General features: G+C 60.7%; 41 protein-coding genes and 3 pseudogenes (1 of these 44 running past the window's edge). 31 read left to right on the top strand and 13 right to left on the bottom strand.

The features are described from left to right. The 5 genes from OKW98_RS16040 to OKW98_RS16020 form a co-directional block, all read left to right on the top strand. Nucleotides 1-1,280, top strand: partial view of an MdtB/MuxB family multidrug efflux RND transporter permease subunit gene (locus tag OKW98_RS16040; RefSeq protein WP_265385643.1) — the end only. It extends 1,816 nt beyond the left edge of the window; only the last 1,280 of its 3,096 coding nucleotides appear in the window; the start codon falls outside the window, past its left edge; the stop codon is at nucleotides 1,278-1,280. Nucleotides 1,281-1,392: 112 nt separating this feature from the next. Beyond that, the gene (locus OKW98_RS16035) at nucleotides 1,393-4,500 is read left to right on the top strand and encodes an efflux RND transporter permease subunit (RefSeq protein ID WP_265385642.1); all 3,108 of its coding nucleotides are present in this window, start codon (nucleotides 1,393-1,395) and stop codon (nucleotides 4,498-4,500) included. A gap of 8 nt (nucleotides 4,501-4,508) precedes the next feature. Then, entirely contained in the window at nucleotides 4,509-5,987 is a 1,479-nt protein-coding gene (locus OKW98_RS16030; RefSeq protein WP_265389749.1) for an efflux transporter outer membrane subunit, read from the top strand. A gap of 126 nt (nucleotides 5,988-6,113) precedes the next feature. Beyond that, complete coding sequence (locus tag OKW98_RS16025; RefSeq protein ID WP_265385641.1) at nucleotides 6,114-8,204, top strand: putative bifunctional diguanylate cyclase/phosphodiesterase; 2,091 nt, start codon at nucleotides 6,114-6,116, stop codon at nucleotides 8,202-8,204. Between the two features lie 49 nt (nucleotides 8,205-8,253). Next, a complete protein-coding gene (locus OKW98_RS16020) occupies nucleotides 8,254-9,000 on the top strand; it encodes an SDR family oxidoreductase (RefSeq protein ID WP_265385640.1) in 747 nt (248 codons plus the stop codon). A 295-nt stretch (nucleotides 9,001-9,295) separates the two neighbouring features. Here the strand turns inward: OKW98_RS16020 and mapR are convergent, their stop codons facing one another. Then, nucleotides 9,296-10,735: a GntR family transcriptional regulator MpaR gene (gene mapR / locus OKW98_RS16015; RefSeq protein ID WP_265385639.1), complete on the bottom strand. Its 1,440-nt coding sequence runs from the start codon at nucleotides 10,733-10,735 to the stop codon at nucleotides 9,296-9,298. A 234-nt stretch (nucleotides 10,736-10,969) separates the two neighbouring features. Here mapR and OKW98_RS16010 point away from each other — a divergent pair, with 234 nt between their 5' ends. Beyond that, the gene (locus tag OKW98_RS16010) at nucleotides 10,970-11,515 is read left to right on the top strand and encodes an MgtC/SapB family protein (RefSeq protein ID WP_265385638.1); all 546 of its coding nucleotides are present in this window, start codon (nucleotides 10,970-10,972) and stop codon (nucleotides 11,513-11,515) included. A gap of 188 nt (nucleotides 11,516-11,703) precedes the next feature. Here OKW98_RS16010 and OKW98_RS16005 read toward each other — a convergent pair whose 3' ends face one another. Further along, nucleotides 11,704-11,880, bottom strand: coding sequence for a hypothetical protein (locus OKW98_RS16005; protein WP_265385637.1), 177 nt, complete (start codon nucleotides 11,878-11,880; stop codon nucleotides 11,704-11,706). A 340-nt stretch (nucleotides 11,881-12,220) separates the two neighbouring features. Here OKW98_RS16005 and OKW98_RS16000 point away from each other — a divergent pair, with 340 nt between their 5' ends. The 6 genes from OKW98_RS16000 to OKW98_RS15975 all read left to right on the top strand — a co-directional run bounded on the left by OKW98_RS16000 (nucleotide 12,221) and on the right by OKW98_RS15975 (nucleotide 24,677). After that, entirely contained in the window at nucleotides 12,221-14,257 is a 2,037-nt protein-coding gene (locus OKW98_RS16000) for an alpha-1,4-glucan--maltose-1-phosphate maltosyltransferase (protein WP_265385636.1), read from the top strand. Nucleotides 14,258-14,273: 16 nt separating this feature from the next. Further along, the gene (treS, locus tag OKW98_RS15995) at nucleotides 14,274-17,600 is read left to right on the top strand and encodes a maltose alpha-D-glucosyltransferase (RefSeq protein ID WP_265385635.1); all 3,327 of its coding nucleotides are present in this window, start codon (nucleotides 14,274-14,276) and stop codon (nucleotides 17,598-17,600) included. Continuing rightward, nucleotides 17,597-19,846, top strand: a complete 2,250-nt coding sequence (gene glgB / locus OKW98_RS15990; protein WP_265385634.1) for a 1,4-alpha-glucan branching protein GlgB — start codon at nucleotides 17,597-17,599, stop codon at nucleotides 19,844-19,846. Before treS ends, glgB begins: the two co-directional genes overlap by 4 nt. A 505-nt stretch (nucleotides 19,847-20,351) precedes the next feature. Next, complete coding sequence (locus OKW98_RS15985; RefSeq protein ID WP_265389748.1) at nucleotides 20,352-20,945, top strand: TIGR04211 family SH3 domain-containing protein; 594 nt, start codon at nucleotides 20,352-20,354, stop codon at nucleotides 20,943-20,945. 627 nt (nucleotides 20,946-21,572) lie between these two features. After that, nucleotides 21,573-23,300: a gamma-glutamyltransferase gene (gene ggt / locus OKW98_RS15980; protein WP_265385633.1), complete on the top strand. Its 1,728-nt coding sequence runs from the start codon at nucleotides 21,573-21,575 to the stop codon at nucleotides 23,298-23,300. A 192-nt stretch (nucleotides 23,301-23,492) separates the two neighbouring features. After that, nucleotides 23,493-24,677, top strand: a complete 1,185-nt coding sequence (locus OKW98_RS15975; protein WP_265385632.1) for a DUF1624 domain-containing protein — start codon at nucleotides 23,493-23,495, stop codon at nucleotides 24,675-24,677. A gap of 175 nt (nucleotides 24,678-24,852) precedes the next feature. Here the strand turns inward: OKW98_RS15975 and OKW98_RS15970 are convergent, their stop codons facing one another. Then, nucleotides 24,853-25,995, bottom strand: a complete 1,143-nt coding sequence (locus OKW98_RS15970) for a MalY/PatB family protein (protein ID WP_265385631.1) — start codon at nucleotides 25,993-25,995, stop codon at nucleotides 24,853-24,855. A gap of 249 nt (nucleotides 25,996-26,244) precedes the next feature. Between OKW98_RS15970 and OKW98_RS15965 the strand changes: the two are divergent. The 10 genes and pseudogenes from OKW98_RS15965 to OKW98_RS15920 form a co-directional block, all read left to right on the top strand. Further along, a pseudogene (locus tag OKW98_RS15965) lies at nucleotides 26,245-26,604 on the top strand (contractile injection system protein, VgrG/Pvc8 family); the annotation flags it as partial. A 486-nt stretch (nucleotides 26,605-27,090) separates the two neighbouring features. Next, nucleotides 27,091-29,121: a lipase family protein gene (locus OKW98_RS15960; RefSeq protein ID WP_265385630.1), complete on the top strand. Its 2,031-nt coding sequence runs from the start codon at nucleotides 27,091-27,093 to the stop codon at nucleotides 29,119-29,121. A 1-nt stretch (nucleotide 29,122) separates the two neighbouring features. Then, a complete protein-coding gene (locus OKW98_RS15955; protein ID WP_265385629.1) occupies nucleotides 29,123-29,917 on the top strand; it encodes a hypothetical protein in 795 nt (264 codons plus the stop codon). Between the two features lie 426 nt (nucleotides 29,918-30,343). Continuing rightward, nucleotides 30,344-30,607: a PAAR domain-containing protein gene (locus OKW98_RS15950; protein ID WP_265385628.1), complete on the top strand. Its 264-nt coding sequence runs from the start codon at nucleotides 30,344-30,346 to the stop codon at nucleotides 30,605-30,607. 355 nt (nucleotides 30,608-30,962) lie between these two features. Then, complete coding sequence (locus OKW98_RS15945) at nucleotides 30,963-31,847, top strand: manganese catalase family protein (protein ID WP_265385627.1); 885 nt, start codon at nucleotides 30,963-30,965, stop codon at nucleotides 31,845-31,847. Between the two features lie 79 nt (nucleotides 31,848-31,926). Next, complete coding sequence (locus OKW98_RS15940; RefSeq protein WP_265385626.1) at nucleotides 31,927-32,133, top strand: hypothetical protein; 207 nt, start codon at nucleotides 31,927-31,929, stop codon at nucleotides 32,131-32,133. Between the two features lie 271 nt (nucleotides 32,134-32,404). After that, a complete protein-coding gene (locus OKW98_RS15935) occupies nucleotides 32,405-33,793 on the top strand; it encodes an ATPase domain-containing protein (protein ID WP_265385625.1) in 1,389 nt (462 codons plus the stop codon). 92 nt (nucleotides 33,794-33,885) lie between these two features. Beyond that, the gene (locus tag OKW98_RS15930; protein WP_265385624.1) at nucleotides 33,886-34,251 is read left to right on the top strand and encodes a response regulator; all 366 of its coding nucleotides are present in this window, start codon (nucleotides 33,886-33,888) and stop codon (nucleotides 34,249-34,251) included. Nucleotides 34,252-34,361: 110 nt separating this feature from the next. Continuing rightward, nucleotides 34,362-34,691, top strand: coding sequence for a hypothetical protein (locus OKW98_RS15925; RefSeq protein ID WP_265385623.1), 330 nt, complete (start codon nucleotides 34,362-34,364; stop codon nucleotides 34,689-34,691). Between the two features lie 112 nt (nucleotides 34,692-34,803). Next, nucleotides 34,804-34,977: a hypothetical protein gene (locus OKW98_RS15920; RefSeq protein WP_265385622.1), complete on the top strand. Its 174-nt coding sequence runs from the start codon at nucleotides 34,804-34,806 to the stop codon at nucleotides 34,975-34,977. On the opposite strand, the pseudogene OKW98_RS15915 reads toward OKW98_RS15920, so the two are convergent. The 3 genes and pseudogenes from OKW98_RS15915 to OKW98_RS15905 form a co-directional block, all read right to left on the bottom strand. After that, a pseudogene (locus OKW98_RS15915) lies at nucleotides 34,954-35,845 on the bottom strand (alpha/beta fold hydrolase). The gene OKW98_RS15920 and the pseudogene OKW98_RS15915 sit on opposite strands and share 24 nt — an antisense overlap. 258 nt (nucleotides 35,846-36,103) lie before the next feature. Continuing rightward, nucleotides 36,104-36,472, bottom strand: a complete 369-nt coding sequence (locus OKW98_RS15910) for a histone-like nucleoid-structuring protein, MvaT/MvaU family (protein ID WP_265385621.1) — start codon at nucleotides 36,470-36,472, stop codon at nucleotides 36,104-36,106. A 216-nt stretch (nucleotides 36,473-36,688) separates the two neighbouring features. Continuing rightward, nucleotides 36,689-37,654, bottom strand: a complete 966-nt coding sequence (locus OKW98_RS15905; protein ID WP_265385620.1) for a tyrosine-type recombinase/integrase — start codon at nucleotides 37,652-37,654, stop codon at nucleotides 36,689-36,691. A 180-nt stretch (nucleotides 37,655-37,834) separates the two neighbouring features. Here OKW98_RS15905 and OKW98_RS15900 point away from each other — a divergent pair, with 180 nt between their 5' ends. The 4 genes from OKW98_RS15900 to OKW98_RS15885 all read left to right on the top strand — a co-directional run bounded on the left by OKW98_RS15900 (nucleotide 37,835) and on the right by OKW98_RS15885 (nucleotide 43,607). Further along, a complete protein-coding gene (locus OKW98_RS15900) occupies nucleotides 37,835-38,842 on the top strand; it encodes a DNA-binding protein (protein WP_265385619.1) in 1,008 nt (335 codons plus the stop codon). A gap of 33 nt (nucleotides 38,843-38,875) precedes the next feature. After that, a complete protein-coding gene (locus OKW98_RS15895) occupies nucleotides 38,876-41,461 on the top strand; it encodes an EAL domain-containing protein (RefSeq protein ID WP_265385618.1) in 2,586 nt (861 codons plus the stop codon). Between the two features lie 83 nt (nucleotides 41,462-41,544). After that, nucleotides 41,545-42,900, top strand: coding sequence for an MATE family efflux transporter (locus tag OKW98_RS15890; protein ID WP_265385617.1), 1,356 nt, complete (start codon nucleotides 41,545-41,547; stop codon nucleotides 42,898-42,900). A 56-nt stretch (nucleotides 42,901-42,956) separates the two neighbouring features. Next, on the top strand, nucleotides 42,957-43,607 hold the full coding sequence (locus tag OKW98_RS15885) for a TetR/AcrR family transcriptional regulator (RefSeq protein WP_265385616.1): 651 nt from the start codon (nucleotides 42,957-42,959) through the stop codon (nucleotides 43,605-43,607). Nucleotides 43,608-43,670: 63 nt separating this feature from the next. On the opposite strand, the gene OKW98_RS15880 is transcribed toward OKW98_RS15885, so the two are convergent. Further along, nucleotides 43,671-46,364 carry a beta-glucosidase family protein gene (locus tag OKW98_RS15880; RefSeq protein WP_265389747.1) on the bottom strand — a complete coding sequence of 898 codons (2,694 nt, stop codon included), beginning with the start codon at nucleotides 46,362-46,364 and terminating at the stop codon, nucleotides 43,671-43,673. A 56-nt stretch (nucleotides 46,365-46,420) separates the two neighbouring features. Next, nucleotides 46,421-46,660, bottom strand: coding sequence for a hypothetical protein (locus tag OKW98_RS15875; RefSeq protein WP_265385615.1), 240 nt, complete (start codon nucleotides 46,658-46,660; stop codon nucleotides 46,421-46,423). A 772-nt stretch (nucleotides 46,661-47,432) separates the two neighbouring features. Here OKW98_RS15875 and OKW98_RS15870 point away from each other — a divergent pair. Then, the gene (locus tag OKW98_RS15870) at nucleotides 47,433-49,814 is read left to right on the top strand and encodes a membrane-bound PQQ-dependent dehydrogenase, glucose/quinate/shikimate family (RefSeq protein WP_265385614.1); all 2,382 of its coding nucleotides are present in this window, start codon (nucleotides 47,433-47,435) and stop codon (nucleotides 49,812-49,814) included. A 439-nt stretch (nucleotides 49,815-50,253) separates the two neighbouring features. Here the strand turns inward: OKW98_RS15870 and OKW98_RS15865 are convergent, their stop codons facing one another. The 3 genes from OKW98_RS15865 to OKW98_RS15855 all read right to left on the bottom strand — a co-directional run bounded on the left by OKW98_RS15865 (nucleotide 50,254) and on the right by OKW98_RS15855 (nucleotide 52,111). Beyond that, a complete protein-coding gene (locus OKW98_RS15865) occupies nucleotides 50,254-50,496 on the bottom strand; it encodes a hypothetical protein (RefSeq protein WP_265385613.1) in 243 nt (80 codons plus the stop codon). A 246-nt stretch (nucleotides 50,497-50,742) separates the two neighbouring features. After that, nucleotides 50,743-51,321: a nucleotidyltransferase family protein gene (locus OKW98_RS15860; RefSeq protein ID WP_265385612.1), complete on the bottom strand. Its 579-nt coding sequence runs from the start codon at nucleotides 51,319-51,321 to the stop codon at nucleotides 50,743-50,745. A 55-nt stretch (nucleotides 51,322-51,376) separates the two neighbouring features. After that, nucleotides 51,377-52,111 carry an HAD family hydrolase gene (locus tag OKW98_RS15855; protein WP_265385611.1) on the bottom strand — a complete coding sequence of 245 codons (735 nt, stop codon included), beginning with the start codon at nucleotides 52,109-52,111 and terminating at the stop codon, nucleotides 51,377-51,379. A 130-nt stretch (nucleotides 52,112-52,241) separates the two neighbouring features. Between OKW98_RS15855 and OKW98_RS15850 the strand changes: the two genes are divergently transcribed. The 4 genes and pseudogenes from OKW98_RS15850 (at nucleotide 52,242) to OKW98_RS15835 (ending at nucleotide 55,911) form a co-directional block, all read left to right on the top strand. After that, nucleotides 52,242-52,769, top strand: coding sequence for an AAA family ATPase (locus tag OKW98_RS15850; protein ID WP_265385610.1), 528 nt, complete (start codon nucleotides 52,242-52,244; stop codon nucleotides 52,767-52,769). A gap of 204 nt (nucleotides 52,770-52,973) precedes the next feature. Beyond that, nucleotides 52,974-53,422, top strand: a pseudogene (locus tag OKW98_RS15845) (cupin domain-containing protein). A 199-nt stretch (nucleotides 53,423-53,621) separates the two neighbouring features. Further along, nucleotides 53,622-54,527 carry a LysR family transcriptional regulator gene (locus OKW98_RS15840; RefSeq protein ID WP_265385609.1) on the top strand — a complete coding sequence of 302 codons (906 nt, stop codon included), beginning with the start codon at nucleotides 53,622-53,624 and terminating at the stop codon, nucleotides 54,525-54,527. Nucleotides 54,528-54,717: 190 nt separating this feature from the next. Continuing rightward, the gene (locus OKW98_RS15835; RefSeq protein WP_322114150.1) at nucleotides 54,718-55,911 is read left to right on the top strand and encodes an MFS transporter; all 1,194 of its coding nucleotides are present in this window, start codon (nucleotides 54,718-54,720) and stop codon (nucleotides 55,909-55,911) included. Between the two features lie 113 nt (nucleotides 55,912-56,024). Here OKW98_RS15835 and OKW98_RS15830 read toward each other — a convergent pair whose 3' ends face one another. Then, the gene (locus tag OKW98_RS15830) at nucleotides 56,025-56,417 is read right to left on the bottom strand and encodes a hypothetical protein (protein ID WP_265385608.1); all 393 of its coding nucleotides are present in this window, start codon (nucleotides 56,415-56,417) and stop codon (nucleotides 56,025-56,027) included. 180 nt (nucleotides 56,418-56,597) lie between these two features. Then, entirely contained in the window at nucleotides 56,598-57,122 is a 525-nt protein-coding gene (locus tag OKW98_RS15825; protein ID WP_265385607.1) for a cyclophilin-like fold protein, read from the bottom strand. Between the last annotated feature and the right edge of the window lie 549 nt (nucleotides 57,123-57,671).

The following is a 57,671-nucleotide window of genomic DNA, read 5'->3' as shown; positions in this document are numbered from 1 at the left end:
ACAACGCGACACTCAACAGCGGCCGCATGCTGATCAACCTCAAGTCCCACGGCGAGCGGGATGTCACCGCTTCCGAGGTGATCCAGCGTCTGCAGCCAGAGGTCGATCAGCTGTCGGAGATCCGCCTGTTCATGCAGCCGGTGCAGGACCTGACCATTGAAGACCGGGTCAGCCGCACCCAGTACCAGTTCAGCATGTCCTCGCCGGACGCCGACCTGCTCAATCTGTGGAGCGGCAAACTGGTGGAGGCGCTGGTTCAGCGTCCGGAACTGACAGACGTCGCCAGCGACTTGCAGGACAAGGGTTTGCAGGTGTTCCTCAATATCGACCGCGATGCCGCCAGCCGGCTGGGCGTGACCGTCGCCAACATCACTGACGCGCTGTATGACGCCTTCGGCCAGCGGCAGATTTCCACCATCTACACCCAGGCCAGTCAGTACCGCGTGGTGTTACAGGCCGACTCGCGCAGTGAGCTGGGGCCCGAGGCGCTGGAACAGATTCACGTCAAGACCACCGACGGCGGGCAGGTCAAGCTGTCGAGTCTGGCCCGGGTCGAGCAGCGTCAGGCGCAGCTGGCGATTGCCCATATCGGGCAGTTTCCGGCGGTGATGATGTCGTTCAACCTGGCGCCGGGCGTTGCGCTGGGCAAGGCCGTGGAAGTCATCGATCAGGTGCAGAAAGACATCGGCATGCCGATCGGCGTACAGACGGAATTCCAGGGCGCGGCCGAAGCCTTCCAGGCCTCGCTGTCCAGCACGTTGCTGCTGGTGCTGGCGGCGGTGATCACCATGTACATCGTGCTGGGTGTGCTCTACGAGAGTTACATCCACCCGATCACCATCCTGTCGACCCTGCCGTCGGCGGCCATCGGTGCGCTGCTGGCGCTGCTCATCAGCGGCAATGATCTGGGCATGATCGCCATCATCGGCATCATCCTGCTGATCGGCATCGTCAAGAAGAACGCGATCATGATGATCGACTTCGCCCTCGACGCTGAACGCAACCGCGGTATTGACCCGCAGACCGCCATCTACGACGCGGCACTGTTGCGTTTCCGGCCCATCCTCATGACCACCCTGGCGGCGCTGTTCGGCGCGATCCCGTTGATGTTTGCCTCAGGCTCCGGCGCCGAACTGCGCCAGCCCCTGGGTCTGGTGATGGTCGGCGGCCTGCTGGTCAGCCAGGTGCTGACGCTGTTCACCACGCCGGTCATTTATCTGTATTTTGATCGGTTGGGGCGCCGGTTTCAGCGCAAAGAGAAAACCGAGGTGGCGCTATGACCGGCCAGCCGCAAGCTTCAAGCCTCAAGCTGCAAGGTAGAAGCAGCAATGTGCAGGCCGGGGCTTTTGCTTTCACGTGTAGCTTGCAACTTGCCGCCTGGAGCTGCCCCCCATGAACCTCTCTGGCCCCTTCATCAAGCGCCCCGTGGCGACCATGCTCTTGAGCCTGGCAATCATGCTGCTGGGCGGGATGAGCTTCGGTCTGCTGCCGGTGTCGCCGCTGCCGAACATGGATTTCCCGGTGATCGTGGTCAGCGCCTCGTTGCCTGGCGCCAGCCCGGAAATCATGGCGTCGAGCGTGGCGACGCCGCTGGAGCGCTCCCTCGGGGTGATCGCCGGGGTCAACACCATGAGCAGCCGTTCGAGTCAGGGCTCGACGCGGATCATTCTGCAGTTCGACATGGACCGTGACATCAACGGTGCTGCGCGGGAAGTGCAGGCGGCCATCAATGCCGCGCGCAACCTGCTGCCCAGCGGGATGCGCAGCATGCCGACCTACAAGAAGGTCAACCCGTCCCAGGCGCCGATCATGGTGCTGTCGCTGACCTCCGACGTGCTGGAGAAGGGCGAGCTCTACGACATGGCTTCGACGATTCTGTCCCAGAGCCTGTCCCAGGTGAACGGCGTCGGCGAGGTGCAGATCGGCGGCAGTTCGCTGCCGGCCGTGCGCGTGGAACTGGAGCCCAAGCTGCTGTCGCAGTACGGCGTGTCGCTGGACGAAGTGCGCACGACCATCTCCAATTCAAATGTGCGTCGCCCGAAAGGCTCGGTGGAGAACAGCGAGCACAATTGGCAGGTGCAGGCCAACGATCAGTTGGAGAAGGCCAAGGATTACGAATCGCTGATCATCCATTACGCCAACGGCGCGGCGTTGCGGCTCAAAGACGTGGCCAAGGTCAAGGATTCGGTGGAAGACCGCTACAACAGCGGCTTCTTCAATGACAAGGCCGCGGTGCTGCTGGTGATCAACCGTCAGGCCGGGGCCAACATCATCGAAACCGTGGCGGCGATCAAGGCGCAGTTGCCCGCGTTGCAAGCCGTGCTGCCCGCCAGCGTGAAGCTCGACCTGGCCATGGACCGCTCGCCGGTGATCAAGGCCACGCTGCACGAAGCCGAGATGACGCTGCTGATTGCCGTGGTGCTGGTGATTCTGGTGGTGTTCCTGTTTCTGGGGAATTTCCGCGCCTCGCTGATCCCGACCCTGGCGGTGCCGGTGTCGCTGGTGGGCACCTTCGCGATCATGTACCTGTATGGCTTCTCGCTGAACAACCTGTCGCTGATGGCGCTGATTCTCGCCACCGGGCTGGTGGTCGACGATGCCATCGTGGTGCTGGAGAACATCTCCCGGCACATCGACGAAGGCGTGCCGCCCATGGAGGCTGCTTACCTCGGCGCCAAGGAAGTCGGCTTCACACTACTGTCGATGAACGTCTCGCTGGTGGCGGTGTTTGTCTCGATCCTGTTCGTGGGCGGGCTGGTGGAGAGCCTGTTCCGCGAGTTTTCCATCACCCTGTCGGTCTCGATTGTCATCTCGCTGGTGGTCTCGCTGACCCTGACGCCGATGCTCTGCGCGCGCTGGCTGAAGCCCCACGTGCCCGGCACGGAAAACCGCTTGCAGCGCTGGAGCCAGCGGGCCAACGACCGCATGGTCGCCGGCTACGACCGCAGCCTGCGCTGGGTGCTGCGGCATCGGCGCCTGACCCTGCTGACGCTGCTGCTGACCATCGTCGGCAACGTCGCGCTGTACGTGGTGGTGCCAAAGACTTTTCTGCCGCAGCAGGACACCGGCCAACTGATGGGTTTTGTGCGCGGTGACGACGGCCTGTCGTTCTCGGTGATGCAGCCGAAAATGGACATCTTCCGCTCCGCGATCCTCAAGGACCCGGCCGTGGAGAGCGTCGCGGGCTTCATTGGCGGCAATGGCGGCACCGGCAATGCGTTCATCATCGTGCGCCTGAAGCCGATCAAGGAACGCAACATTGGCGCCATGGAGGTGGTCGAGCGGCTGCGCAAGGAAATGCCCCTGGTGCCGGGCGGACGGCTGTTTCTGCAACCGGATCAGGACCTGCAAATGGGCGGTGGCCGCGAGCAGACCACCTCGCAGTACCAGTACATCCTGCAAAGCGGCGACCTGGAAACCCTGCGCCTGTGGTACCCGAAGATTGTCGCCGCACTGAAGTCCCTCAAGGAGCTGACTGCCATCGACGCCAACGACGGCGGCGGCACCCAGCAGGTGACACTGATCGTTGACCGCGATGCGGCCAAGCGTCTGGGCATCGACATGAACATGGTCACCACGGTGTTGAACAACGCCTACAGCCAGCGTCAGGTGTCGACCATCTATGACCCGCTGAACCAGTATCAGGTGGTCATGGAGGTCAACCCGAAATACGCCCTCGACCCAACCACCCTGGAGCAGGTTCAGGTGATCACTGCCGACGGCGCGCGGGTGCCGCTGTCGACCATCGCCCGTTACGAGCGCAGCCTGGAAGACGACCGGGTCAGCCACGACGGCCAGTTCGCGTCGGAAAACATCTCCTTCGACCTAGCCGATGGCGTCACCCTCGATCAGGCCAATGCCGCCATCGAACGCGCGGTTGCCGCGGTGGGCCTGCCCGAAGACGTGATTGCCAAGATGGCCGGGACCTCCGACGCCTTCGCTGCTACCCAGAAGAGCCAGCCGTGGATGATTCTCGGGGCGCTGGTAGCGGTGTACCTGGTGCTGGGCATTCTCTACGAAAGCTACATTCACCCGCTGACCATCCTCTCGACATTGCCCTCGGCGGGGGTCGGCGCGCTGCTGAGCATTTACCTCACCGGCGGGCAGTTCAGCCTGATCTCGCTGCTGGGGCTGTTTCTGCTGATCGGCGTGGTGAAAAAGAACGCGATTCTGATGATCGATCTCGCCTTGCAGCTTGAGCGCCAGGGCGGCATGACCCCGGTGGAATCCATTCGCAATGCCTGCCTGCAACGTCTGCGGCCGATTCTGATGACCACGCTGGCAGCGATTCTCGGCGCCGTGCCGTTGCTGCTGAGCAGCGCCGAAGGTGCGGAAATGCGTCGGCCGCTGGGCCTGACCATCATCGGCGGCCTGATCCTCAGCCAGATCCTCACGCTGTACACCACGCCCGTGGTTTACCTTTATCTCGACCGTCTGCGCCATCGTTTCAATAAATGGCGCGGTGTGCAGACGGATGCTGCCCTGGAAACTCCGCTATGAATGACTCGATGAAAGCGCCTGACTCACAGCGGACGTTGCCGTTTCACAGGACCTTTGCCGTCGCTTTGTGTGCGCTGCTGCTCAGTGCCTGTGCCGTCGGCCCGGATTACAAGACGCCGGACATGCCGACCCCGGCGCACTTCAAGCAGGCCGAAGGCTGGACCCAGGCCAACCCGAGTGATGCGATCGCCCGCGGCGCGTGGTGGGAAATCTACGGCGACGCCCAGCTCAACGCCCTGGTGGAAAAACTCAACACGTCCAACCAGACCGTGGCGCAATACGAAGCCCAGTACCGGCAGGCCGCCGCGTTGGTGCGCAGTGCGCGGGGCGCGTTTTTCCCGACGCTGGACCTGACCACCAGCAAAAACCGCTCGAGCCAGGGCACCGGCAGCAGCAGTTCGAGCCTGAGCAGTTCCAGCAGCGGCATTCGTGACACCTACAACGCCCAATTGGGCGTCAGTTGGGAAGCCGACGTGTGGGGCAAGTTGCGCCGGGGGCTGGAAGCCGACAAGGCCAGCGCCCAGGCCAGCCTTGCCGATCTGGCGTCGATGCGTCTGAGCCTGCAATCGCAACTGGTGCAGAACTACCTGCAACTGCGGGTGATTGATGAGCAGAAGCGTCTGCTGGAAGCGACCGTCGACGCCTATCAGCGCTCGCTGACCATGACCCAGAACCAGTACCGCGCCGGGATTTCCGGCCGCGATGCCACCGCCCAGGCGCAGACGCAACTCAAAAGCACCCAGGCCGACCTGATCGATCTGCGATGGCAGCGCGCCCAGTTCGAAAACGCGATTGCCGTGCTGATGGGCCAGGCGCCAGCGGATTTCAGCCTCGCGGCGACCACCTCGATTCCGGCGGTGCCGCAAATCCCGGCTCGGCTCCCGTCGCAATTGCTCGAACGCCGCCCGGACATCGCCGCTGCCGAGCGATCGGTGATGACCGCCAACGCCAATATCGGCGTGGCCAAGGCCGCCTATTACCCGGACCTGACCCTGAGCATGAGCGGCGGTTACAGCAGCAGCACCGTCAGCAACTGGATTTCCCTGCCCAACCGCTTCTGGTCGGTCGGCCCGCAACTGGCGATGACCCTGTTCGATGGCGGCCAGCGCGCTGCTGAAGTGGACCGCACCGAAGCGGTCTACGACCAGACCGTGGCGCAGTATCGCCAGACCGTGCTGGACGGCTTCAAGGAAGTCGAGGACTACATGGCCCAGTTGCGGGTATATGAGCAGGAAGCCGGCGTGCGCGACGAGGCGCTGCAATCGGCGCGTGACTCCCTGCGCCTGACCAACAACCAGTACAAAGCCGGGCTGATCGGCTATCTGGACGTGGTCAACGTGCAGACCACGGCGCTGAGCAACGAACGCAGCGTGCTTAACGTGCTGGAAAGCCGGTTGGTCGCCAGCGCCCAGCTGATTGCGGCATTGGGTGGCGGTTGGGACGCCGCGACCGGCCTGACACCGGGCGCCGACGTATCGGACCGTTAACTTCAGGTAAATAGCGATGTGCCATCTTTGCGACGGAGTGACGGGATTTTCACGGGAATTTCGGTACAATCGCCGCCCAATTGATCGGGGCTTAAAGCCGCACTTCGTTGAGCCAAGGGCCAACCCATGTTGATCGGCCATTACACTTACTCGCTGGTTCTGATTTCAGTCCTCGTAGCGATTCTCGCGTCTTATACGACCCTTGATCTGGCCGGGCGCATTGCTTCGGCCAGCGGTCGGGCGAGGCTGCTGTGGGTGTGCGGCGGCGCGCTGTCCATGGGCGTGGGCATCTGGTCCATGCACTTCATCGGCATGCTGGCGTTCACGCTGCCGATCCAGCTGGCGTACGACATCCCGCTGACACTGCTCTCGCTGCTGATCACCATCTTTTCTTCGGGTTTCGCGCTGTGGCTGGTCAGTCATGATCGCGTCCCGTTGTCGAACATCCTGCTTGGCGCCTTCGTCATGGGCCTGGGCAGCAGCGCCATGCATTACACCGGCATGGCGGCGATGCGCATGCAGCCGGGCATCGACTACGACCCCACCTTGTTCGGCCTGTCGTTGGTGATTGCCGTCACCGCGTCTGGCGCAGCGCTGGGCATCGCCGTGCGGCTGCGCAAGGAAACCCCTTACGTGCGACTGGCCCGCGGCGGCGCGGCGGTGGTCATGGGCTTCGCCATCCTCGGCATGCACTACACCGCGATGACCGCCGCCAACTTCCCGGCCGGCAGTTTCTGTGGCGCGATTCCCAACGGCCTGCAGGCCGATGGACTGGACAAGCTGGTGTTGATCACCAGTCTGACGGTGCTGGGCATCACCTTGCTGACGTCCGTGCTTGATGCGCGTATGGCGGCGCGCACCGCCCAATTGTCGGCGTCGCTGAAAGAAGCCAACCGCGAGCTGACGCAACTGGCCCTGCACGACAACCTCACCGGGCTGCCCAACCGCATCCTGCTGGCCGATCGCATCGATCAGGCCATGCGCAAGGTCGATGCCCAGGGCGGCATGTTCGCGCTGATGTTTCTGGATCTGGACGGCTTCAAACCGGTGAACGATGCGTTCGGCCATCACGTCGGCGACCAGCTCTTGCGTGCAGTGGCCGTGCGATTGCGCAAAAACTTCCATCGCCACGACACGTTGGCGCGCATCGGCGGCGATGAGTTCGTGCTGCTGGTGGAGCTTGACGATGGCGAAGAGGCAGTCAGCGTCGCCTCGCGCCAAGTGGCACTGGTCAGCCAGCCGTTCAGCGTGCAGGAACATGATCTGCAGGTGACGGTGAGCATCGGCATCAGCCTGTACCCTGGCAACGGCCGCACCCAGCAGGAACTGCTGATGAACGCCGATGCCGCGATGTACCACGCCAAGAATGCCGGCAAGAACGGCTACAGCTTTTTCGATGCGTCGATGAACACCAACGCGCGCAATAAGCTCCAGCTGTTGCAGGATTTGCGCCTTGCGCTGCGTGACGGGCAATTCTGCCTGCATTATCAGCCCAAGTTCTGCGCAAGCACCCACCGGCCGGTGGGTGCCGAAGCGCTGGTGCGCTGGAACCATCCGCAGCACGGGCTGCTGATGCCGGACACATTCATCGGCCTGGCGGAAAAAACCGGGTTAATCATTCCGATCGGCGAGTGGGTGCTGAACGAGGCCTGCCGGCAGATGAAGCGCTGGTACGACAGCGGCAATACCGACTGGCGTATCGCGGTAAACCTGTCAGCGTTGCAGTTCAGCCATGTCGGGCTGGTCGAGACGGTCTCGGACGCGTTGGCAAACCACGGGTTGCCGGCCAATTGCCTGACCCTGGAAATCACCGAAACCACCGCCATGAGCGATGCCGACGCGAGCATGACCGTGCTGCAGAAGCTCTCGGACATGCACGTCGACCTGTCCATCGACGACTTCGGCACCGGCTATTCCAGCCTCATGTACCTCAAGCGCCTGCCGGCCAACGAGTTGAAGATCGACCGTGGTTTTGTCCGCGATCTGGAGCACGACAGCGATGACGCGGCCATTGTCTCGGCCATCGTTGCGCTGGGCCAGGCGCTGAACCTGCGCATCGTCGCCGAGGGTGTCGAGACCGCCAGCCAGCAAAGTTTCCTCACGCGACTGGGCTGCGACGCGTTGCAGGGGTACCTGCTGGGTCATCCGCTGCCGGCCGAACGCTTCATGGCCGATATCCAGGCGGCCCGCCAGCGCGTCGGCGAAATCATGGATTAAGTGTTAATGCCCACTCCCACCTCCACGCATTGATCGACTGAGTACATTTATGGATAAAAATCTCCTCATCACGGGTGGCTCCCGGGGTATCGGTGCCGCTACGGCGGTTCTGGCCGCAGCACAGGGTTATCGCGTGTGCATCAACTACCTGTCCGATCACGGCTCTGCCGAGCGGCTGTGCGGGCAGATTCGCGAAACGGGCGGGCATGCCATCGCGGTTCAGGCCGACGTCAGCAACGAGGACGAAATCATCCGTCTATTTGCCCGGATCGACTCCGAGATGGGGCGGATCACCGCGCTGGTCAACAATGCCGGCACAGTGGGCGAGGCCTCGCGGCTGGACACGATGTCCGAGTTTCGTCTGCTGAAAATCATGATGAGCAACGTCGTCGGCCCCATGCTGTGCAGCAAGCACGCGCTGCTGCGCATGTTGCCCCGCCACGGCGGGCGCGGCGGCAGCATCGTTAACGTGTCGTCCGTGGCCGCACGGCTGGGGTCGCCCGGTGAATACGTCGATTACGCGGCGTCGAAAGGCGCGCTGGACACTTTCACCGTCGGGCTGGCCAAGGAAGTGGCGGGCGAGAACGTGCGGGTCAACGCCGTGCGCCCCGGTTACATCTTCACCGACTTCCACGCCCTGAGCGGCGACCCTCATCGCGTCAGCAAGCTGGAGCCGACCATCCCCATGGGCCGCGGCGGCCTGGCCGATGAAGTAGCGGAAGCGATCCTGTGGCTGCTGTCGGACAAGGCATCGTATTCGACCGGGTCGTTCATTGATCTGGGCGGCGGGCGCTAGGTGATAACTCTGATGCCCCGAGGTGGTGAGGTCTTGCGATTGCCGCGGGACCTGGCTGGCTGCACGCGTCCTCCCTGCTGAAACGCATTCCCCTGTAGGAGCGCGCTTGCCCGCGAAAGAGCAGGTAAATCCGCCACATTTCTCAGGTCCGTACTAACGCCTTCGCGGGCAAGCGCGCTCCTACGGCCTTCGGCCAGAATCAGAAGCCATCAGCGCTGCCTGCCCGAATCAAAAACCATCACCGTGGCGCCATCACGTTTCTGCCCTGACCCGTTTCGATACTGCCAGGCATGTTTTAGCCAGCCATCATCGACCGAACGATCGTCCCCAGCGTTTCCATCGCCCGCTCCGACGTTTCATCCCACGGGCTGCCGTAGTTCAGGCGGATAAAGTGCTGGAAGCGCCGCGTCGGCGAAAACATCGGCCCGGGGGCGATGCTGATGCCTTGGGCGAGGGCGGCCTGGAACACTTTCAGCGAATCGATCTGTTCCGGCAGCTCAACCCAGAGGAAGTACCCGCCGGTGGGCTGACTGACCCGGGTCTGCGCGGGGAAGTACCGGGCGATGGCGCCGAGCATGGCGCGCTGCTGATCTTCCAGGCTATGGCGCAACTTGCGCAGGTGGCGGTCGTAACCGCCGTGTTGCAGGTAATCGGCGATGGCGGCCTGGGCGGGCATCGAGGCGCACAGCGAGGTCATGATTTTCAGCCGTTCGACCTTCTGCGCGTAACGCCCGGCAGCGACCCAGCCCACCCGGTAGCCGGGCGCGAGGCTCTTGGCGAACGAGCCGCAATGCAGGACCAGGCCTTCGGTGTCGAACGCCTTCGCCGGTTTCGGCGCGTGCTGGCCGTAATACAGCTCGGCGTAAACGTCATCCTCGATCAGCGGCACCTCATGTTTGCGCAACAACTCCACCAGTTCCTTTTTGCGCGATTCGGGCACCGTCGCGCCGGTGGGGTTCTGGAAACTGGTCATGCTCCAGCAGGCCTTTATCGGGTAGCGCTCAAGTGCCTGCTCAAGCACTGCCAGGTCAATGCCCTGTTGCGGGTGCACCGGAATTTCCACCGCCTTGAGCTTCAGCCGTTCGAGCACCTGCAGGCAGGCGTAGAACGCCGGCGCCTCGATGGCCACCAGATCACCGGGCTCGGTCACGGCTTGCAGGCACAGGTTCAGGGCTTCAAGGGCGCCGTTGGTGATCAGCAGCTCATCCGTGGGCAACATCTGCCCGGCAACCATGTAACGCAGCGCGATCTGCCGGCGCAGGGCCGGATTGCCGGGTGACATGTCGCTGACCACCATGCGCGGGTCCATGTCGCGGGTGGCGCTGGCGAGGGAGCGGGCCAGGCGCTGCAACGGAAACAGCCCGGCGCTGGGGAACGCCGAGCCGAATGACACGATGTTCGGATCCTTGATGGATTCCAGCACCGAAAACACCAGTTCGCTGACGTCGACTTCGGTGGATTCGCTCACTTGGGGCGCGGGCCGCGCATCGTGCTCCGAAGGCAGATCGCCAAGGCCTTGCAGGCGGACGCTGTCGTTGACGAAATACCCTGAGCGGGGCCGCGCCCGGATCAGACCTCGACGTTCCAGCAGGTAATAGGCCTGGAACACCGTCGACGGGCTGATGCCGTGGGTCTGGCTAGCGTAGCGCACCGACGGCACGCGCTGACCCGCAGCCAGTACCCCGGTGCGAATCAGCTCGGCAATGTCATCGGCAAACTTTTCATAACGCTTCATGGTGGGCTCGTGCTGAGGGCTTGCGGGGCGCAGCAGCCATGGGGGGGCCGGCCGGAGGGAAGGGCTGATGACCCGGCTGCGGCGTCAAAATATGCGCGCTGCCTGCGGATTAGTACAGATGCAGATTAGCCCACTACAACCGGATCAGGCCGTGAGGCTCGCTAGGCACCTTCCGCACTCTCGGCCCCCGCTGCGGTCCATACCGCACTTAAGCTGATTGAGGGGAATGCACTGATGAATGCCTGGTGGGAAGAAGTCGTGGACACACTGCAGGCCGAGTTCTCCGATATCACGGATGCCGGGCAGATCACCCGCGTGACCATACGCCTGGTCATTGCGGCGCTGCTTGGCGGGATTCTGGGGTTTGAGCGGGAACACAAGGGCAAGGCGGCCGGGGTTCGAACCCACATGCTGGTGTGCATGGGTGCTGCGCTGTTTGTGCTGGTGCCGCGCATGGCCGGGGCTGACGACGCTGCACTCAGCCGGGTGGTGCAGGGCATTGTGGCGGGGATCGGCTTTCTCGGTGCCGGGACCATTCTCAAGGGCGACGCGCTCAATACCACCCAGGTAAAGGGCCTGACCACTGCGGCCGGTTTGTGGATGACGGCGGCCATTGGTATCGCGGCCGGGATGGGCAGGGAAATGACGGCGGTACTGAGTACGGTGCTGGCGCTGGGCATCTTCAGCCTGATGCCGATGATCGTCAGGCGCGTCGAATCGGCGGAAGAACGTGCACATGACCCGGCCCGCAAGACGGGTGGCGATGCGCAGGAGCCTTGAGCCAGCGGTCATTCAGGAACATTGCGGTTGTGACTGGTTCCCGGCTGAAGCCGGTCCTACGGAAAACACGCGCATTGTAGGACCGGCTTTAGCCGGGAAGAGGCCGGTAAGCACACCCTGAACATCGCGGCATGGCACCCACAAGCTTCCCGGCTGAAGCCGGTCCTACAACCGCGTCGGGTAGTGAATCACTCTGGAAACTTGTCATCCAGAATCGCTGGCGGCTCACTGCTCGGTGGGTCACCCACTGGCGGTTCGATCACAGGCGGCATGAGCGGGGAAGGCGGCTCTTCTGGCTTCGGCACAGGCAGCTCGGGGTCGTCGATATTCGGGTCGGGCGTTTCTGCGGGAACGGGAATGCTCATGGTCTTCGCTTCCTTGGGTTCGTCGAGAGGGGCGTGCCAGGTGACGTTGAATCACACCCGCCATCACGCAAACATTTCGACCGCAGCACCCTGACAATGATTCACTCAATCAGCCCGGTCACCGCCTTACGCAGAAGCCCCTGGCCTGCCATTATCCGCTCGGTGACTTGATCAAACGTCACGCAAGCTCTTTGAACTTTTGCCCGAGGCTGGCGTTCGGAACCTATGCTGCCACGTCCGGATACGTTGATCCCGTGGCTCTCTCTTATGTTATGGACAAAGACGCTGAAGCAATGGGCGCCCCGCAGCGGGCGTCCCTGGGCGTGAGGAGTGATGCTCGATGAATGATACTGCTGATCAGCCGTACGGCCCGGATTCCCTGGCCAACGATGTTCTCCACTCTATCCACCCTATCCCCCTGACCCAAGCCTTGCAGCTGCCGCGGATCGTCATCGAGGACACCCAACCGGTGATCGATAACGGTCAGCTGGCCGCCAAGGCCGTTGTCGGTCAGCCGGTCACGGTCACCAGCAAGATCTACGCAGACGGTCACGACAAGATGGCCGTACGTATCGTCTACCGCGCCATTGACGATGAAGAATGGCAGTCGGTGCCCATGCGCGAACTGGGCAACGACAGCTGGGTTGGCGAATTCACTCCGCCGACCTTCACCCGCTACATTTATCGCCTCGAAGCCTGGATCGATCAGTTCGGCAGCTACCGCTACGAGCTGGAAAAGAAATACGCCGCTGGCGTGACCATCGATCTGGAGCTGGAAGAAGGGCGCCTGCACCTGGTGCACGCCGCCGAGCGCAGCACCCTCGAAGTGCGCGGCCAGCTCGATGGCCTGATCAAGCGTTTCGGCGAGGCGACTGATAACGAGGCCAAGGTCGCACTGCTATTGAGCAGCGACGCGGCCAGCGTCATGGCCAAGGCCGACAATCACGCGTTCCTCAGCCGCAGCCTGGAATTCCCGCTGGACGTCGAGCGTGAGCTGGCCCAGTTCGCCAGCTGGTACGAGCTGTTCCCACGCTCGATCACTGACGACAAAACGCGCCACGGCACTTTCAAGGACGTGCACAACCGCTTGCCGATGATCCGCGACATGGGCTTCGACGTGCTGTATTTCCCGCCGATCCACCCGATCGGTCGCGCTCACCGCAAAGGCCCCAACAACTCCCTCACCGCAGGGCCGGATGACGTCGGCAGCCCGTACGCCATCGGCAGCGCGGAAGGCGGCCATGACGCCATTCACCCGCAGCTCGGCACCCGCGAAGACTTCCGTGAACTGGTTGCCTCCGCGGCCGAGCACGGTCTGGAAATCGCACTGGACTTCGCCATCCAGTGCTCCCAGGACCACCTGTGGCTCAAGGAGCATCCAGGCTGGTTCTCGTGGCGTCCAGACGGCACCATCCGTTACGCGGAAAATCCGCCGAAGAAATACCAGGACATCGTCAACGTCGACTTCTATGCGCCGGATGCCATTCCGGGCCTATGGATCGAGCTGCGTGACGTGATCCTCGGCTGGGTGAAAGAGGGCGTGAAGATATTCCGCGTCGACAACCCGCACACCAAGCCGCTGCCGTTCTGGCAGTGGATGATTGCCGACGTGCGCAGTCAGCACCCGGAAGTCATGTTTCTCGCTGAAGCCTTCACCAAGCCGGCGATGATGGCGCGCCTGGGCAAGGTCGGTTATTCCCAGAGCTACACCTACTTCACCTGGCGCAACACCAAGGCCGAGCTGAGCGAATACTTCACCGAGCTCAATGAGTCGCCATGGCGCGAATGCTACCGGCCGAACTTCTTCGTCAACACGCCGGACATCAACCCGCCGTTCCTGCATGACTCGGGTCGTCCGGGCTTCTTGATCCGCGCAGCCCTGGCGACCATGGGTTCGGGCTTGTGGGGCATGTACTCGGGCTTCGAGCTGTGCGAAGCGGCACCGGTGCCAGGCAAAGAGGAATACCTGGATTCGGAGAAGTACGAGATCCGTCCGCGCGACTTCACCGCGCCCGGCAACATCATTGCCGAGATCGCCCAGCTCAACCGCATCCGTCGCCAGAACCCGGCGCTGCAGACGCATTTAGGCCTGAAGATCTACACCGCGTACAACGACAACATTCTGTATTTCGGCAAGCGCACCGAGGATGGCAGTAACTTCATTCTGGTCGCGGTGAACCTTGACCCGCGCAACGCCCAGGAAGCGCATTTCGAACTACCGCTGTGGGAAATGGGCCTGCCGGACGACGCCGCCACTTTGGGCGAAGACTTGATGACCGGGCATTCCTGGACCTGGTACGGCAAGACCCAGTTCATGCGTCTTGACCCCTCTTACCAGGCGTTCGGCATCTGGCGCATAAAAGCCACAAACCAATAATTCAAAGGATGTGGTCATGGCAAAGAAACCCCGCAACGCAGCCTTTATCGAAGACCCGCTCTGGTACAAAGATGCGGTGATTTACCAGGTCCACGTGAAATCGTTTTTCGATTCCAACGACGATGGCATCGGTGATTTCCCCGGCCTGATCGCCAAGCTTGACTACATTGCGCAGCTGGGCGTCAACACCATCTGGCTGCTGCCGTTCTACCCGTCGCCACGCCGCGACGATGGCTATGACATCTCCGAGTACCGTGGAGTGCACAGCGACTACGGCACCATGGCCGATGCGAAGAAGTTTATCGCCGAGGCGCACAACCGCGGCTTGCGGGTGATCACCGAGCTGGTCATCAACCACACCTCGGACCAGCATGCCTGGTTCCAGCGCGCACGGCATGCGAAGAAGGGCTCCAAGGCGCGGGATTTCTACGTCTGGTCCGATGACAACACGAAATACGACGGCACCCGGATTATCTTTCTCGACACCGAGAAGTCCAACTGGACTTGGGATCCGGTGGCCGAGCAGTACTTCTGGCATCGCTTCTATTCCCACCAGCCGGACCTGAACTTCGACAACCCGCAGGTCATGAAAGCGGTGATCGAGGTCATGCGCTACTGGTTGGACATGGGCATCGACGGCCTGCGTCTGGACGCGATTCCTTACCTGATCGAGCGTGACGGCACCAACAACGAAAACCTGCCGGAGACCCACCAGGTCCTCAAGCAGATCCGTGCCGAAATCGACGCCAACTACCCCGACCGCATGCTGCTGGCCGAAGCTAACCAGTGGCCGGAAGACACCCAGCTGTATTTCGGTGACCGCAAGGGCAAAGACGGCGACGAATGCCATATGGCGTTCCACTTTCCGCTGATGCCGCGCATGTACATGGCAGTTGCCCAGGAAGACCGTTTCCCGATCACCGACATCCTGCGCCAGACCCCGGAAATCCCGGAAAACTGCCAGTGGGCAATCTTCCTGCGTAACCACGATGAACTGACGCTGGAAATGGTCACCGACCGCGAGCGTGATTACCTGTGGAATTACTACGCTTCGGACCGTCGCGCGCGGATCAACCTCGGCATTCGTCGTCGCCTGGCGCCACTGCTGGAACGTGACCGCCGCCGCGTCGAACTGCTCAACAGCATGCTGCTGTCAATGCCCGGCACGCCGACCCTGTATTACGGCGACGAAATCGGCATGGGCGACAACATCTACCTCGGCGACCGCGACGGCGTGCGCACGCCGATGCAGTGGTCGATCGACCGCAACGGCGGCTTTTCCCGCGCCAACCCGGCGAGCCTGGTCCTGCCGCCGATCATGGACCCGCTGTACGGTTATCAGTCGGTCAACGTCGAGGCGCAGGATCATGACCCGCACTCGCTGCTGAACTGGACCCGACGCATGCTCGCCGTGCGCAGGCAGCAGAAAGCCTTCGGCCGCGGCACCCTGAAAATGCTCTCGCCAAGCAACCGTCGCATTCTTGCCTACACCCGCGAGTACACCGGCCCCGACGGCAAGACCGAAATCATCCTCTGCGTCGCCAACGTCTCGGCCGCCTCCCAGGCAGCCGAGCTGGAACTGGCGCCGTACGCCGGGACCGTTCCGGTCGAGATGCTCGGTGGCAGCGCCTTTCCACCTATTGGCCAGCTCAATTACCTGCTGACGTTGCCACCTTATGGCTTCTACTGGTTCTTGCTGGCCGCGGAGAATCAAATGCCCAGCTGGCACGTTGAACCGGCCCAGAGCATGCCGGACTTCCCGACCCTGGTGCTCAAGCAGCGCCTGGAGGAACTGCTCGAAGAACCCCTGCGCAAGACCATGGAGCAGCAGTCACTGTCAGTCTATCTCCCGAAACGCCGCTGGTTCGCCGGCAAGGGCACGGCCATCGACAGCATTCACATCGCTTACGCCGTGCGCTTCGGTTCCACCGTGCGGCCCGCATTGCTGAGCGAAATCGAAGTCACCTCCGGTGGCGAAACGGTGCGCTACCAGTTGCCGTTCGGGCTGTTGCCGGAAGACGACATCAGCAGCGCCTTGCCGCAACAGTTGGCCTTGTCCCGCGTGCGTCGTGGCCGTCAGGTCGGTTTGATCACCGATGCATTCACCCTCGAACCGTTCATTCGCAACGTCATCAAGGGCATGCAGGAAAAAACCGTGCTGGCCACGCCGGACGGTGAGCTGCAGTTCCAGAGCACCTCGCAATTGGCGCCGCTGGGCCTGAACGAAGACGCCGAGGTGCGTTACCTCTCGGCGGAGCAGTCCAACAGCTCGGTTGTTGTCGGCAAAAAACTCGTGCTGAAGATGATTCGCCGTGTCGCGGCCGGTACTCACCCCGAGTTGGAAATGGGCGCGTACCTCACCGAAGCCGGCTACCCGCACATTTCGCCGCTGTTGGGTGCGGTGGTTCGCGTCGACGGGCAGGGCGAGAAGAACCTGCTGATGATCGCCCAGGGCTATCTGAGCAATCAGGGCGATGCGTGGGAATGGACCCAGAACAACCTCGAGCGCGCCGTGCGTGATCATATGGCCCATGGTCAGTCGGCGCTGGAGCAGCAAGCCAACGCGCTGATCGAGTTGAAAGACTTCGCCGGCCTGCTGGGTCAGCGTCTGGGCGAAATGCACGTGATCCTCGGTGCGCCGACGGACAACCCGGACTTCAAGACCGAAGTCACCAGCGTCAAGGACAGCGAGGCGTCAGCCAAGAGCGTTTCGGCGCAGATCGAGCGCGCGTTGCAGTTGCTTGAGCAGCACCGTGACTCGCTGGAAGCCCAGGATCAGCAACTCATCACTGAACTGCTGGGCAAGCGCAAGGCGTTGCTGGCCCAAGTGAAGACCCTGGCCAAGCAATCCGTCGGCGGCCTGAGAATGCGCGTGCACGGCGACCTGCACTTGGGCCAGATGCTGGTGGTGAAGGGCGATGCCTACCTGATCGACTTCGAAGGCGAACCGGCGCGTCCGCTCCAGGAACGTCGGGCCAAATACAGCCCGTTCAAAGATGTCAGCGGCGTGCTGCGCTCGTTCGACTACGCTGCCGCGATGGCCATGCGCAACGCGCAAAGTGCCGACACCTCGGTGCAGGCTGAAACTGCCCGCCAGCAAGTGGCCGAGACGTATTTGCTGCAGGCGCGCCAGGCCTTCCTCGACGGCTACCGCAAGGCCACCGTGGAAGTGGGTCACGACTGGAAAGATGCCAAAGGTGAAGCGGCCGCGCTGGCCTTGTTCACCCTGGAAAAAGCCGCTTATGAAGTGGCCTACGAGGCCGAGAATCGGCCGACATGGTTGTCGGTTCCGCTTCAAGGCTTGCGCGGGCTTCTAGACCTGTCTGATGGAGAATCAAAATGAGTGCCTCTGACCCATTTGGTAACGGCAACCACGCAATAGTGCCCGGCGCCGTGGACATGGACGCGTTGATCCGTGCGGAGCACCGCGACCCTTTCTCGATGCTCGGCCCCCACAGCGATGGCGCTGAAGGCCAGGTCATCCGCGCTTTTCTGCCCAATGCACTGGCGGTACGCGTGCTCGCGCGCGACGGCGAGCGTGACCTCGGCGAGCTGAGCATGACCGACAAACCGGGCTTCTTTGCCGGGCACTTTGCGGTGCGTGAGCCCTATCTGCTGAAGATCTCCTGGGCCACCGGTGAGCAAATCACCGAAGACCCGTATAGCTTCGGCGAGCAGCTCGGCGAGATGGATTTGTACCTGTTTGCCGAGGGCAACCACCGCGACCTGAGCAGCGCGTTGGGCGCGCAGGTGAAGAACGTCGATGGCGTCGACGGCGTTCGCTTCTCGGTATGGGCACCGAATGCCCGTCGCGTGTCGGTGGTTGGCGATTTCAACAGCTGGGACGGCCGTCGGCACCCGATGCGCCTGCGTCACCCGACCGGCGTGTGGGAGATCTTTATCCCGCGCATCGGCCCGGGCGAGGCCTACAAATACGAGATCCTCGGCCAGCACGGCATCTTGCCGCTGAAGGCTGACCCGATGGCGCTGGCCACCCAGCTGCCGCCTGCCACGGCGTCGAAAGTCGCGGCGCCGCTTGCCTTTGAATGGCAGGACAGCGACTGGATGCAGTACCGTGGCGACAAGCACGACATCCATCAACCGCTGTCGATCTACGAGCTGCACGCCGGCTCGTGGAAGTGGCATCACGGCGATGAAGACGAGCCCGATCGTCCGTACAACTGGCGCGAGCTGGCCGATAATCTGATTCCTTACATCAGGGAAATGGGCTTCACCCACATCGAACTGATGCCGATCATGGAACATCCCTTCGGCGGGTCGTGGGGTTATCAGGTGTTGTCGCAGTTCGCACCGAGCGCGCGTTACGGCAAACCGGAGGACTTCGCCGCCTTTGTGGATGCCTGCCACCGCAACGACATCGGCGTGATTCTTGACTGGGTGCCTGCGCACTTCCCGACCGATGCACACGGTCTGGCTCAATTCGACGGGACTGCCCTGTACGAATACGCCAACCCCCATGAGGGTTTCCATCAGGACTGGAACACGCTGATCTACAACTTGGGCCGCACCGAAGTTCATGGCTTCATGATCGCGTCCGGGTTGCACTGGCTCAAGCACTTCCATGTCGATGCGTTGCGCGTGGATGCCGTCGCTTCAATGCTGTATCGCGACTATTCCCGTAACGCCGGGGAGTGGGTGCCGAACCGTTACGGCGGCCGCGAAAACCTGGAGGCCATCGACTTCCTTCGTCATTTGAACGATGTCGTGGCGATCGAAGCGCCGGGCGCGCTGGTCATCGCCGAAGAATCCACTTCGTGGCCGGGCGTTTCCCAGCCGACCCAACAGGGCGGTCTGGGCTTCTCGTACAAGTGGAACATGGGCTGGATGCACGACACGCTCAAGTACATCGAGCAGGATCCGATCAATCGCCAGCATCACCACGATCGCTTGAGCTTTGGACTCGTCTACGCGTGGTCCGAGCGTTTCGTGCTGCCGATTTCCCACGACGAAGTGGTGCATGGCAAGCATTCCCTGATCGACAAGATGCCCGGCGATCGCTGGCAGAAATTCGCCAACCTGCGCGCTTATCTGTCGTTCATGTGGACCCACCCGGGCAAGAAGCTGCTGTTCATGGGCTGCGAGTTCGGCCAGTGGCGCGAGTGGAACCATGACACCGAACTGGACTGGCATTTCCTGCAGTACGCCGAGCACAAGGGCGTGCACACGTTGGTCAGCGACCTCAACCGCCTGTATCGCACGGAAAAGGCGCTGTACGAGCAGGACTGCCAGCCACAGGGTTTCCAGTGGGTGATCGGTGACGACGCGGGCAACAGCGTCTATGCCTACCTGCGCTGGAGCAAGGAGGACGAGCCGTTGCTGGTGGTCGCCAACCTGACACCCGTGCCGCGTGAGGCCTATCGGGTCGGCGTGCCGTTCAGCGGCAAGTGGGCCGAGCTGTTCAACAGCGATGCGGGGATCTATGCCGGTTCCAACTTCGGCAACGGCGGCGGCGTGCGCACCGACGAGATCAAGAGTCACGGCCAGGCGTTCTCGCTGTCCTTGAATCTGCCGCCGCTGGGCGTGGTGATCTTCAAGCCGACGGTGGAGCAGCTGCAGCAGGAGGATTGATGCTTGCTGCCGCTGCATGATGTTTGTGTAGCCGCCAAGTATTAATCGACTACCAACCTTGTGGGAGCGAGCTTGCTCGCGAGTAGCTTCATATCAGTCGATCTGGTCGCCTGATGAAGCATTCGCCAGCGGACTCGCTCCCACAGTCGTTTCAGGCCTTCTGACAAGCGCTGTAGGACATTTCCCTGACGAATGTCATCCCTCGCTAATGAACCTGACATCTTTTCAATGGTCTGTTGACCACTGCGCGCGCAGTACGCCCGGGGCCCGCCCTTGGGCGTCTGGCTGAATTTCGCCCGCGTCAGATGTCTGTTCCAGCCGTTGCAGCGCGTTGTTCGTCGCTGTCCGATCAGGCGTTATTCCTTTGCATGCGGCCCGCCCATCGGCCTTTTTTTCAATTTGTCGAAGATTATCCATGCCTATTTCCCCCTCCGATGCCTCCCTTCGCTTTACCTCTGTGCCGGGCGTTCGACGCCGTTTGCTCAACGCCGGCCTGATGACCTCAATGTTGACCGCTGCCGTTGCCAGTCCTTTTGCACTCGCCGAGACGTCGAGCAAGGACCGCTGGGTCAGTGACACCCTCAGCACCTACGTGCGCAGCGGCCCTACCGACGGCTACCGCATTGTCGGCACGCTGAAATCCGGGCAGAAAGTCGAGCTGATCAATACCCAGGGCGACTACAGCCAGGTGCGCGGCGGCGCTGGCGATAACGTCTGGATTCCTACTGCTGATCTGCAGGAAGTGCCGGGGCAGGCCGAACGTTTACCGCAATTGACGCAGAAGGCTGCCGACCTCAGCGCGCAATTGAAGACCATCGACGACGACTGGAAGACCAAGGTTCAGGGCATGCAGGAAACCCTCGAGTCGCGCAAGAAGCTGGTCGACGAGCTTGAAGCCCGCACCAAGGATCTGAACGCGCAACTGGCCAGCGCCCAGTCGGATTTGCGCACCACCCAGGCGAAACTGGGTGATGAGAACAATCAAGTGCTGATGCGCTACATGGTCTACGGCGGCAGCATCGCCGGCGCGGGCCTGTTGCTGGGCCTGATCCTCCCGTCCCTGACCAAGGGCCGCAAGCGTAACGATCGGTGGTTCTGAGCACATCCGGCTGCGCCAGTAGTGGGCTGAATCGGCCTGTACTGCAGGAGCGCGCCTGCCCGCGAAGACGCAGTCACATTCAACCTGTTTTCGCCTGACACACCGCGCCTTCTGGAGCCGGCTTGCTGGCGAATCTGGTGGGTCAGTTGCCCATGCGCTACCTGAAAAACCGGGTTCGCCAGCGAGCCGGGTCCTACGGATTTCGGTAGGGCATACAATTTTTAGCGTGCTTCAGTTCGTGGGAGCCGGCTTGCTGGCGAATGCATTCTTTCAGATCAAGGTGTGCAAAATGGCACACCGCCTTCGCGGGCAAGCGCGCTCCTACGCCCTCCGGGCAGAATCCAAATCTCAACCTGACACCCACATCCCGTATCCCCGCAAAACCTGTAGGAGCGCGCTTGCCCGCGAACGCGATCTTCCAGATGACGCAGCGCAGGATGACCCACCGCATTCGCCAGCAAGCCGATATCTGCACTGCTCAATCTCGGGGAAACGCACCTTGTGCCCGGTGTTCATCTCACCGGGATTCCCGAGCATCACTGGCAACTTTCCCCGCATGCGCTATTTTAGTGCGGGGCACCTTCTGCCCACCGTTCTCCCCCTCACAAGAAAAAAGAGAAACCCCCCATGAAGTTCGAACCTTTCGCCAAGTCGCTCGTTGCGACGGCGCTCACCCTCGGTCTGTCTTGCGCTCACGCCGCTTCCGTGGCCCCGGCCGCCGCTGAAAACGGCATGGTCGTTACCGCGCAGCATCTGGCCACCCACGTGGGCGTCGACGTGCTCAAATCCGGCGGTAACGCGGTCGATGCGGCCGTTGCCGTGGGCTACGCGCTGGCCGTGGTCTATCCCGCCGCCGGTAACCTGGGCGGGGGCGGTTTCATGACCATCCAGCTGGCGGACGGGCGCAAGACCTTCCTCGATTTCCGCGAAAAAGCGCCACTGGCGGCCACCGTCAACATGTACCTGGACAAGGACGGCAACGTCGTGCCGGACCTGAGTTCCAAGGGCCACCTGGCCGTCGGCGTGCCCGGCACGGTGTCCGGGATGGAAATGGCGCTCAGCAAATACGGCACCAAAAAGCGCGACGAAGTCATTGCGCCAGCGATCAAACTCGCTGAAAACGGCTTCGCGCTGGAGCAAGGTGACGTCGACCTGCTGGGCACCGCCACCGACGAGTTCAAGGCCGACGCCAAAGACCTCGGCACGATCTTCCTGAACAAGGGCCAGCCGCTGCAAGTCGGTGACACCCTCGTGCAGAAAGACCTCGCCAAAACCCTCAAGGAAATCTCCGCCAAAGGCAGCGACGGTTTCTACAAGGGCTGGGTGGCCAAGGCCATCGTCGATTCCAGCCAGGCGGGGAAGGGCATCATCACCCAGGCCGATCTGGACAAATACGCGACCCGCGAACTGGCACCCATCGAGTGTGATTACCGCGGCTACCACGTGGTCTCCGCGCCCCCACCGAGCTCCGGCGGCGTGGTCATCTGCGAGATCATGAACATCCTCGAAGGCTACCCGATGCAGGCGCTGGGTTATCACTCCGCGCAGGGCCTGCATTATCAGATCGAGGCCATGCGTCACGCCTACGTCGACCGCAACAGCTACCTGGGTGACCCGGACTTCGTCAAAAACCCGATCAGCCATCTGCTGGACCGCGACTACGCCGCCAAGCTGCGCGCCGCCATCGAACCGCAAAAAGCCGGGATCTCCCAGAACATCAAACCCGGCGTCGCGCCCCACGAAGGCAACAACACCACGCACTATTCCATCGTCGACAAATGGGGCAACGCGGTGTCCGTCACCTACACGCTTAACGACTGGTTCGGCGCAGGCGTGATGGCGAGCAGCACCGGCGTGATCCTCAACGATGAAATGGACGACTTCACCTCCAAGGTCGGCGTGCCTAACATGTACGGCCTGATTCAAGGCGAAGCCAACGCCATCGCGCCGGGTAAGTCGCCGTTGTCGTCGATGAGCCCGACCATTGTCACCAAGGACGGCAAGACCGTCATGGTCGTTGGTACGCCGGGCGGCAGCCGCATTATCACCGCCACTCTGCTGACCATGCTCAACGTCATCGATTACGGCATGAACATTCAGGAAGCGGTCGATGCGCCACGCTTCCACCAACAGTGGATGCCGGAAACCACCAACCTGGAAACCTTCGCCATCAGCCCTGACACTCAGAAGATCCTCGAAAGCTGGGGCCACAAATTTGCAGGTCCTCAGGACGCCAACCACTTGGCCGCCATCCTCGTCGGCGCGCCTTCGCTGGGCGGTAAACCCGTGGGCAATAACCGCTTTTACGGTGCCAACGATCCACGGCGCAGCACCGGGTTGTCGCTGGGCTATTGATCTAAACGGCATCTGATTCGCCGGGCGGGGCAGGTGCCTTTGTCCGGTGACCGGGTGCTGTCCTTCTCCCCAGGCAAGGCCCTGCGCGTGATTTTGGTTGCGCGCAGGACGCTCTGAAGTGTTATGTTATAACTCGATTTTACAGGCCGCTGATGGGCCTGTCGGTTATCGCGCTTCGAGAGTCCACTGCGTATGCAAACCCTGTCTGTGCCCCTGCAATCTCCCGCCACGTCCATCGTCCATCCCGGCCGCCTGCAATCGATCGATGCCCTGCGTGGGCTGATCATCGTGTTCATGCTGCTGGATCACGTGCGCGAGACCTTCTTTCTGCACCATCAGGTCAGCGACCCGATGGACGTCGCTCACACCAGCGTCGATCTGTTCATCAGCCGCACCCTCGCGCATTTCTGCGCGCCGCTGTTCGTGTTTCTCACCGGGCTTTCCGCCTGGCTGTATGGCGAACGACACGCGGGCAAGGGCGCGGTGGCGGGGTTTCTGTTCAAGCGCGGGCTGGTGTTGATCGCGCTGGAACTGACGCTGGTGAATTTCGCCTGGACGTTCCAGTTTCCGCCGACGGTGATCTACCTGCAGGTGATCTGGGCGATCGGGCTGAGCATGATTGCGCTGTCAGCGATGGTGGTATTGCCGCGCGGCATATTGGCGGCGCTCGGGCTGGCGATCATCGCGGGGCACAACCTGCTGGATGATGTGCATTTTGCTGTAGGTTCGGCCCTGCACATCCCGTGGGCGATTCTGCATGACCGCGGCTGGATCGAGGTCGGCGACAGTTTGCGCTTGCGTACCTCGTACCCGTTGCTGCCGTGGATCGGCGTGATCGCCGTGGGTTACGCCGCCGGACCGTGGTTTGGCCGCAACGCGAATGCGGAAAAGCGCGAGATCAACCTGATCGCCTGGGGGTTTGGCGCGTTGACGCTGTTTCTCGCACTGCGCGGGATCAATGGCTATGGCGAGAAGCCGTGGTTGGAGGGGGACACCACGGCGCAGACGCTGATGAGCGTTCTCAACGTCACCAAGTATCCGCCGTCGTTGCTGTTCATCAGCCTTACGCTGGGCGTCGGCCTGCTGGTGCTGGCCTGGCTTGAGCGTCAACAGGGGCGGGCATGGCTGCGACCGCTGCTGGTGTTTGGCGCGGCGCCGATGTTTTTCTATCTGCTGCACTTGTACGTGCTGAAGCTGCTGTATATCGGCGCGGTGGCGATCTGGGGCACCACCCAAGGCCAGTACTTCGGGTTCACCTCGGTACTGGGCCTGTGGGGCTGCGCCGCTGTGCTGACCGTTGGGCTATTGCCGGTGGTGAGCAGGTTCGCGGCGCTCAAGGCGCGACGCCGGGACATCGCCTGGCTAAAGTACTTCTGAGTACGGCCATGTAAGGACCGGCTTTAGCCGGGAAGGCGTCAGGCGTCGCGCTGCAAAACTCACGGGGCAGGCGCGGGCCTCTTCCCGGCTGAAGCCGGTCCTACTGAGTGTCTTGCATGCATCCAGTGAGACCTGCTGCGACGCTGACTGTGGGGCCGGCTTAGCCGGGAAGGCGTCAGGCGCCGCGCAGGCTGCGTTCCATCCGCGCCAGACCTTCTTCCAGCATCGGCCGTGGGCAGCCGAAGTTCAGGCGCACGAACTGGCCGCAGTCATCGCCGAATTCCAGCCCGTCGCTGAGCGCGACTTTGGCGTGTTCGAGGAAAAACTGCTGTGGGCTTTCCAGCCCCATGCCGGAGCAATCCAGCCACGCCAGATAGGTGCTCTGGGGCAGGTGCATCGTGATCCCTGGGAATCGGGTTTTGAGGGCCTCGGCCAGGTAATCGCGGTTGTCCTGCAGATACGCGACGACCTGTTCCAGCCACGGGGCGCCCTCGCGATAGGCCACTTCGGTCGCCTCCAGCCCAAGCGCGTTGACACTGTCCACCAGCCCCAGCCGCCCGGCGTTGAAACGCTGGCGCAGGTCGGCGTTCTGCACCACGGCGAACGCCGTTTTCAGCCCGGCGATGTTCCAGGCCTTGCTCGCCGACATCAGCGTCACGCTGCGCGCCGCGATCTCCGGGCTGAGGGAAGCGATCGGCGTGTGCTGACGGCCGTCGAACAGCAGATCGGCGTGGATTTCATCGGAAATGATCAGCGCATCCCGCCGCACGCAGGCTTCGCCGATAGCGAGCAATTCGTCGGGTTCGAAGACCTTGCCCAGCGGGTTGTGCGGGTTACTCAGCAGCAGCGCGCCATGGTCGGGCAGGTCGCGTTCAAGCGCCGCGATGTCCGTGGGGTATTGACCCTGGGCGTCGGCATGGAAGGGCAGATCGATGCGCGGCAGTTTCCAGTTGGCCGGCGCATGCAAGAGCGGCGAGTAGTTGGGCGTCTGCACCAGCACCGCGCTCGACGGCGAAACCAGCGCGTGGAGCGCCATGTTCACCCCAGGCTCGACCCCGGGCAGAAACACCAGATCCTGCGCCTCGATCTGCCAGCCGTAGCGGTCAGCGAGATGCTTGACCAGGGTTTCGCGCAACGCTTGCTGGGGCACGGAATAGCCCAGCAGCGGGTGCTCCAGCCGGTTCTTCAGCGCCTGCACAATGGGCGCAGCCACCGGGAAATCCATGTCCGCCACCCACATCGGCAGCACGTCTTCGGGGTACTGGCTCCACTTTTTGCTGCCGGTGTTCAAGCGCTGAAAAACGTTATTCAGATCCATGTTCTGGCCTGTCCTGCTCGAAAAAAGAGGCGATTGTGCCAGAGAATGCAGGGTTGGGTTTGCTGCCGATTTGCGGTTTGTAGGATTAGTCCGTAAATGCCGCTGGAACCGTCTTCTTCGTGTCTCCCCCTCTGGAGTCACACTTTGAAATGCCTCATCTTCGCCGGCCTCAGCCCTCTCTCATGGACGAGTTGATCCGGTTTCTGCGAACCGGTCAGGGGCGTATTTTCCTGCCAGGGACGCTCGCTCATGCTTACCGGATTGCCGCCTTTCTTCGATCACAGCCGCCATAAACTGGTTGTTCATCGCCTGCCCTTTTCGCTTGATGTGTTGGCGTTTGAGGGCGAAGAGCAGCTAAGTCAGCCATTTCTCTACCGTGTGGAATTCACCTCGGTTGAGCAGGACATTGGGGCTGAACGTGTGTTGGGGCGGGATGCGCAGTTCAGTCTGCATGCGGCGGCGCACACGTTGCCGGTGGCGATTCGTGGTTTGTCGGTGCCGTCAGTTGAACCGCTCCGTACGTTGCATGGGGTCATCACCGGGTTCAAGCAGCTTTCCGGTTCTGCTGATGAAGCGCGCTATGAAGTGACGCTGGAACCGCGCCTTGCGCCCGAAGAAATCGTCTTCAGCTGCAGCGGCGCGTTCATCCGCATCAAGGATGGCGAAATCGAGCTGGGCGCGCCAGGGAACATCCATCACCGGGCCGCTTACGTGCTAAAGGCCGATGCCACCACGCTGACCACCCCGGCGACGCCGATACCGCCGGGCTATTCCGCTGGCTACACCCTCAGCGACCCGATCAAGGGTTACGCCCCCTTCGCCCATTACCTGATCACCACCCAGGAGGGCGAGCGGTTCCCCGGCGTGACCGATAAGGACGGCAAGACCATTCCGGTTCACACGCTGTTGCCCGGGAACGTGGTGATCGAGTTCCCCAATGACAAGCCCGATGAGCAGTGACCACCGCTCAGCGGCCCCGTCGCCCGGATGGGCTGCGATCTGCATCGCAACGGCCACCGACACTGCGTCCGCCGCGAGGCAATCGGCCGCAACGATTTATCACCGCATCAAATCTTCAATCAGGAAGGACCCGGTATGAAAGACAGACAGCACCAGACGGACATCTTTTGCACCTACAAACCTGTGGCTATCGGCCCGCAGAAAACCCATTGGGTTGAATTTCAACTGGTGGACGAACTCGGCGAGCCGCTGGCTAATCTGCCGTGGCGGGCGACCAATCAGGCAGTGCGGGATGGCTGCGTTGCTGAGTACCCGGGGAGCACCGATGCCCAGGGTGTGATTCGACTTGAGGAGCTTTATCCACTAGACGTAACACTGCTAATGCCGGCGGCGCCGTTGGCTGAAGTCCTGCAACAGCGGCGGTTGCGCGCGGTGCGCCCGGAGCCCGAGCGGCCAGGTGCAAGTGACAGCAAACCTCTGTACGGAAAACAGCGTCCCGGGTTTTCGCCGGTGGAAAAGCAGGCGATTGAGCAGGGGCATGCCTATCACTATCTGCGAATAGGACAGTTGTGCGATGAGCTGCCGAAGTTCAATCCGCCCTGGTCAGAGCTGGATCCGCCGCCGGCTTATCATTTCCCGGACACTGAGTTTTCAGGGTTTACGGTGCAATACGAAGCGCTGAACTGCCGGCATGTATTGGAAGTTTGCCCGCTGCGTGCATGGTCGCTGGTGCTGCACGATCAGCCTGAGTACAGCTTGGCGAATGCGTACAACTTGGGGCTGATGAGCATCTTGTCGTACAGCAACCGCGCGGAAAATTTGTACGGGTCGCCTGAGTATTTTTTCGCGGAGCAGTGCCTTGACTTGTCGAGAACTCCGAGAATTTGGGACGGGGGGAGAAATTGGCCATGTCTGGTCACCGACGTGGCGTTTGACCTTCGTTACGAGCCTTGTTACGTAATGAATACGGCCAAAGCAGAGGTGCCAAAAGGAGATACGCAACTGTTCTACGTTAGAAACGCAACACATATGTTAGTGGCATGGCGGGGGACAGATTTTGACCGAATCCACGCCCCTGACCTCATCACTGACCTAACATTTCGTCCCGTGAAGTCTGGATCTCAGGTCGGGTGTAGTCCTTCTGTCCCGTGCGCAGATCTAGTGCCTGAGGGCAGTGTTCATTTAGGCTTCCGTGAGGCTTTCAACGCTGCACGGATCGTATATCCCAAGCGTTTCGAACAATATCTTCCAAACAGTATCGAGGGTAGAAATCTTTATGTGTGTGGGCACAGCCTAGGCGGTGCTTTGGGACTAATCCATGCAGCATCTTTAAAAGACAAGAACCCGCTGTTGTACACCTATGGCATGCCGCGCACGTTCACGTTGAGCGCGGCGAAGAGCTTGAGCGAAATTCGCCACTTCCGTCATGTTAATGACACCGACACCATTCCCAGCGTACCGCCCGAAGCTGCGCTTGATAACCATCTCTATGACCTTTACGGCCCTTTAGGCACGACCTTGGGTTTCGCTTGGTCAATGGGCCAAACGCTCGCAACCAATGTGATTAAATTCGGCGATCCGTATGGCCACCACGGCGAGATTGCCATGCTCTACCGCGTAGAGCAGCACGTGCAAAGCCGAGGCTCTTCTTACCCTGCATACCGTAGCAAGGATGGCCTTGGCGCACCTTACTACAACACCGTCAAAACCAGACTCCCGAAGCGGCCAAACCTTTACCTGGTGCCTAGTTTATGCAGAGCAGCAAATGATCAGGCCAAACAGTCGCAGCGCGCTCTAATGCGTTGCCTCACCCCCGAGGAAAAAGCGCGCTTCTTCCAACCTCATAAAAACATGAAGCCCGGTGGGCTGCTGGGAATTGGCAACCACATGATGGGTGAGTACATGACGCACATCACTCATCGCCTGCTAGCGGCGATCAACCCTGATCGTGAGCCACTGCTTGCTACGCAGGAAGAAATTAATCTTTTCGAGAAACAGATGAGCAAATACGGCAACTCCTCGCCGAAAGACGAACACGAACGCAATAAGCTGTTTCTTGCGATGCATCACGGGGTGATTGCGGCATTAGTGGTCACTCAAGAAATCGAGGGCGGAGTCGAAGCGCTCCAGCGTTTTGATGCGGTTGGAAATGTAATGGGAGGCTAATATGAATAAAACAGCTTCCCGATTAAAAATCTCAGTGTCTGCATTCGTGCTGGTGACATCTCTCAGCGGATGCGCGCAAGATTACAGCATGGCGCCGCCCCGAGATGGAGAGAAAGTAACCATTAGCCTTAAAGTACCTAAGGAACTAGAGCCAGAGGTCATGCGTGTGATGTATCGTTCAGCTAAATGCCCGCGGATTACTCACGACGGAGACGGCCGTCCCGAAACAATTGAAGGGTACAACGCCTTCGAAGTCTCGCTACATCGCAATGGGGCCGACGATCTCTATCGGACTGATCTTTTTGTAGATGGAGGTGGCGCATGCGAATGGCGTTTGAGCAATGTTGTATTTGGTGTGACATACCGTGTGCCCAACTCATTTGGAGAAAACGTGCTCACTGGGGCGGGAGGCGAGATAGTTGTTGTGTTCGATCACAATGATCCGCAACTTCGATTGCCGGGCGCTAGAACAGTCCTCGGACGCGATCTGAAAATTTTAAAAGATTACTACCCCTGGGTAAACGAGAGATTCACCGGCGGGTACGTAAAGCGCGCGAGTCTCTGTGCTGAGAATGGCGGGGATATTACATACATCGCTCGCGAGGCACGGAATATAGATTTCGAGCCTGTGCTGCACCCAGACTATGTGGTGACTTCGATAGCACCCAAGAAACATGCTTTTGGTGAATACATAAAGTTTCACTACCCGGATGGGACCGTAGAATCCGATGGAAGCTCGGTGCCAAACTTTCAAAAAATGCAGAAAATACGTTTGGCGGCGGGGCCAAAAAAATGAAGTCGCTCATTAGCCGAGAGCTTCCCGAGCTTACTAAATGAATAATTCACAGTCCTACTTAAGAGGCTTGCTGCTTTGGGCTGCGCTATCAATCTCGCTCACCGGATGCGCAAAGGACCACAGCATGTCTCCACTGTCAGATGGCGAGAAAGTCACGGTTACTATTAAAGTGCCGGAGGAGCTAGAACCTAAGCCAATGCTCTGTAAAACCGTTCTTCGTGATGCAGGTGGGCGGCCTGAACAGCTAGATGGTCACAGCGGGCACGAGGTAGAGCTCGTTCGTTTAAAGCACGGAAGGCCTGGCCGAAGCAAGCTGGCTCCTACAGTCAGGGGTACTTCGAAATAGTTAGCGGTGCCGAACTGCTTATAACAAATCACCGTAGACAGATAAGTACTCAATCCAACTAACCGAGAGTCTTCACAATTATGAAAGACATCATCCGCCTAGGCGACCTCACCACCCACGGCGGCGTCGTGCTTCAGGCATTCCCGCACACCGACCTCAACGGCAAGCCTATCGCCGGCGTAGGGCACAACGTCAGTTGCCCTTTATGCAAAGGTATTTTTCCCATCGCCGAAGGCAGCAGCACTTACACCGTGGACGGAATCCCGGTTGCACTGAACGGCATGAAGACCGCCTGTGGCGCGGCCCTGATCGCCAGTGGAGCGAAAGCCGCCGTCATCTGCTGATGATCGGCTTGCGCGGCCCGTCAACGGCCTCGCTAAAAATCCCAGGAGTAACCGACGGTGCAATGCCGTCGATTCTTGTCGCGAGAATCCTTCATTCAGATCCACTACGGACGCGAAACATAATCCGTAGGGGTGTAAGTGAAGTAATAGACCGGTTGTCGGGAACCAATCAGCCGTTATTAAACTTTCAGCGCCAAACCACTTGTCGGGTCCTATTTCGCTTTCATGAATTCGAGCTGGAGGCATCTCTCTTTATCTCTGTGCGTTCTGCTTAGTTGACAGATCGCCGCAATAGAAAGCTGAACGTGTCGTTAAACATCCTGATATCAAATTAGCCTGAGAAGGGAGTAACACTATGTTCCTGCACAATAAACGTCTTCAATACACGGTTCGCGTCGCCGAGCCTAATCCGGGCCTGGCCAATCTGCTTCTGGAGCAGTTCGGTGGCGCCCAGGGCGAGCTGGCCGCGGCCACTCGTTACTTCACTCAAGCGTTGGCGGAAGAAGATCCAGGTCGCAAGGATCTGTTGCTGGACATCGCCACCGAGGAACTGAGCCACCTTGAAATCATCGGCTCGATCATCGTCATGCTCAACAAAGGCGCCAAAGGCAAACTGGCCGAAGGCGTGCAAGCGGAAGGCGAGCTGTATCGAGACATCAACGGTGCCGGGAATGATTCTCACATCACCAGCCTCCTTTACGGCGGTGGTGCTCCGCTGGTCAACTCCGCTGGCGTGCCATGGACGGCGGCCTACATCGACACCATTGGTGAACCGACGGCAGACTTCCGTTCTAACATCGCCGCCGAAGCACGGGCGAAGATCGTTTACGAGCGCTTGATGAACGTGACCACCGATCCAGGCATCAAAGACGCGCTGGGCTTCCTGATGACCCGCGAAATCGCCCATCAGATTTCCTTCGAGAAAGCGCTGCACTCGATTCAGCCGAACTTCCCCCAAGGCAAGTTGCCAGGCATGCCAGAGTTCTCCCGGACTTACTTCAGCATGTCCAACGGCGAGCCGAACGTACGTGGGCCGTGGAATAACGACGCTGATTTCGAGTACGTGGAAAATCCAAAGCCGGCGGTGGATGGTGGTGACGGTACCGCTTCGGTCACATTGAGCGAGGACGACTCGGTCACCCTGACCATGATGAAAGAACGTCTGAAGTCTGATCTAGACGCCGATCCGATGACCGGCGCCGACCTCGGCTCGGGTCTGGCTCAGGGTAAAGCTGAGTAGAACTATAAGGGGAGGGTCGGTACGTAGCCGGCCCTCCCGACGATGTGATTAAGACCCACGTACAACATGGAGATTTCTGATGAATAAGTTATTAGAAGATTCGACGCTCAATGAAGCCGGGGAGTTGTTTAACGACACCGCTCAGCCGGACTTCACTTCATGTTTGACCCGCTTCGAAGCAGAAGCCGCAACGCTGGGGCGCGGATTCAGAACGGCTCTGTTTGTTCAGCAATTCAAAGCCGGACTGCTGCCAAAGTCCGTACGAGGGGTTGAAAGCCTCCATTAAGGCGCGAAGCTTCTGTGGACGATCCCATGAAAGCGTGCGCTGGCTAACCCGTTTCATCCCGCTGCTACCCCATCGATTTTGCCCGCGAAAGCGGGCTTTTTTGTCTCTGCTGAACGTGCAGAATTGGATCCCTGTACAGCAACCACAAGGCCCGTTATACGCAACATTGCGACAGGCTGGACTGATCCGCCATTACCCGCCAATGTATCGGCCTTCGCGCGTGAGCAATGCGTATTTTCAGGCCTGATGCACATCAGGAGAGGGAGCGGATTTGAATCAGCTAAAACGCCTTGAAAGCGGGATCAAGGGCTTCGACGCCGTGCTCAAAGGAGGCCTTGTTGCGGGCGCGTCATACATCATTCAAGGACGGCCGGGGTCGGGCAAGACGATCCTCGCCAACCAGTTGGGGTTCAACCACGTCCGGCAAAACGGCCGCGTGCTCTTTGCAACACTGCTCGCCGAGCCCCACGACCGGCTGTTTCATTTTCTCTCGACCCTGAGCTTTTTCGATCGCGGTGCTGTGGGCCAGAGCATTCAATTTGTCAGTGCATTCGACACCCTGGAGAACGACGGGCTGGACGAAGTCGTCAAGTTGCTGCGCCGCGAGATCGGCCGCCAGCACGCCAGCCTGCTGATACTGGACGGGCTGCTCAACGCGCGCTCCATGGCAGAAACGCCGCTGGACACCAAGCAGTTCATTTCCGAGCTGCAGGGTCATGCCGCATTCGCCGGCTGCACGGTGTTGTTCCTCACCAGCTCGCAACTGGACGATGGCAGTCCCGAGCACACCATGGTCGACGGCGTGATCGAGATGGGCGAAGACATGATTGGCTCGCGCACGGTGCGCCGGATCAAGATGCGCAAGACCCGGGGCAGCGGCGCGATCCCCGGCGCCCATGAGTTCGAGATCAACGAGCAGGGCATTTCCATTTACCCGCGTCTGGAATGCCTGCTGACCCGCACCGGGGCCATGCCCGAACACCCCTACGCCATCCTGAGCAGCGGCATCGACGGGCTGGACGCGCACATCGGTGGCGGTCTGGTCCGGTCCTCGGTGACGCTGATCATGGGCCCTTCAGGCGCGGGGAAGACGTCCCTGGGCATACAGTTTCTGAGCGGCTGTTCCGCGCAGGAGCCCGGCCTGTACTTCGGCTTTCATGAATCGCCGCAACGGGCGATGAGCAAAGCGCGTTCCCTCGGAAAGGACTTCGCGGGACTGGAAGCGTCGGGTGCGCTGCACATTGTCTGGACACCGGCCTCGGCGGGTCTGATTGACCGCGTCTGCTACGACTTGCTCGACAGGGTAGAGCGGCTGCAGATCAAGCGTGTATTCATCGACAGCCTCAACGCCCTGAGCCGCGCGGCCGCCGATCAGAGTCGGGTACTCGACGTCCTCGACACCTTGCTCGGCGAACTTCGAGCCCGCGGCGTCACGGTCATGGCTTCCTGGGAAGCACATCGGTTGTTCGACGATCAATCGAGCTTCCCGGCACCGGATGTCTCCGGCGTGGTGGATAACCTGCTGCTCGTCCAGTTCGTACAGCATCGGACTGAACTTCAACGGCAGGTTTCGATTCTGAAGATCAGAGACAACGCCTATGATCCCTCGCCACTTGAAGTCGTGATGAGCAATGCTGGAATCACCATGAAGAAGGTCTGAGATATGCGATTCGCAACGTGGGGGTGTTCAGAATCAGTGAGTTGCCTGATCAGGCGCCTGGCCCTTGCACCACCGTGGGCAGTGCCCCTCTGATGCCGACCATTCTGATCATCGATGATGAATACCTGATTGCCGATATCCTCAGCTTTGCGCTGGAGGATGAGGGCTTTCAGACGGTCGTCGCCGGGAGCGGAAGCAAGGCGCTGGACATCCTCGACCGCGAGCGCCCCGACCTGATCATCACCGACTTCATGATGCCCGGCATGACCGGCCTGGAACTCGCCGAGGCGATCAAGTCACGCGACGTGTACATGTCGACGCCGATCATGCTCATGAGTGGCGCCCAGGCCTACCTGGGGGCCGAGCGGCCGGACCTGTTCGATGAGGTGATCGAGAAGCCGTTTGATATCGACCAGGTCATCGGCAAAATTCACGCGCTGTTTCAAGCCCGCCGGTAGCACGCCTGTAACCCCGCCGGTAATTTATCCTTGCCTGATCTTTATTGTCGTTGAACGAATCGATTCGGCACAGGGTCGATACTGATAACGCTTACGAGATGGGCAGTGCAATGAATACCTGGTACAGCAAATCGTTGGGTGAAGGCACCGTCGTCTACAGCCGCTTACGGGTATTGAACGAACTTCGTCATCATGTGTGTCCCGACGCCCCTTGTCCTTATTCGCTTTATATGGACGCCGTCAGTGCGGAAACCATCGTGTTGTTTGATCCCGCCCAGATTGTGCTGGCCACTGCCTTCGGCGCAATGCCTTGCGCGCAGCCTCACATCAATGGGGTTCGCCTGATCGATCTTGAGTACCGCCCGCTGCCTGTCACGTTCCAAAGTGCGCAACTCTTCAGCTCCCCACGCACCCGCACGCAACCCCGGTTCATACACTGAGTGTCGTGCGTGATGAACCGTACCTTTGAATGTTGAAGCTGATAATAGAGATGAACGGGCTCCAGCGTGAGTGGCTCCACTGGCTGTCAGTGTTATCCGCAGGAGAATTACAATGGCTGTGACCGTCGTCAGGCTTGAAGGTGAAGACATACCCCTCGAACATCGGCAGTCGGGGGCAACCGCCGTCTTCCGGGTCAAGAATGATGAGGGCGCCGTATTTTATTTCGAAGATGAAGTGGCAGCGGCCCAGTCGGCCGTTGAGCTAAGCAATGCCGAGCAGAGCTGAATCATCAGCGGCTCCGGTTACTTGTACTGAGTGATTGTTCAGCAGGCTTATTATGGCATCGGCAAATTCCACCGGTGCTTCTTGCGGCACATTGTGGCCCACCCCCTCTATCACTTGCCGCCTTACTTGCCCGGCAAAGCCGCTCACCGCCGCACTGCCATCGCGTTTTGATGAGACGCCATCGTCTGCTCCCGCCAGAATCACCGTCGGCACTTTGATCAGTGGCTGTTGCGCGAGCCTGAATAAAGACATAGTCGGGATCGCCCGCCACCAGCCCGTAGCGATGGCGGTAAGAATGCGTCACAACCTGGACGAAGTCCGGATTGTCGAACGCCTGCGCCGTATCAGCGAATGTGGATTCGGCGAACGACCACGTCGGCGACCAGAGCTTCCACAGCAAACGGCAAAACTCACCTCGATTGGCCGCAAGGCCGGCGCGTCCGCGCTCACCGTGAAGGTAATACTGGTACCACAGGCGTCGCTCCGTTTCGGGTGGAGCCGGTGTGTTTGCAGCCGCGATGTCCTGAATGTTATAGCCGGGGTCGCAGCTGACCAGTCCCGTCACACGTTCCGGCCATAGCGCAGCCACCACACACGCGGCGCGTCCGCCCCAGTCGTAGCCGGCGAGAATGGCTTCGGGGATATTCAATGCATCCAGGAGTGCCAGCAGGTCGGCGCCCAGTGCCGCCTGGTCGCCCGAGCGAGGCGTGGCCGAATCGAGAAAACGGGTAGGGCCGTATCCCCTCAGGTAAGGGACGATGCAGCGGCAGCCAGCCCCGACAAGCTGCGCTGACACGTCGTCATAGGCGTGGATGTCATAGGGAAATCCGTGGAGCAGTACGACGAAGGGGCCCTCGTCCGGGCCCATGTCGCGATATGAAACATTCAGCACGCCGGCAACTATGTTCTTCACGGGATGACTCCGACAGACAAGTACAACCGAAGCCCTTGGCAATGCCGGGCTGAAGTGTGACGGCGGTAGTGTTAACTGATCAAATTGCGCGACGCAGAGTTGCAAGGCAACGAGGTGAGAATGATGAAGTCACCGATGCAGCGCCGCGGGCGCGTGCATCGGGAGAGCGGCAACGGGGCGATGGTCAATGACCCGTCCCCGTTGACACGCCGATCAGGAAACCCAGGATTCGACGGTGTCGGAACCGTGTTCGGCTTTCCATTCTTTCAAGGTTTTGTGATTGCCGCCTTTGGTTTCCACGACTTCACCGCTGTGCGGGTTTTTGTAGACTTTAACGGCGCGGGCTTTGCGAGTGGTCTTCTCGGGTGCGCTGGTGTTCTTGCCCTGTTTGGATCCAGTAGGGTGATCAAGAATCGAAATAATATCTTTCAGGCTCTTATTGTATTCGCCGAGCAGCGTACGCAATTTGCCTTCGAATTCGATTTCCTGTTCCAGGCCTTTATCGCCTTTCATGGCCTCGAGGGCAGCGAGCTGATCGGCAAGGTGACGTTCGAGCTGGCGGTATTCAGCAAGTTTAGACATTGGAACTCCATGTTTCGGTTTGTTGATACTGACGTGCGGCGTTAGCACTGGCGAACATTGGAGCGCACGGTGATTACTGGTGTAACCGTGGACACTGTAGTGCGAGTGGGTGCAGGGATGCCAGTACTAACCGCAAACTTTTCTGTCTTCTTTGCTGATGTGACTGCGCGGCTGTCAGTTTACGCGTCGCAGGCCGCTTTAAAACATGCACACCGATCACGCGTCGGCCAGCGCTGCACGCTGCAAGGCCGGGTTCAACGCAGGTTTCAATGCCAGGCCGCCAAACGAGGTGGTCGGATCTACATAACGCAGCGCCGATTTAATGTCTTTCCAGCCGACGTAGTTCATCAGGCTTTTAATATCCCAGCCGTTGCCGGACGCCCAAGTTGCAAATCCCCGGCGCATTGAGTGACTGCTGTATAGGTCATCAGGCAACCCGGCGTCTTTAAAGATGCGCCGCAACATCGGCACCAGGCTGTGGGAGTTGATGGCTTCCATCGACAGGTTGCCCCAGCGGTCGATCCGCCTGAACACCGGCCCTTGGGTCAGGCCGGCCACGGTGATCCAGTTGATATACGCATTGACCGGACAAAGTGTCTTCAGCGCCGGGGTGCGGAACGTAGTGCCCTCATGCTGACGGTCGCCCTTGGTGTACGGCAGGTAGAAACTGATGCCTTCGCCGGCTTGGGCCTGGGTGTTGCCGATGTCCAGCCTGGCCAGTTCATCGCCGCGAAACCCTCGCCAGAAGCCGATCAGCACCAGGGCGATGGAGCGTCGGTGACGCATCAATGCCTTGTGGTCGCCGCGCTGCCAGGCGGCGTTGGCCTCATTCTCCAGCCACGCGACCGCTTGTTCGAGATGCCGAAGCAGCAACGGCGCTGCCTGTTTGGTCTGCGCCGGGTGGACGACGCGAATGCCCTTGAGCAGCTGCCGCACAGTGGGCGTTTTGGTCGGGTCCGGAAAGCCTTGGGTGACGTGCCACTGGGCCAGCGCCGCCAGACGCTGCTTCAGCGTACTGATGGCGTGCTTATCGGCGTATTCGGCGAGGTAGCACACGATGTCGTCGCCTGTCGTCGGCAGGTAACCGCCCCAGACCACTTCGAAATGCTCGATCGCGGCCCGGTAGCTCCGGCGGGTGTTGGCGCGGGTGCCTGCTGACAGGTAACGATCTGCCTTTTCCATACATTCCTCACTCGGCGTGACACGGGCGCTTTGCTGGCTTTGATGGCCGCTTACCCGTCTGAAAAGCGATAAAGCACTATTATCGGCTGCTGGCAGAAACATTTCCACACAACGTTTTTACTGATAACGTAGCCTGTAATAACGTGTTACGTAACACGGTACGAAATCGTAGGAGGCTGGATGGCACGCGGAGGCATTAACAAGGCGGTGGTAGAGCGCGCGCGACAGGCGTTGCTGAGCAAAGGCGCTTACCCCAGCATCGACGCCGTGCGCGTTGAACTGGGCAATACCGGCTCGAAAACCACCATCGCCCGGTACCTAAAGGAGCTCGACACCCAGGCGCCGGCCCAAGCGTCGTCGCGCGAGCGCATGGGCGACGAGCTCAAAGCGCTCGTTGAAGGTTTGCTTGATCGGCTGACGGAGGAGGGTGCAGAGGTCGTCGCCCAGGCACAGGCGGACTTCGATGGTCAGCGGGACGCCTGGCAAACCCGGCTGGAAGCCCTTGAGCTGGAGCTGCAAAAGGCCCGGCGCCAGTGCGAATCCCAGCACGCCGCGTTGACCGAGCAGGGCGCCCAGCTGCAGACGACCCATTCTTCCTGGCAGTCGGAGCTCACGCGCAACGCTGGTCTGAGCCAGCAGTGCCAAGACCTCGAGCTGCGCGTGCAGGACAAGGACCTGCAAATCCAGTCCCTTGAGGAAAAGCATGTGCACGCCCGCGCGGCGCTGGAGCATTACCGCGAGGCCATCAAGGAGCAACGCGAGCAGGATCAGCGCCGTCACGAAGCCCAGCTTCAGCAGATCCAGCTCGAACAGCGAAAACTTCAAGAGACACTGGTCATCAAGCAGGACGAATCAACACGCCTGAACCGCGACAACGAGCGCCTGCTCGGCGAGATGCGTCAACAGGCCCGGGCGTTGGCAGATCAACAAGACCACACCCAGCGCCTCGCCACAGAACTCCGGACTGCGCAGATGTCCACCGCGAAAGCCGATGGCGCCCGTGAGCAACTGCAAGAGCAGTTGGGAGCTGTAAAATCGGAAAATAAATCCTCGGCGAAAGCGCTGGCACTGGCCAGTGAGCAACTGGCGCAGGCCAATCAGAGGCTTGCTGTTTTAAGCGAGGACAACGACAGCCTGCGCGCCCAGGTGCAGCTCATCATTGACACACCGCCGCCGATACAGACGTAAGCCACCCATTTGGGTCCAGTTCTGCGGAAAACCATGCCAAATCAGCCCATCGCACCCGTCGTCACGCCTGCAAGCTCCTCGACCGTCGCCCTGGCGCGGGGCTCGCTGTTCAAGTTCGTGTTTCTGCTGGCAGGCGTGTTTCTGCTGGCCGCTTACTTGTTGGCGTTCCTCGCCCATGACCTGGACCGCAACGAAGAGATCGAAAGCGCGTTCTACACCGAGAAAGCGCTGAGCTCCCTGCAAAAAACCCTGACCGTCACGGCCAGGGACTACGCGTTCTGGGGCGATGCCTACCGCTATCTGCATCTAAACGTCGACCCGGACTGGGCGTTTGTCCGTCAGAACATCGGTGCGACGCTGTTCAGCGATTTCGGGTTTCAAGGCGTGTTTGTCATCGATGACAGCGGTCGCACGGTGTACGCCGTGATCGAAGGGCAACTGGAAAAGGTTGATGCCGCACCGTGGCTGGGACAGGCCAGGGACCTGCTGCTGGCCAGGGCTCGGGACGGCGCCGAGACGGAAACCCCTGTCACCGCGTTCATTGACTTGAACGGCACACCTGCGCTGGTTGCCGCCGCCGCCATTACCCCTGGCACCGACCCAAGCGTCACTTCCGATGGCCGCGTGCCCTCGGTGCTGATCTTCGTCGACGTGCTCGACGACGCCAAGCTGGCTATTCTGGGCAAGGAATACGGCGTAGACGGGTTGCACGTTGCCACGCCCGACGAGCGCCATCAGGTATCGATCTTTCCGTTGGGCGAGGGCGGTGCCGCCGGCGCCTTGCACTGGACGCCACCCAAGCCCGGCCTGCGTCTACTGACCCTCGGCCTGCCGCTGATTGGTCTGGCCGCCGTGCTGGTGTGCCTGATGACCTGGGCCATCCTGCGCCGCACCACCGCGGCAGCGCGCTCCCTGGATGACAGTTACGCGTCCCTGCAAAACAGCCAAAGCGCACTCGCCACCAGTGAAGCGCGCTTTCGTGACGTGGTGGAAGCCAGCTCGGACTGGGTCTGGGAAATCGACAGCGAAGGGCGCTTCACTTACCTGTCCGACCGCTTCGAAATCGTGACCGGCCTGGACCGCGCGCAGTGGATCGGTGCCTTGATGGACGATCTGCTGCAGACCGAACTCGGCCAGGTGTCCCAATGGCTGGCGATCCCCAACCGTCGGCCCGACATCACCATTCAATGCCGCTACCTGGAGCCCTGCGGCCGCGAGCGCATCAGTCGCCTGTCGGCGCGGTCGATGGCGGTGGGCGGATTCCGCGGCACGGCCACCGATGTCACCGAAGAAGTGGAAGCCCGTCGGCGCATCGAGTTTCTCTCCCAGCACGACGCCCTGACCGGGCTGCCCAATCGGGTCCGGTTACAGGAGTTTCTGGACGGCAAACTAAAAGCGTTGCCGACCCTTGACCAGCCGCTGGTGATGTTGAGCATCGATCTGGACCGTTTCAAGCCGGTCAATGACCTGCTCGGCCACGCCGCCGGCGACCGCGTGCTCAATGACGTGTCAAGTCGGCTGTCCGATTGCGTGCGCCATGGCGATCTGGTCGCGCGGGTCGGCGGTGACGAGTTCGTGCTGATCCTCAGCGACGCCCAGACCCAGGAAGAAGTGGAGGCGCTGTGCCGGCGGCTGATCGAGTCCATCGAACGCCCGGTGCCGATCGACGACCAGGAAATTTTCGTCAGCGCCAGCATCGGCATCGCCATGGCACCCACCGATGCGCGGGACGCCGCCGAACTGTTGCGTTACGCCGACATTGCGCTTTACGAGGCCAAGGCCAGCGGTCGCGGCACCTGGCGGTTCTATGCCGGGGACATGAACGCCAAAATTATCGAGCGCAGGCGTCTTGAAAGCGACCTGCGTTATGCGATCAAACACGACGAGCTGCGCCTGCATTTCCAGCCGCGCTTTCGGATTGCCGACGGCGCGATGGTCGGCGCCGAAGCGTTGGTACGTTGGCAGCACCCCCAGCGCGGTCTGATTGCGCCGGACACCTTCATCCCCATCGCTGAAGAAAGCGGGCTGATCATCCCCCTCAGCGACTGGGTCATGACCCAGGCGTGCAGTGAAGCCGCGCGCTGGCCGAAACAGCTGTTCATTTCCATCAACCTGTCGCCTGCCGAATTCAAGCGCGGCAACCTGCCGGCGCGCATTCAGTCGGCCCTCAAGGCCACCGGCATCGAGCCGGCGCGGGTCGAACTGGAGATCACCGAGGGCGTGATGATCGAAGACGCCGTGGGGGCGCTCGATGTCATGCTGATGCTCAAGCAACTGGGAGTGCGCATCGCCATGGACGACTTCGGCACCGGTTATTCGTCGTTGAGTTACCTGCGCACATTCCCCTTCGACGGGCTGAAGATCGACCGCAGCTTCCTGACCCGCCTCAGCGAAAGCGAAGGCGACCGCTCCATCGTGCAGGCGATCGTCGGGCTGGGTCGGGCGCTTTCATTGACGGTCACGGCCGAGGGCATTGAAACCGCCGAGCATCTGCAGCTGCTCAAGTCAGTGCAGTGCGAAGAGGGGCAGGGCTATTTCCTCAGTCACCCGCTGACCACCTCGGACTTCCACGCGCTACTGGCCGCGAGAAATACGGCGGCGGCGGACACAAACGTATAAAGTGCGCGCGCTGTCCCGGCAGCGCCGCTTCCATCCCTCACACCCGCTGCCGCACCCGGCCACTGTTTATTTCTGGAGTGTTCATGACTCACCCGCGCGCTGTTTTCACCGAAGGCTCGGTGGCCCGGCACGTCATGGTGATGTCGAGCACCAGCGCGCTGAGCCTGCTTGCGGTGTTTTTGGTGGACATCTTCACGCTGCTCTACGTCTCTATGCTCCATGATCCGATACTGCTCGCCGCGACGGGCGTGGCGAAAGTGCTGATCTTCCTGAACAGCGCCGTCTCCAGCGGGCTGATCATCGCCGCCGCAACGGTGCTGTCCGAGCGGATCGGTCATCGCGCGTCGAAGGCGTCATCGCGGCTGGTCACCCACTTGATGTTGATGGTGGTGATCGCATCGGGGGCAGCGGCGGCGTTGCAACTGGCGCTGCTGGTGCCGCTCACCCGTTGGCTCGGCGCGGACGCCAGTACCTACGAAGCCGCGCGGATTTTTATCTGGCTGACCCTGCCGTTCAGCGTGCTGCAGTCGGCCATGCAGATGTCGGCGCAGATCCTGCGCACCGCCGGCGACAGCCGCCGCGCCCTGTGCGTCGTACTGTCGGGTGCGGCGACCCTGGCGCTGGCCGATCCGCTGTTCATTTTCGGTTTTGGCCTCGGCCTTGAGGGCGCGGGGATTTCCTATGCGCTGTCGGCGCTGGTGTCCCTCGGGCTTGGCATCTACTGGCTGCGGGCGCGACTGGCGATGCCGTTCTCTGTCCGCTGGCGACTGCTGCGCCTGCACACGCGCAAGGTCATGCAGGTCGGCTTGCCGGCGATGGTCGGCAATCTGGCCACGCCCGTTGGCCTGACCTATCTGGTCTCGTCAATCGGCGCCTATGGCACGTCGGCGCTGGCGGCCATGTCGGTGATGGACCGCGTCATGCAGTTGGCTTACTGCGTATTCTTTTCCCTGCCCAGTGCGCTCGCGCCGGTGCTGGGGCAAAACATCGGCGCCCATCGCCACGCTCGCGTCGCCTCGGCTATCGTTTTCAGCCGCAAGCTGGTGATTGTCTATGGCCTGTTGGTCTGGGCCGTGCTGCTGGTGGTGGCGACGCCGCTGGCCGACACCTATGAGCTGGAAGGCAGCGGGCGGGCGATCTTCCTTGCGTTCTGCCATGTCGGTGGCGGGCTGTGGGCGCTGATCGGGCTGGATTTTGTCGCCATCTCGATGTTCGTCACCCTGGGCCGGCCGTGGCTGGTGGCACTGTTCGCCTGGCTGCGGGCCACCCTGGGCACAGTGCCGTTCGTACTCGGCGGGATTCATCTGTTCGGCGCGGCCGGTGCGTTCCCGGCCATGCTCACCGGTAACGCATTGATTGCCGTGACTTCGATTACAATCGCGTCCCTGACGGCCAGGCGGTTTTTCCAGCGCCGGGACGACGCCCAGGCTGCGGCGTGAGCAGGCCATCGCCGTGCCCCGTTCAGGCTTTATCCGAATCAACGAGACAAGGTGTTATGACAGACGACGAATCAGGGAATGACTCGCCCGAGGTGGCCTCGCCGAAACGGCGTCGTGCGCCCAAGGGGGAAATGCGTCGTGCCGCCTTGCTTGATGCGGCAACGGTGATCTTTGCCCGCAACGGTTACTCCAGTGCGTCGATGAAGGATGTTGCCCAGCTCGCCGGCATCACAACCGTCGGCCTGCTGCATCACTTTCCGAACAAGGAAGCCCTGCTCAATGCGCTGCTGGAGCGGCGGGATCAGCGGGTGGTGTCGCGGTTCAGTGAACTGACCATGGAGATGACGCTGGAGGGGTTCATCAAATTCGTGCGGATGAGCATGAGCTTCAGCGTGCAGGACGCTGCCGAATGCCAGGCGGCGATGGTGCTCAATACGGAAAGTCTGTCCGAGGCGCATCCGGCCTTCGACTGGTACAAAACACGCTTTCATATCACCCACGAACATGCACGGGGGCATCTTCAGGCATTGATCGAGGCGGGGGAGGTGCGGCCGGACATCGACGTGAAGGCACTCGCTCAGGAGATGTTTTCGGTCATGGACGGGGTGCAGATCCAGTGGCTCAGGGCCCCGGAAGATGTCGACGTGATGGCCGTATTCGACGGCTATCTGCGCCGCTTGAAAAGCGACCTTCAAACTCGTCCCTGAGCTTGAAGTGTCGCCTGCAACGCCTGCTTAGGTTCCAATCAGCAAACTGACCGGATTACCCACTCAGTAGGTTTGCGACGCGCTGACCTGCACTGCCTTGCGCAGTGGCAGCGGCAGCGGGTTGCTGTCGCGGGTGGTCAGGTGCTCCGGGAACAGCGTGATCAAGGTGCGATCCAGCGGCAGGTCTTCGGAATCAGGCCCTACGAGGATCTTGAACTTGCCGGCGTCGACATCCCAGCTGTCCGTTTTCTCGACGTAATACGCCAGGGAGCGCGAATCGATCGGGATGCTCACGGTCTTGCTTTCGCCCGGTTGCAGGTAAACCTTGGTGAAGCCCTTCAGCTCTTTCTCGGGACGGTCGACCGCCGGGTTGTTCGGGTGGACGTACAGCTGCGCCACTTCGAAGCCCGCTTTGTCACCGGTGTTGGTCACTGTGAAGGTGACATCGACAGTGCTGCCCGGTGCCATGACGTTGGTCGACAGTTTCAGATCGCTGTAACCAAACGTGGTGTAGGACAGGCCGTAACCGAACGGATACAGCGGCTTGGCGTGCTTCTTGTCATAACCGCGATAACCCATGTACAGGCCTTCGCTGTAGGTCATCTCAGTCAGCGCATTGTCGCCACGGTAGGCAGCCGGATCCGGGTACGACGCGTAGCTCGGGTTGTCCTCGATCTTCTTGTCGACAGTGATCGGCAGCTTGCCAGACGGGTTGACCTTGCCGAACAGAATTTCGGCCAGGGCCTGGCCACCTTGCTGCCCCGGGAACCAGGCTTGCAGCGATGCGCCGACCTTGTTTGCCCACGGTTGCATGTCCGCCACACCGCCGCCGTGCATGACCACGATGGTGTTGGGGTTGGCTTTGGTGACGAAGCTGATCAGCTCTGCTTGCTGGTCAGGCAGTTCGAAGCCGTGGTCCGCACCTTCACCTTCGTGCTCATAGTTGGAGCCCGTGGCAATGACGACCGCGTCGTATTTGGACAGGTCCTTCGGTGGACGCAGCGCGGCCCAGCTCATCTGCACGCCGGTGATGCCACCCAGTGCCGGGATGAAGTTGCCCTGAACGCGTTGGTATTCAAGCTTCACGGTGTAGGGCTTGCCGGCCACCAGTGCGGCGGTTTTGCCCGACGTGGTCAACGCGTTGACCACGTCCGCCGCATACGGCTTGCCGTCGCTCTGCAAGACCAGCTCATCGTTGACCCAGAGTTTGTACGGGCCGTCCGCGCGGACCTTGAACACTTGTGCGCCAGAGACGGTCGGCTTGATGGTCGCCGTGTAGCGTGCCGAGAACGCACCGGGCGTCGGGCTGAAGCCAGACACTGCGGTGGTGCCGGCGTTGGTTTCGTTGGTGCCGGTGGTCCAGTTGAGGTTCACGCCGGGTTCAACGCGGGTCACCACCGGGCTTCCGGAGAAGCTGGTGTTGGAGAAGTACTCTGCCTTCACGCCGGCGTTGTTCACGTTGTTGCTGCCAACGGCCGGCTGATACCAGGCCGAGGCCTTTGGGTTCAGGCTCAGCTCGGGCAGGTAGGTGACGTTGGTGCTGCTGGAGGCCAATTGCTGCAGACCGCTCAGCTCGGTGACGTAGCTGTTGGGGGGCGAGTTCGCGGTGCCGAACGGCGATGCCGGCGCCTGATAGGCCCAGTCACCGATGACTGCGATCTTGGCATCGCGCGCCAGAGGCAGCAGCGGCTTGCCGGCCGAGGTGTTCTCGTTGCGCAGCAGCACGATCGACTCACGCGCCGTGTTCAGCGAAGCGCGCTGGCCGTACTCGGGGTGGTCCAGGGTCTTGGCGGTGTTGAGGTTTTCCTGGAAGTCATAGCTGACGATCGCGCGCAGGTTGCGTTTGACCTTGTCGTCGATGACGTTCTGGCTCAACTGGCCGCTCCACACATACGGCATCAGGTTGGCTTCGGTGAATTGCAGGCCCGACGGCATGTCGATGTCGGTGCCGGCCCATGCTCCTTTGAACGCGTTGTGAATCGCGTTGAAGTCACTGATCACGATGCCCTGATAGCCCCATTCACCCTTGAGCACTTCAGTGATCAAGTGATGGTTTTCACAGGCGTAATCGCCATTGATCTTGTTGAAGCCGCACATGATCGACGCGACGTTGGCGTTCTTCACCATCGACTCGAAGCCCGGCAGGTAAAGCTCGCGCAGGGTGCGCTCGTCGACCACGACGTTCAGCCCCTGACGGTTGGCTTCCTGCTCGTTAGCCAGGTAGTGCTTGCCGCTGGCCTGGATGCCTTGCGCCTGAATGCCGTTGACCACAGCCGGAGCCAGTACGGCGCCGATGAATGGGTCTTCGCCGCTGGCGTATTCCGCCGAGCGCCCGTTATACGGCGTGCGGTACAGGTTGACGCCTGGGGAGAGCATTTGCTGGCCGCCGGAGATCCGCGTCTCGTACGCAATCGCGAGGCCGAATTCCTTGGCGCGGTTGATGCTCCAGGTCGCCGCGAGCGCCGACTGGGATGGGTACTGCGCACCGAATGTGGCGTTGTTGACGTGCACGCCCATGGAGGAGTCGTAGGCAGTGGTGCCCTTGATGCCCCACTTGAGCAGCGACGGGATCATGTGGCCGTCGTCGACGCGGGTGAAGTTGATCTTTTCGGACTGATTCATGTTGTCGAGGATCGAACTGACCCGTGCTTCCACGGCGTTGCCGGTGGCGGGCGTGACGGCCGCCAGTGCCAGGTTGGCTTGCAGCACGCCAAGGGACAGCAGGCTCAAGGCCAGAGTGTGTTTGAAAGCTGACATCGGGAAGGCGCTCACTGATCGCTGACGAAGGTCGGACGGCGGGGTGCGTGGGTCGGTCATGGCTTCTGCACCAGAGCGGGCGCATCACCGGTGTCGACCGGCGCATCAAGCACGGCGGAGGAAGTCTGGGTGGTCTTCACGGCTACCTTGTCGACGCCGGAAAGCTGGTCGCGCTGTTTTTCAACCTGCGCGCGCACTGCTTCGGTCGCGTTTGACGTTTGAGTGTTTGTGGAGTCCGCCGCGACAGCAGCAAAACTGCAGGCGCCGAACAGCACGACGCTGAAAACAGACAGCATGGGTCTAGTCATCGATTGTTTCTCGATTGATGAGGTGTGGAAATTAAATGAACGCGCAAACCCGACCTGTAGAAACAGGACGAACGTTAAGTCCGGGGAATCTACTGATTAGTTCAGCGTTTGCAAGACTATTTTTTAATTAGACGAGCGGTGATGGAAAAGGCGGGTTTGGCAGGGGGTTGAAGCAGCCGGCAGCGCTGATCGTCAAACAGATACTTACGATTATCCGCAATATATCACCCCTATAATCCATTAAATCGGAGGAATATTGCCTGTAAGCCCTGCTTTGCTCGGTTAATATTGCGATGTGGAAAACCTAATTGCTATTAGGTTTAGCTTGCTGGTAAGCTCTTTCAGCGCTGAGTAATCCTCGACAAATCAGACGACTGCATAGCCGCCTTAGTTGCCGATGCACACTCGCCAGCTTTGGCGGTTAATAGCTTTTTCCTCTCGATTAATATCTTTTGCTCTAGCGCCACACGTTTAAGTTAACCCGATTGAAAGCTGCTGCAGGAATACGTCGCGGCCAATTACGCGTGGGCGTCATTAATAGTGCGCCCATTCATTACGATGACCGTCAGCCTATGCAGTTGTTGAAGGGTTCGACGCACCACAAGCCCTGCGCTTGACGTCTACCAAGGTGTTACAAAGTTTTCCGGGTCGTTGGGTGTGGGCGTTAACATGGGCGAGCACGCTTGCGAACGGGTCGCTCGACACGCCCGCCCACTTCCCACACGGGCGCCATCACCGGCCCCAACACGGAAAACCAACAATGATCTTGAGAGTGACTGGGGCGGTGATGGCGATCTTCGCCATTGCCCTGCTGTACATGGGTGCGCAACTGGTGGCCGTCGGGGGTTCGGCGGCGTACTCGATTATCGCCCTCGCAGTATTGGCCTCGGCGGTGCTGCTGATGCTGAAAAAGCAATCGGCGCTGACGGTGTATGCGCTGCTGATGTGGGGGATTCTGATCTGGATCGTCTACGAGGTCGGCTTCGACAAATGGCAGTGGATTCCGCGCGGCGACCTGTTCGCGCTGTTGGGTCTGTGGCTGGCGCTGCCGTGGGTGGTGCGCCCGTTGTACAAGGCGCAGAACCCGGGCGACACCCGCCGCTTCCACCCGTTTCTGGGTGGCACCGTCGGCGTGATGGTTCTGATCGTCCTGGCGGTGATGTTTTACGACCCGTACCCGGTGGCCGGCAAGATCGACACCCCCCTGGCGAAGCGCAACACGGGCGAAGCCGGTAATGATTGGGTTGCCTATGGCGGCACCAACGACGGCCAGCGTTTCTCCAGCCTCGACCAGATCAATGCGGGCAACGTGAAGAAGCTCTCGGTGGCGTGGGAATACCACACCGGCGATCTGCGCGATGCCGCAAAAGACGCCGGCGAGTACACCTTCGAAGCCACACCGCTGAAGGTCAACAACCGGGTATACGTCTGCACCGCACACAACGAAGTGCACGCGTTGAACCCTGAAACCGGCAAGCTGGACTGGAAATGGGCGCCGGAGAAGAACCGCTCGTACCTGCAGCAGCATCAGACCTGCCGTGGCGTCAGCTACTACGCGCCTGCGACAACCGCCGCCGATGCAACGCCAGCCGTTACAGCAGTCCAGTGCGCTAAACGCATCATCACCGCCACGACTGACGCGAAGCTGGTAGCCCTCGACGCCGACACCGGCAAACTCTGCAGCGATTTCGGCAACAACGGCGTGGTCGATCTCAGCGCCAACATGGGCGAGATCCGTCCCCACGCGCTGATGCAGACGGCCGCGCCGCTGATCGCCGGTGATCGGGTGATCGTGGGCGGTTCGGTGATGGACAACGGCTACAACGACGGCAACCCGTCGGGTGTGATCCGCGCCTACAACGCCGTGACCGGCAAACTGGTGTGGAATTTCGACCCCGCTAACCCGGAGATGACCCAGCCCGTCGCTTCTGACCAGACCTATCCGCAGGACACACCGGTGGCGTGGGGCACCCTGAGCGCCGACATGAAAAACGGCCTGGTGTTTGTGCCGTTCGGCAACGCCTCGCCAGACGAACTCGGCATCAACCGCGACCCGAACAGCAACACGGAAAAATTCCGTGACACGCTGGTGGCGCTGGACTTGAACACCGGTGCATTCAAATGGAAATTCCAGTCCTCGAACAATGACCTCTGGGACCGCGATAACCCGTCGCAGCCGACCCTGATGAGCGTGGGCAAGGAGGGCAGCAAGCAACCGGCGCTGATCCTGCCGACCAAAGTGGGCAACATCTTCGTGCTCAACCGACTGACCGGCGAGCCGATCGTCCCGGTCGATCAGGTCAAGGTGTCGACCCAGGGCGGCGTGCCGGGCGAGCATTTTGCGCCGACGCAGCCGGTGTCGAAGATCAACTTCATCCCGGAACCGCTGAGCGAGAAATCCATGTGGGGCCTGACGCCGTTTGATCAGATGTCATGCCGCACGACCTACAACACGCTGCGCTACGACGGCAACCCGTGGACGCCGAGCACCGAGCAGGGTTCGTTGATCTTCCCGGGCAACATCGGGGCGTTCAACTGGGGCTCAGTGGCGGTTGATCCGGATCGGCAGATCCTCATCGCCGCGCCGGTGCGTCTGGCCTACACCTACCACCTGATCAAGCGCACCCCGGAAACCGCCGAGAAGCGGTTGTTCACCCAGGATGGCACGGCGTACTGGAACGAGAACTTCAAGGGCGACTACGCCATTCGGATCAAGCAGTTCGCTTCGGCACTGGGCGTGCCGTGCATTGCGCCGCCTTGGGGCCGCATGGTCGGCGTTGACCTGACCACCGGCAAAACCGAGTGGATGCGCCGCACCGGCACCACCCAAAACCTCAAGACCAGCTTCCTGCCGGGCCGCTTCCCGATTGGCTTCCCGATGGGCATGGTCGCCCACGGCGGTCCGCTGGTGACGGCGGGCGGCGTGGTGTTCCATGGCGCCACGGCGGACAACTTCATCCGCGCGTACGACATCAACACCGGTGACGTGCTCTGGGAGAAGGAGCTGCCGGCGGGCGGTCAGGCGATACCTTCGACCTACATGGGCAGCGACGGCAAGCAGTACGTCGTCATCTCCGCCGGCGGGCACGGCTCACTCGGCACCACGTTGGGCGACAGCGTGATCGCGTTCCGTCTGGACTGATGGGCTGAACGTATGACCAAGGCCGTGACGCAGTGGTGCGTCACGGTTTTTTTTTGCGGACATTAACCGCAAGCCCTCGGCGCACGTACATTCCGTAGGAGCGTGGCTTGTCCCGCGATCGGCCGGGGACCGGTCGTGAAACCTTTGCACGCGATTCGCCTGGCGGAATGCGGCGCCTTTACTGCTGCCGCTGCGCGCCAGATCGCGGGACAAGCCACGCTCCTACAGGGGATGTCGCCACATCGGGAAGGGTCGGCTTAACCAATGGATGGGCAGTTTTGGCTGCGCCGCGGTCTGCCCCCAAAACACCGTGCTGCGAATCACGTCTGGCAGCGCCGGATTTGTTGGTGGAAATCACCGTGGTAGCCGCGGGCTGAATCCGCTGGCGCTGTGAATCAACTGCGCCGGTCCGGGTTTATCCCCGGCCCGGCGTTGTCGCTCAAGGGCGAACAGCCGCTTCGGCGGAGTTGTTCACCAAGTGGTTTTGGGTCGTGCGTCGCTGCTGCGTGATCAGCACTTGCGGCACCGATGAACAGTGGTATTTGATGCCCCGTCGGGTTGGCATCAGGGCCACGCTCTCCATGCACTCCGCCTTGGTTGAATACGCCGTCGGCTGGCTCTCGTCCAGACATCCTTCCGCACCGGAACACATAGTCATTACAACCACAAAGATGCTCTTCATTGCTCTCATTCCTTTTTGGCAAATCACGGCGCGGGACAGCGGGTGTGCGGCGATTTTGAGGGCAGGTGCTGGCAGAAGGCAATGCGGTGGAAGTGCGTTTCGTCGGGAATATGACGCTTTTGGGTTTTCGATGGATTAGAGGGTAAACTTGTAGTCGGTAAATTGACGTCACGTTTTTTAAAGAGGGCCGATTTGCGTAAGTCTGGCGTCACGTAAGCGCGCTGGCGTGGGGCTTTTGAAACCTACTTAGATATCGCAATCGGGCTCGGGCTCAACAACGCGCAACCAGTGCCAGCGTGCCTGATAGCTCTGCGCCTTTTTGCGAAACAACTCGGGCTGCGGGAAGTTTGGGTTCATGCGCAAAAGCCCTTGTTCCAGTTCCTCCAATCCGTGGGGCGCGTAGAGCTCGCCAGTGTCGAGGTGCAAGCCGACGCAGGTCGAGCAGATGAGGAAGCGGTCGATGCCGTCTTTCGCGGCGTGAAGGGCAGGGTAGTCATTGCCAAACCGCTCTGCGAACCACAGGTGCACGCGCGCCTGGTTACGCAGCTCGACCTTGACGTCCAGATCCTGAAAAAGCGTCTGTGCAGCAACAATGGCGCGGTTCTCCGCCTCCCATGAAAGGTCCTCGTCGAAATAGAACACGTCGTAATCATTCACGCCCCAGCCCGCCGGACGATCAGATAGCCGATTCCAGACCGCCTGGAACAGGCAGCCCGCCGTGAGCATGGTTTGGTTGAGTCCCAAGGATGGCAGTCGCTCGACAAGTTGAGCGTTAACCGGGTTGGACAAGGCCAGATCGATGAGGGCGGAGGCGGTCAGTGTCATTCCTGGTTCCTGGGTGGCGAAGCATCGGTATCGCGCCTTGCTCAATAAAAACCGATCAGAACGGGCCTGCGCTGGTGAATTTACCGCCGCTGTTTGTGCGGTCAAGCAGCGGCAGAACATCCCCCAGTGCATCCACGCTGAAGACGGGCGCAGTTTCCGAGTGCGGCCAGGGGTGAAACCCGCTTAACCACACTGCTTTCATGCCAGCTGATTCAGCGCCTTTGATGTCGTTGATCGGATGATCGCCCACATACATGCATTCGCCTGGGTCAAGCTTCAGCAATTGAGCTGCCTTCAAAAAAATGCGCGGATCAGGCTTTCGCCAGCCTGTCGCCTCCGAACTCACCAGCTGCTTGACGTGTTGTGCAAAGGGCAGGCGGGCGACTGTGCGCTGGCGTGATCGCTGGGTGCCATTGGAAATGATAGCGACGGTGATGTCTTGTTCAAGCAGCGCTTCGATCAGTATCCCGGCGCCCGGCATCTCGATGGTTTGCGCCGGGAAATGCTCGACCCAGTGCGCAGCCAGCTCCGGCACGTCCACCGACAGCCGCCATTGCAGACGTTCACCCAGCGCTGTCGCAACAGCCGTTCTGATGTTGGGATAAGGGCTGTCCGTTGGAAGATAACCGCCGTTGTCCTGAGCGGCTATCAGGTCAGCGATGAGAGCGAAATCATGGGTGCCGAGGTGGGAAGCGTACTCGCGCACAAACACTTCAGCGTAGGCTTCGATGCTTTGCCGACGGTGGACCAGCGTGTTGTCGAGGTCGAACAAAACGGCTCGGATCTGCATGGATGGGTCAACTCAACATGTCGTATTCAAAAGATCTGATTTATTGGATCTTGAACACCACCGGCGGCGTTGGCATCCCTCATATGAATAAATTAGCCTGCTTTATCAGTGCATCCTAAGGGAGTCTCAAATGCTCATCGTTTTCAGTGGTCTGCCCGGTACCGGGAAGACGACCATCGCCAAGGGTCTGGCCGCGACGCTGGGTGCCGTTTATGTGCGCATCGATACGATTGAACAAGCCCTTCGTGATTCGGCGGATTTTGCGCGGGATGTGGGCCGCACGGGTTATCTGATCGCCCACGAGTTGGCGGCCAGCAACCTTGGTTTGGGCGGCACGGTGGTTGTCGACTGTGTGAATCCCGTGGTGGAAAGCCGCAGAGCGTGGAGCGCCATATCCTCTCGCTCTGGCGCGCCATTGGTGAATATTCAGGTCATCTGTTCCGACATGACGGAGCATCGAAGCAGGGTGGAGACCAGGCAGGTCGATATCTCGGGGCTGACGCCTCCCACTTGGCAATCCGTTATGAACCATGACTATGAGCCTTGGGACACAGAACCCTTCACCGTCGACACCGCGCTCAATTCCCCGGCACAGGCATTAGCGGCGATTGCCGACTACTTGAAACGGTCTGATTTATTCACCACTGGCCAGGGCTAACGGCGCTGTCGTGGCGTTGAACACCTTCGCCGTGGTCAGCATTTCGGGAAAGTGGTGATCAGTCTGAATTCATGAGCATCGCTCAGTGCTGTTAGTCACGGGGCCCTGTAGTACATCACTACCGCGTGAATTAGGTTGATGAGGAAATCTAATCCACCCATGAGCTCGCCCATGCACCCAGTTGCAGCAATCTCGACGCTGGCGATGATGCTGATGCTCGCCAACGCTCAGGCGGACGACAGCACACCCGCCATGACGCTCGTCCCGAACGGCTCGCAATCCTCGATCCTCGGGAGCACGGCGATGTTCGTCGGCACGGTGCGCATCGATCCCTTGGTCTCTGCCCATGAGCCGTCCCGGGTCTCGGCGGCCTATGTCTCGTTCGAGCCGGGGGCGCGTTCCGCCTGGCACACGCATCCGTTGGGGCAAACGCTGGTCATTACCGCAGGCACGGCCGGGTGCAGCAGCAAGGCAGGGAGAAACAGGTGATTCGTCCGGGGGACGTGATCTGGACGCCGCCCGGCGTCAAGCATTGGCACGGGGCCACGGCCCGGACAGGCATGACCCACATGGCGATCCAGGAATCCCTCGATGGGAAGAATGTGGAGTGGATGGAGCCCGTTTCCGATGTGCAGTACAAGGCGACCCGATGATCCTTGTGTTTGCCAGCAGGTCTAGTAGGGCCTGAGCACGTGGCTTAGACCTCTGTACTGCTGAGCCACCCTCAGTTCACTAATGACCTACGCTCATCTAAGGCCTGCGGCGAACCCGGATATACTCCGCGCAACGCGCGTATTCGGGTTGATGGGTCCATCCGTTGCCGCTTCGAGACAACCCTTGCGTAGGTAGATGATGCAGCTCACCCGTGCCAACCTCGCCGATTTTATGTACTTCCTGGCCGTCGCCCGGCATTTGAGTTTCAGCCGTGCGGGATTGGAAGTCGGCATCAGTCCTTCGGCCCTCAGCCATGCGATCAAGGCGCTGGAAGCCAGGCTTGGCGTGCGCTTGCTGAACCGGACCACCCGCAATGTGACGTTGACCGCTGCCGGTCAGGAGTTGCTGGCGTCGATTCGTGAGCCCATCGACCGCATCGACCAGGCGATGGAAGTGCTCAACCGTTACCGGGACGAGCCCACGGGTAGGATCAAGCTGAATGTGTTCAGCGACGCCGCCCTGTTGCTGCTGGCGCCCGTACTGCCGCTGTTCGGTGAGCGTTACCCGAACATCGAAGTGGATATTTCGATCTCCAACAGCATGGTCGATGTGGTGGAAGGCGGCTTCGACGCCGGCATGCGCTTTGGCGCGACGGTGCCTGAAGGAATGATCGCCCACCGTCTGTCCCCGGACGTGCGCTGGGTGGTCGCCGGCACACCCGACTACCTGCGCAAATGGGGCACCCCCGTTCACCCTGAGGACCTGAAGCAACACCGCTGCCTGAAGTTCAAGGTCGGCACCGGCAAAATATTCGATTGGGAATTCGAGAAAGAGGGCGTGCAACTCGCGATCCCGGTGTTCGGTGGCGTGATTCTCGACGAGACGCGAATGGCGATTGCATTGGCCTGCGCGGGCAGTGGACTGATTTACGCCGCTGAACCGATCCTTGCGCCTTACGTGAAAAGTGGTTCCCTTGAATTGGTGCTTGAGGACTGGGCGTCCGTGAGTCCGGGGTTCCACATTTACTACTCCAGCTATCGCCAACAACCGCTAGGGCTGCGTCTGCTGATCGACATGATCCGGGACATCGCGCCGTTAGGGTGACCACGACGGCGAGGCCCCTTGTTTCTCTTCATTAGTGAGCATTGCTCATGACCGCATCACACGTACCCCGATAGGCGAGGGCTGACGTCGCCTGTACCGTGACGCCACTCAATCCATCAAAACCGGCCCCTGTCGCACATCACCCTGGCGTGAGGCGATGGCATGGGCCGGACACGTGTCGAGGGTATGAATGCGTACTGCTGAGCGACAAAGAGCCGAGCCTGAAATCTCCAGGCCTGATCGAGGTGTGTGGAGCGCCGTGGGTGCGATGGCCATGTGCGTGTCCATGCTGATCTCCTCCGAGTTCATGCCGGTCAGTCTGCTGACACCGATTGCCTCCGACCTCGGGGCGACCCAGGGGATGGCCGGCCAGGCAATCTCGATTTCGGGCTTGTTTGCCGTCGTCACCAGCCTGTTCATGTCCGTCATCGCCGGGCGCATTGATCGTCGATACGTGTTGATCGGCTTGACCACTCTGATGCTGGCCTCGTTGATCCTGATTGCCGAGGCGCCGAGCTTCCTGGTCCTGATGATTGCGCGCGCCGTGCTGGGGATCGCCATCGGCGGGTTCTGGGCACTGTCCACGGCGACGGTCATGCGGCTCGTGCCTTCCGACACCGTGCCCAAAGCCCTCGGCATCATTTTCACGGGCAACGCCATCGCCACGGCATTTGCTGCGCCCATCGGCAGCTACCTGGGCGGCATCATCGGCTGGAGAGGCGTGTTCTGGGGACTGGTGCCGCTGGTGCTGATCAACCTGCTGTGGCAATGGATCAGCCTTCCGTCCATGCCGCCCAAGTCGGCGGGCTCGGTCCGTCAATTGTTTGCGCTGCTGCGTCGTCGCCACGTGGCGTTCGGCATGATGGCTGTGATGTTGACCTTCGCCGGGGCGTTCTCGGCCTTCACCTACTTTCGACCCTTCCTTGAAACCTACACGCAGGCGACGACCCCGCAGCTGTCGCTGTTTCTGTTGGGGCTCGGTGTCGCAGGTTTTGCCGGCACCTATGCGGGGACGGCGCTGGTCAATGAGCGGATGTATGCGCTGTTGCGCTGGCTGCCCTTGCTGTTGGCGGCGGTGACGCTGTTGATGCTGCTGTTCGGCCACCTCAAGCCTGGGGTCGCGGTGGCAATGATCTCCTGGGGCGGGCTGAACGCCGCGATTCCCGTGGCCTGGTCAACCTGGCTCAGCAAAAGCGTCAGTGACGACCCGGAAAGCGGCGGGGGCTTGCTGGTCGCAGCGATTCAGCTGTCGATCATGGTCGGTGGCGCCCTGGGCGGCCTGCTGCTGGATCACGTCTCCATTGCCGCGACGTTCATGGGCGCTGCCGCATTGCTGGTGCTGGGGGCGTTGATCGTCGGGAATGGCAGTCGCTTGCGCGGCTAAGCCGGTTTTAAGCGCTTGCGCCCTCGCAGGCAGTGCCTCATGGGTGGCATCCAGACATCCGCTGGATGACACCCTCGATTCGGTTTGCAATGCGTAAAGGACTGATTGGCTGATTAAAGGCAAGGCACCTTGCCGGCTTGAGCCACCGCAACGCCACGACTGTCCATCAGCGACACCTTGACCTCGGCGTCTGCTCGGCTCTGTACCAATGTATAGCGCTGATCGGCCGCGAAGTTGGCGTAATCAAGCGTCGCCGTGCAACGACGATGGCTATTCTGATAACCGATCATCACAATCCCCAGTTCCATCGAATGCTTGCCCGGTGAAACAATGAAGTGATTCAAACTGTTGGCCTGATTGCCGTCGAGACGTCTTGCGATCATGTCATCTCCCGCGTGGGCCTCGATATCGACGATGGACTTTCCAGGTTCAGGGCGTGTTGTTCCAGTGGCACAGCCGCCGAGCACCGAGACCGTCATCAAGGCGGCAAGTGTCTGTAGTTTCATGGGTTACCTGTTAACTAAGAGTGTTAAGTATTTAAAGCAAACCCCTGTTCGTCAGCGACGGCTGAACATGACGACAGGCGCCGCCATATTCAAATCGCAACGTGGGTGGATTCGTTATAAACGCGTTATTCGCATCTCGGCCGTCATGACGCGCTGACGTTGGGGATAAGTGATCGGAGGTTATTGTTTCGAAAAACTGATGCGTGCTGCATCGCTGCCAAATACGCGGGCCAGTTCGGCAGGGTCGTCGATGCGGCCCAGCCGAGTGTAGGAATACGGCGAGGTGAAAGTGACGTAGAACGCGACGAGGGTGCGTGCCCCGTACAACATCAGGTCGCCGCTGTGGATCGTGCCGGGGCGAATCGGATTCGTCGGCAGCGATGTCGGCAGTTCAGCGTGTTTCTCGTTTTGATTCAGGTCAGGCATATCGATGGAGAGGGGGAGAAGGGCGGCAAACTCCCGTGCTGCCTGCGTATCAGCCAGGGTAATCGCGAAGCGCTTGTCGCGAACAGTCATCCAGATACGGGATTGTGCCTGCTGCACGATGGCTGAGGTGGCTGCCGGGGCAGGGCCCACGTTATTCGCAGGCGAAGCATTGCTTTCGCTCAACGCTGTCAGGCTGAAAAGAAGTCCAAAGGCCCGCGTCAGCCCCCTTGCGCCCCCGACATGAGCTTGAGTGAACAGGGCGAATCGGTTGTCGCGCATGCTGTGGGGCACCTTATGCAGGGAGATGATTCAGGGGCAAGTTAATCAGGGATGAGGGAATCAAGTGGTCAGCGATATCATCTATTTCGCCTCCCACCCAAGTGGGATGCCTGATGTCACAACACTCTACGCCCGGGTAAGTGGCTGAACTAGGCGGAGCTCCAACATGCTTCTGTGAACAAACCTCACCAATGCCGGAAAGTTGGTGGGCAGAGCGCTGCCGTTTTCCCTGGAAGACCCTTTCAATCGCCAGTTCTTTATATAAGTGTTAATCGGGATGTTGATGATGGTCGCTCTCTGACGAGCCCTGATCCCATCATCCTGCCAATGCGCTAGCAGGAGGGGTCAGGCAGTTTCCGCATCACACCGCACCAAAAAAGTCCCCGGTTTTGCAGTGCGGCATCACCGGGAATCGCCTGGTCGTGGCCGGCGGCAAGGGCAGGGCAGGCATCCTCGGCGGTCACGCGACAGTCATAAACCAGACGGAAGGCAGAGGGGGTGACTCAAGTTGCGACCCACTGGGCAGATAACGGTAATGTCAGTTACATG

The organism is Pseudomonas sp. KU26590, assembly GCF_026153515.1.
Lineage (GTDB): Bacteria > Pseudomonadota > Gammaproteobacteria > Pseudomonadales > Pseudomonadaceae > Aquipseudomonas.
This window is presented reverse-complemented; position numbering and strand designations above follow the sequence as displayed.

Coding starts and splice junctions, on each gene's coding strand:
- OKW98_RS15885 (WP_265385616.1), top strand. CDS start 42,957: ATGACAGACGACGAATCAGGGAATGACTCGCCCGAGGTGGCCTCGCCG.
- OKW98_RS15835 (WP_322114150.1), top strand. CDS start 54,718: ATGCGTACTGCTGAGCGACAAAGAGCCGAGCCTGAAATCTCCAGGCCT.
- OKW98_RS16025 (WP_265385641.1), top strand. CDS start 6,114: ATGTTGATCGGCCATTACACTTACTCGCTGGTTCTGATTTCAGTCCTC.
- OKW98_RS15825 (WP_265385607.1), bottom strand. CDS start 57,122: ATGCGCGACAACCGATTCGCCCTGTTCACTCAAGCTCATGTCGGGGGC.
- OKW98_RS15855 (WP_265385611.1), bottom strand. CDS start 52,111: ATGCAGATCCGAGCCGTTTTGTTCGACCTCGACAACACGCTGGTCCAC.
- ggt (WP_265385633.1), top strand. CDS start 21,573: ATGAAGTTCGAACCTTTCGCCAAGTCGCTCGTTGCGACGGCGCTCACC.
- OKW98_RS15930 (WP_265385624.1), top strand. CDS start 33,886: ATGCCGACCATTCTGATCATCGATGATGAATACCTGATTGCCGATATC.
- OKW98_RS15945 (WP_265385627.1), top strand. CDS start 30,963: ATGTTCCTGCACAATAAACGTCTTCAATACACGGTTCGCGTCGCCGAG.
- OKW98_RS15905 (WP_265385620.1), bottom strand. CDS start 37,654: ATGGAAAAGGCAGATCGTTACCTGTCAGCAGGCACCCGCGCCAACACC.
- OKW98_RS15865 (WP_265385613.1), bottom strand. CDS start 50,496: ATGAAGAGCATCTTTGTGGTTGTAATGACTATGTGTTCCGGTGCGGAA.
- OKW98_RS16020 (WP_265385640.1), top strand. CDS start 8,254: ATGGATAAAAATCTCCTCATCACGGGTGGCTCCCGGGGTATCGGTGCC.
- OKW98_RS15940 (WP_265385626.1), top strand. CDS start 31,927: ATGAATAAGTTATTAGAAGATTCGACGCTCAATGAAGCCGGGGAGTTG.
- OKW98_RS15960 (WP_265385630.1), top strand. CDS start 27,091: ATGAAAGACAGACAGCACCAGACGGACATCTTTTGCACCTACAAACCT.
- OKW98_RS15875 (WP_265385615.1), bottom strand. CDS start 46,660: ATGCTGTCTGTTTTCAGCGTCGTGCTGTTCGGCGCCTGCAGTTTTGCT.
- OKW98_RS15985 (WP_265389748.1), top strand. CDS start 20,352: ATGTTGACCGCTGCCGTTGCCAGTCCTTTTGCACTCGCCGAGACGTCG.
- OKW98_RS15895 (WP_265385618.1), top strand. CDS start 38,876: ATGCCAAATCAGCCCATCGCACCCGTCGTCACGCCTGCAAGCTCCTCG.
- OKW98_RS15890 (WP_265385617.1), top strand. CDS start 41,545: ATGACTCACCCGCGCGCTGTTTTCACCGAAGGCTCGGTGGCCCGGCAC.
- OKW98_RS15850 (WP_265385610.1), top strand. CDS start 52,242: ATGCTCATCGTTTTCAGTGGTCTGCCCGGTACCGGGAAGACGACCATC.
- OKW98_RS15970 (WP_265385631.1), bottom strand. CDS start 25,995: ATGGATCTGAATAACGTTTTTCAGCGCTTGAACACCGGCAGCAAAAAG.
- OKW98_RS15830 (WP_265385608.1), bottom strand. CDS start 56,417: ATGAAACTACAGACACTTGCCGCCTTGATGACGGTCTCGGTGCTCGGC.
- OKW98_RS15910 (WP_265385621.1), bottom strand. CDS start 36,472: ATGTCTAAACTTGCTGAATACCGCCAGCTCGAACGTCACCTTGCCGAT.
- OKW98_RS15955 (WP_265385629.1), top strand. CDS start 29,123: ATGAATAAAACAGCTTCCCGATTAAAAATCTCAGTGTCTGCATTCGTG.
- OKW98_RS15950 (WP_265385628.1), top strand. CDS start 30,344: ATGAAAGACATCATCCGCCTAGGCGACCTCACCACCCACGGCGGCGTC.
- treS (WP_265385635.1), top strand. CDS start 14,274: ATGGCAAAGAAACCCCGCAACGCAGCCTTTATCGAAGACCCGCTCTGG.
- OKW98_RS16005 (WP_265385637.1), bottom strand. CDS start 11,880: ATGAGCATTCCCGTTCCCGCAGAAACGCCCGACCCGAATATCGACGAC.
- OKW98_RS15870 (WP_265385614.1), top strand. CDS start 47,433: ATGATCTTGAGAGTGACTGGGGCGGTGATGGCGATCTTCGCCATTGCC.
- glgB (WP_265385634.1), top strand. CDS start 17,597: ATGAGTGCCTCTGACCCATTTGGTAACGGCAACCACGCAATAGTGCCC.
- OKW98_RS15900 (WP_265385619.1), top strand. CDS start 37,835: ATGGCACGCGGAGGCATTAACAAGGCGGTGGTAGAGCGCGCGCGACAG.
- OKW98_RS16010 (WP_265385638.1), top strand. CDS start 10,970: ATGAATGCCTGGTGGGAAGAAGTCGTGGACACACTGCAGGCCGAGTTC.
- OKW98_RS15975 (WP_265385632.1), top strand. CDS start 23,493: ATGCAAACCCTGTCTGTGCCCCTGCAATCTCCCGCCACGTCCATCGTC.
- OKW98_RS15860 (WP_265385612.1), bottom strand. CDS start 51,321: ATGACACTGACCGCCTCCGCCCTCATCGATCTGGCCTTGTCCAACCCG.
- OKW98_RS15880 (WP_265389747.1), bottom strand. CDS start 46,364: ATGTCAGCTTTCAAACACACTCTGGCCTTGAGCCTGCTGTCCCTTGGC.
- OKW98_RS16000 (WP_265385636.1), top strand. CDS start 12,221: ATGAATGATACTGCTGATCAGCCGTACGGCCCGGATTCCCTGGCCAAC.
- OKW98_RS16035 (WP_265385642.1), top strand. CDS start 1,393: ATGAACCTCTCTGGCCCCTTCATCAAGCGCCCCGTGGCGACCATGCTC.
- OKW98_RS15920 (WP_265385622.1), top strand. CDS start 34,804: ATGGCTGTGACCGTCGTCAGGCTTGAAGGTGAAGACATACCCCTCGAA.
- OKW98_RS16030 (WP_265389749.1), top strand. CDS start 4,509: ATGAAAGCGCCTGACTCACAGCGGACGTTGCCGTTTCACAGGACCTTT.
- OKW98_RS15840 (WP_265385609.1), top strand. CDS start 53,622: ATGCAGCTCACCCGTGCCAACCTCGCCGATTTTATGTACTTCCTGGCC.
- mapR (WP_265385639.1), bottom strand. CDS start 10,735: ATGAAGCGTTATGAAAAGTTTGCCGATGACATTGCCGAGCTGATTCGC.
- OKW98_RS15925 (WP_265385623.1), top strand. CDS start 34,362: ATGAATACCTGGTACAGCAAATCGTTGGGTGAAGGCACCGTCGTCTAC.